General features: G+C 68.2%; 52 protein-coding genes. 23 read left to right on the top strand and 29 right to left on the bottom strand.

The window, feature by feature from the left end; all coding sequences use genetic code 11:
- The 4 genes from N8I71_RS19340 to N8I71_RS19325 form a co-directional block, all read right to left on the bottom strand.
- The coding region (locus N8I71_RS19340; protein WP_262879677.1) for a 3-hydroxyacyl-CoA dehydrogenase NAD-binding domain-containing protein at positions 1-719 on the bottom strand (719 nt) is incomplete at its 3' end.
- An 80-nt stretch (positions 720-799) separates the two neighbouring features.
- Positions 800-2,899 carry an acetate--CoA ligase family protein gene (locus N8I71_RS19335; protein ID WP_262879676.1) on the bottom strand — a complete coding sequence of 700 codons (2,100 nt, stop codon included), beginning with the start codon at positions 2,897-2,899 and terminating at the stop codon, positions 800-802.
- Positions 2,896-4,014, bottom strand: coding sequence for an acyl-CoA dehydrogenase family protein (locus N8I71_RS19330; RefSeq protein ID WP_262879675.1), 1,119 nt, complete (start codon positions 4,012-4,014; stop codon positions 2,896-2,898). The genes N8I71_RS19335 and N8I71_RS19330 overlap by 4 nt, the downstream gene beginning before the upstream one ends.
- A complete protein-coding gene (locus tag N8I71_RS19325) occupies positions 4,011-5,216 on the bottom strand; it encodes an acyl-CoA dehydrogenase family protein (protein ID WP_262879674.1) in 1,206 nt (401 codons plus the stop codon). Before N8I71_RS19325 ends, N8I71_RS19330 begins: the two co-directional genes overlap by 4 nt.
- A gap of 99 nt (positions 5,217-5,315) precedes the next feature.
- Here N8I71_RS19325 and N8I71_RS19320 point away from each other — a divergent pair, with 99 nt between their 5' ends.
- Positions 5,316-6,218, top strand: coding sequence for a LysR substrate-binding domain-containing protein (locus N8I71_RS19320; RefSeq protein WP_262879673.1), 903 nt, complete (start codon positions 5,316-5,318; stop codon positions 6,216-6,218).
- On the opposite strand, the gene N8I71_RS19315 is transcribed toward N8I71_RS19320, so the two are convergent.
- The 5 genes from N8I71_RS19315 to N8I71_RS19295 all read right to left on the bottom strand — a co-directional run bounded on the left by N8I71_RS19315 (position 6,215) and on the right by N8I71_RS19295 (position 10,174).
- The gene (locus N8I71_RS19315; RefSeq protein WP_262879672.1) at positions 6,215-6,913 is read right to left on the bottom strand and encodes an amino acid ABC transporter permease; all 699 of its coding nucleotides are present in this window, start codon (positions 6,911-6,913) and stop codon (positions 6,215-6,217) included. The genes N8I71_RS19320 and N8I71_RS19315 overlap by 4 nt on opposite strands.
- Positions 6,910-7,599 (bottom strand): ABC transporter permease subunit, encoded by a 690-nt coding sequence (locus tag N8I71_RS19310; RefSeq protein WP_262879671.1) that lies wholly within the window; start codon positions 7,597-7,599, stop codon positions 6,910-6,912. The genes N8I71_RS19315 and N8I71_RS19310 overlap by 4 nt, the downstream gene beginning before the upstream one ends.
- Before the next feature lie 7 nt (positions 7,600-7,606).
- Complete coding sequence (locus N8I71_RS19305) at positions 7,607-8,377, bottom strand: transporter substrate-binding domain-containing protein (RefSeq protein WP_262879670.1); 771 nt, start codon at positions 8,375-8,377, stop codon at positions 7,607-7,609.
- Between the two features lie 21 nt (positions 8,378-8,398).
- The gene (locus N8I71_RS19300) at positions 8,399-9,103 is read right to left on the bottom strand and encodes an amino acid ABC transporter ATP-binding protein (RefSeq protein ID WP_316249268.1); all 705 of its coding nucleotides are present in this window, start codon (positions 9,101-9,103) and stop codon (positions 8,399-8,401) included.
- Between the two features lie 183 nt (positions 9,104-9,286).
- A complete protein-coding gene (locus N8I71_RS19295) occupies positions 9,287-10,174 on the bottom strand; it encodes a BKACE family enzyme (protein ID WP_262879669.1) in 888 nt (295 codons plus the stop codon).
- A gap of 663 nt (positions 10,175-10,837) precedes the next feature.
- Here N8I71_RS19295 and N8I71_RS19290 point away from each other — a divergent pair.
- Entirely contained in the window at positions 10,838-11,674 is an 837-nt protein-coding gene (locus N8I71_RS19290) for a pyridoxal kinase (protein ID WP_262879668.1), read from the top strand.
- Between the two features lie 8 nt (positions 11,675-11,682).
- Positions 11,683-12,762 carry a methylglyoxal synthase gene (locus tag N8I71_RS19285; RefSeq protein ID WP_262879667.1) on the top strand — a complete coding sequence of 360 codons (1,080 nt, stop codon included), beginning with the start codon at positions 11,683-11,685 and terminating at the stop codon, positions 12,760-12,762.
- A 206-nt stretch (positions 12,763-12,968) separates the two neighbouring features.
- Here the strand turns inward: N8I71_RS19285 and N8I71_RS19280 are convergent, their stop codons facing one another.
- The 4 genes from N8I71_RS19280 to N8I71_RS19265 form a co-directional block, all read right to left on the bottom strand.
- Positions 12,969-13,691: a hypothetical protein gene (locus tag N8I71_RS19280; RefSeq protein ID WP_262879666.1), complete on the bottom strand. Its 723-nt coding sequence runs from the start codon at positions 13,689-13,691 to the stop codon at positions 12,969-12,971.
- 104 nt (positions 13,692-13,795) lie between these two features.
- Positions 13,796-14,461 carry an SOS response-associated peptidase gene (locus tag N8I71_RS19275; RefSeq protein ID WP_262879665.1) on the bottom strand — a complete coding sequence of 222 codons (666 nt, stop codon included), beginning with the start codon at positions 14,459-14,461 and terminating at the stop codon, positions 13,796-13,798.
- A gap of 100 nt (positions 14,462-14,561) precedes the next feature.
- Positions 14,562-14,729, bottom strand: coding sequence for a hypothetical protein (locus N8I71_RS19270; RefSeq protein WP_262879664.1), 168 nt, complete (start codon positions 14,727-14,729; stop codon positions 14,562-14,564).
- 176 nt (positions 14,730-14,905) lie between these two features.
- The gene (locus tag N8I71_RS19265) at positions 14,906-16,516 is read right to left on the bottom strand and encodes a bifunctional metallophosphatase/5'-nucleotidase (protein WP_262879663.1); all 1,611 of its coding nucleotides are present in this window, start codon (positions 16,514-16,516) and stop codon (positions 14,906-14,908) included.
- A 136-nt stretch (positions 16,517-16,652) separates the two neighbouring features.
- Between N8I71_RS19265 and N8I71_RS19260 the strand changes: the two genes are divergently transcribed.
- The 3 genes from N8I71_RS19260 to arsC are packed head-to-tail and all read left to right on the top strand — an operon-like array spanning position 16,653 to position 18,373.
- On the top strand, positions 16,653-16,988 hold the full coding sequence (locus tag N8I71_RS19260; RefSeq protein ID WP_262879662.1) for a DUF952 domain-containing protein: 336 nt from the start codon (positions 16,653-16,655) through the stop codon (positions 16,986-16,988).
- A 3-nt stretch (positions 16,989-16,991) separates the two neighbouring features.
- Positions 16,992-18,041, top strand: a complete 1,050-nt coding sequence (locus tag N8I71_RS19255) for a quinone-dependent dihydroorotate dehydrogenase (RefSeq protein WP_262879661.1) — start codon at positions 16,992-16,994, stop codon at positions 18,039-18,041.
- A complete protein-coding gene (gene arsC, locus N8I71_RS19250; RefSeq protein ID WP_262879660.1) occupies positions 18,032-18,373 on the top strand; it encodes an arsenate reductase (glutaredoxin) in 342 nt (113 codons plus the stop codon). Before N8I71_RS19255 ends, arsC begins: the two co-directional genes overlap by 10 nt.
- 28 nt (positions 18,374-18,401) lie before the next feature.
- Here the strand turns inward: arsC and N8I71_RS19245 are convergent, their stop codons facing one another.
- The 3 genes from N8I71_RS19245 to N8I71_RS19235 are packed head-to-tail and all read right to left on the bottom strand — an operon-like array spanning position 18,402 to position 20,727.
- Complete coding sequence (locus N8I71_RS19245; protein WP_262879659.1) at positions 18,402-19,736, bottom strand: MATE family efflux transporter; 1,335 nt, start codon at positions 19,734-19,736, stop codon at positions 18,402-18,404.
- The gene (locus N8I71_RS19240; RefSeq protein ID WP_262879658.1) at positions 19,733-20,254 is read right to left on the bottom strand and encodes a PaaI family thioesterase; all 522 of its coding nucleotides are present in this window, start codon (positions 20,252-20,254) and stop codon (positions 19,733-19,735) included. Before N8I71_RS19240 ends, N8I71_RS19245 begins: the two co-directional genes overlap by 4 nt.
- Complete coding sequence (locus N8I71_RS19235; RefSeq protein ID WP_262879657.1) at positions 20,251-20,727, bottom strand: PaaI family thioesterase; 477 nt, start codon at positions 20,725-20,727, stop codon at positions 20,251-20,253. The genes N8I71_RS19240 and N8I71_RS19235 overlap by 4 nt, the downstream gene beginning before the upstream one ends.
- 148 nt (positions 20,728-20,875) lie before the next feature.
- On the opposite strand from N8I71_RS19235, the gene N8I71_RS19230 reads away from it, so the two are divergent.
- The 9 genes from N8I71_RS19230 to N8I71_RS19190 all read left to right on the top strand — a co-directional run bounded on the left by N8I71_RS19230 (position 20,876) and on the right by N8I71_RS19190 (position 29,184).
- Positions 20,876-21,247 carry a MerR family transcriptional regulator gene (locus N8I71_RS19230; RefSeq protein WP_262879678.1) on the top strand — a complete coding sequence of 124 codons (372 nt, stop codon included), beginning with the start codon at positions 20,876-20,878 and terminating at the stop codon, positions 21,245-21,247.
- 147 nt (positions 21,248-21,394) lie between these two features.
- Complete coding sequence (locus N8I71_RS19225; RefSeq protein ID WP_262879656.1) at positions 21,395-21,796, top strand: MerR family transcriptional regulator; 402 nt, start codon at positions 21,395-21,397, stop codon at positions 21,794-21,796.
- Between the two features lie 39 nt (positions 21,797-21,835).
- Positions 21,836-23,611, top strand: coding sequence for an acyl-CoA dehydrogenase C-terminal domain-containing protein (locus N8I71_RS19220; RefSeq protein ID WP_262879655.1), 1,776 nt, complete (start codon positions 21,836-21,838; stop codon positions 23,609-23,611).
- Positions 23,611-23,823: a hypothetical protein gene (locus N8I71_RS19215; RefSeq protein ID WP_262879654.1), complete on the top strand. Its 213-nt coding sequence runs from the start codon at positions 23,611-23,613 to the stop codon at positions 23,821-23,823. Before N8I71_RS19220 ends, N8I71_RS19215 begins: the two co-directional genes overlap by 1 nt.
- A 315-nt stretch (positions 23,824-24,138) precedes the next feature.
- Entirely contained in the window at positions 24,139-24,774 is a 636-nt protein-coding gene (locus N8I71_RS19210; protein ID WP_262879653.1) for a glutathione S-transferase family protein, read from the top strand.
- A gap of 27 nt (positions 24,775-24,801) precedes the next feature.
- Positions 24,802-26,013: an acetyl-CoA C-acetyltransferase gene (locus N8I71_RS19205; RefSeq protein WP_262879652.1), complete on the top strand. Its 1,212-nt coding sequence runs from the start codon at positions 24,802-24,804 to the stop codon at positions 26,011-26,013.
- A gap of 5 nt (positions 26,014-26,018) precedes the next feature.
- Complete coding sequence (locus N8I71_RS19200; RefSeq protein WP_262879651.1) at positions 26,019-26,450, top strand: hypothetical protein; 432 nt, start codon at positions 26,019-26,021, stop codon at positions 26,448-26,450.
- Positions 26,447-26,899, top strand: coding sequence for a hypothetical protein (locus N8I71_RS19195; RefSeq protein ID WP_262879650.1), 453 nt, complete (start codon positions 26,447-26,449; stop codon positions 26,897-26,899). The genes N8I71_RS19200 and N8I71_RS19195 overlap by 4 nt, the downstream gene beginning before the upstream one ends.
- A gap of 80 nt (positions 26,900-26,979) precedes the next feature.
- Positions 26,980-29,184 (top strand): 3-hydroxyacyl-CoA dehydrogenase NAD-binding domain-containing protein, encoded by a 2,205-nt coding sequence (locus tag N8I71_RS19190; RefSeq protein ID WP_262879649.1) that lies wholly within the window; start codon positions 26,980-26,982, stop codon positions 29,182-29,184.
- 92 nt (positions 29,185-29,276) lie between these two features.
- Here N8I71_RS19190 and N8I71_RS19185 read toward each other — a convergent pair whose 3' ends face one another.
- Positions 29,277-29,633: a hypothetical protein gene (locus N8I71_RS19185; RefSeq protein WP_262879648.1), complete on the bottom strand. Its 357-nt coding sequence runs from the start codon at positions 29,631-29,633 to the stop codon at positions 29,277-29,279.
- Between the two features lie 208 nt (positions 29,634-29,841).
- Here N8I71_RS19185 and N8I71_RS19180 point away from each other — a divergent pair, with 208 nt between their 5' ends.
- The 4 genes from N8I71_RS19180 to N8I71_RS19165 all read left to right on the top strand — a co-directional run bounded on the left by N8I71_RS19180 (position 29,842) and on the right by N8I71_RS19165 (position 34,880).
- Positions 29,842-31,224 (top strand): winged helix-turn-helix domain-containing protein, encoded by a 1,383-nt coding sequence (locus N8I71_RS19180; RefSeq protein WP_262879647.1) that lies wholly within the window; start codon positions 29,842-29,844, stop codon positions 31,222-31,224.
- Between the two features lie 91 nt (positions 31,225-31,315).
- Entirely contained in the window at positions 31,316-31,984 is a 669-nt protein-coding gene (locus tag N8I71_RS19175) for a hypothetical protein (RefSeq protein WP_262879646.1), read from the top strand.
- Between the two features lie 146 nt (positions 31,985-32,130).
- Complete coding sequence (locus tag N8I71_RS19170; protein ID WP_262879645.1) at positions 32,131-33,765, top strand: AMP-binding protein; 1,635 nt, start codon at positions 32,131-32,133, stop codon at positions 33,763-33,765.
- Between the two features lie 95 nt (positions 33,766-33,860).
- On the top strand, positions 33,861-34,880 hold the full coding sequence (locus tag N8I71_RS19165) for a hypothetical protein (RefSeq protein WP_262879644.1): 1,020 nt from the start codon (positions 33,861-33,863) through the stop codon (positions 34,878-34,880).
- A 15-nt stretch (positions 34,881-34,895) separates the two neighbouring features.
- Here the strand turns inward: N8I71_RS19165 and N8I71_RS19160 are convergent, their stop codons facing one another.
- The 9 genes from N8I71_RS19160 to N8I71_RS19120 all read right to left on the bottom strand — a co-directional run bounded on the left by N8I71_RS19160 (position 34,896) and on the right by N8I71_RS19120 (position 44,010).
- Positions 34,896-35,600 (bottom strand): hypothetical protein, encoded by a 705-nt coding sequence (locus N8I71_RS19160; protein WP_262879643.1) that lies wholly within the window; start codon positions 35,598-35,600, stop codon positions 34,896-34,898.
- 64 nt (positions 35,601-35,664) lie between these two features.
- Complete coding sequence (gene upp, locus N8I71_RS19155) at positions 35,665-36,297, bottom strand: uracil phosphoribosyltransferase (protein WP_262879642.1); 633 nt, start codon at positions 36,295-36,297, stop codon at positions 35,665-35,667.
- Positions 36,294-37,280 (bottom strand): adenosine deaminase, encoded by a 987-nt coding sequence (locus tag N8I71_RS19150; protein ID WP_262879641.1) that lies wholly within the window; start codon positions 37,278-37,280, stop codon positions 36,294-36,296. Before N8I71_RS19150 ends, upp begins: the two co-directional genes overlap by 4 nt.
- Positions 37,281-37,293: 13 nt before the next feature.
- Complete coding sequence (locus tag N8I71_RS19145) at positions 37,294-37,452, bottom strand: hypothetical protein (protein ID WP_262879640.1); 159 nt, start codon at positions 37,450-37,452, stop codon at positions 37,294-37,296.
- A gap of 16 nt (positions 37,453-37,468) precedes the next feature.
- Positions 37,469-38,677 carry a phosphopentomutase gene (locus N8I71_RS19140; RefSeq protein WP_262879639.1) on the bottom strand — a complete coding sequence of 403 codons (1,209 nt, stop codon included), beginning with the start codon at positions 38,675-38,677 and terminating at the stop codon, positions 37,469-37,471.
- Positions 38,677-39,987, bottom strand: coding sequence for a thymidine phosphorylase (locus N8I71_RS19135; RefSeq protein WP_262879638.1), 1,311 nt, complete (start codon positions 39,985-39,987; stop codon positions 38,677-38,679). The genes N8I71_RS19140 and N8I71_RS19135 overlap by 1 nt, the downstream gene beginning before the upstream one ends.
- Positions 39,984-40,397, bottom strand: a complete 414-nt coding sequence (locus N8I71_RS19130) for a cytidine deaminase (RefSeq protein ID WP_262879637.1) — start codon at positions 40,395-40,397, stop codon at positions 39,984-39,986. The genes N8I71_RS19135 and N8I71_RS19130 overlap by 4 nt, the downstream gene beginning before the upstream one ends.
- 113 nt (positions 40,398-40,510) lie before the next feature.
- Positions 40,511-42,043 (bottom strand): response regulator, encoded by a 1,533-nt coding sequence (locus tag N8I71_RS19125; RefSeq protein WP_262879636.1) that lies wholly within the window; start codon positions 42,041-42,043, stop codon positions 40,511-40,513.
- Between the two features lie 77 nt (positions 42,044-42,120).
- Positions 42,121-44,010, bottom strand: coding sequence for a propionyl-CoA synthetase (locus tag N8I71_RS19120; RefSeq protein ID WP_262879635.1), 1,890 nt, complete (start codon positions 44,008-44,010; stop codon positions 42,121-42,123).
- 160 nt (positions 44,011-44,170) lie between these two features.
- On the opposite strand from N8I71_RS19120, the gene N8I71_RS19115 reads away from it, so the two are divergent.
- On the top strand, positions 44,171-44,425 hold the full coding sequence (locus N8I71_RS19115; protein WP_262879634.1) for a hypothetical protein: 255 nt from the start codon (positions 44,171-44,173) through the stop codon (positions 44,423-44,425).
- A 232-nt stretch (positions 44,426-44,657) separates the two neighbouring features.
- On the opposite strand, the gene N8I71_RS19110 is transcribed toward N8I71_RS19115, so the two are convergent.
- Both N8I71_RS19110 and N8I71_RS19105 read right to left on the bottom strand, forming a co-directional pair.
- Positions 44,658-46,937, bottom strand: a complete 2,280-nt coding sequence (locus tag N8I71_RS19110; protein ID WP_262879633.1) for an NADP-dependent malic enzyme — start codon at positions 46,935-46,937, stop codon at positions 44,658-44,660.
- 81 nt (positions 46,938-47,018) lie between these two features.
- A complete protein-coding gene (locus N8I71_RS19105) occupies positions 47,019-47,786 on the bottom strand; it encodes an NAD kinase (RefSeq protein WP_262879632.1) in 768 nt (255 codons plus the stop codon).
- A 204-nt stretch (positions 47,787-47,990) separates the two neighbouring features.
- On the opposite strand from N8I71_RS19105, the gene glyA reads away from it, so the two are divergent.
- Complete coding sequence (glyA, locus tag N8I71_RS19100; RefSeq protein WP_262879631.1) at positions 47,991-49,286, top strand: serine hydroxymethyltransferase; 1,296 nt, start codon at positions 47,991-47,993, stop codon at positions 49,284-49,286.
- Between the two features lie 187 nt (positions 49,287-49,473).
- On the top strand, positions 49,474-50,520 hold the full coding sequence (locus tag N8I71_RS19095; protein WP_262879630.1) for a fatty acid desaturase: 1,047 nt from the start codon (positions 49,474-49,476) through the stop codon (positions 50,518-50,520).
- 182 nt (positions 50,521-50,702) lie between these two features.
- Here N8I71_RS19095 and N8I71_RS19090 read toward each other — a convergent pair whose 3' ends face one another.
- Positions 50,703-51,284, bottom strand: coding sequence for a TetR/AcrR family transcriptional regulator (locus N8I71_RS19090; protein WP_262879629.1), 582 nt, complete (start codon positions 51,282-51,284; stop codon positions 50,703-50,705).
- An 89-nt stretch (positions 51,285-51,373) separates the two neighbouring features.
- Between N8I71_RS19090 and N8I71_RS19085 the strand changes: the two genes are divergently transcribed.
- Positions 51,374-51,568: hypothetical protein (locus N8I71_RS19085; RefSeq protein WP_262879628.1), on the top strand; the 195-nt coding region annotated here is incomplete at its 3' end.

Below are 51,568 nucleotides of genomic sequence, written 5' to 3'. Positions count from 1 at the left end.
GGGGGGGGGGCGGTGTAGCCTGCCTGAAGCTCCTCGTGGAGAAGTGTGACGAACTCCCCGAAGAGCGCAGGGTCGCGCGCGCCCATGTAGAACACCGCCGATGGCCCCATCACGGCCCATCGCAGCGCAGGTCCCGCGGACATGGCACGGTCGATGGCCTCGAGATCGGCGACACCCTGCGACCACAGGTAAAGGATCTCTCGAAAGACCGCGAACTGAAGGCGGTTACCGATGTAGCCGTCTATCTCGCGCGACAGCTCGATCACCTCGCAGCCCGACGCGCGGTAAGCGGCGGCAGCCCGCGCGGCCGCCTCCGGTGCGGTATCCCCGCCTGCAACCTCGACCAGCGGCACGAGCCAGGGCGGATTGAACGGATGTCCTATGACGATGCGTTCAGGGTTCCTCGCGTCCTTTCGAAGATCCGTTGCGAGAAATCCGGACGAACTCGACGCGATCACGACACCGGGCGGCACAAGCCTGTCGATCCGGCCCATGAGGGCGCTCTTTTCCTGCCGGTCTTCGGTCGCGCTTTCCTGAATGAAATCTGCTCCCTCCAGCGCGGTCTCGATCCTTGCGTCAAACGATATCCGGTCCGGATCGGCACCGTCGGCCATGCCCATCGCGTGAAGGGTCGGCAGGGCCATCCGCAGAACCTGAGACAGGTATTCGGCGCGCGCGGGCTCGGGATCGTGGACGACGACATCGCATCCGGCGCGCATGAAATGCAGCGCCCAGCCGGCGCCTATCAGACCGCCACCTATGCAGGCGACGCGGCCGGGAAGTTGGGCAGGTAAAGACGTCACTGGGAAGGATCCTCGTCGTTCTCTTGGGTCTTGATGATGACGGCATCGAGCGCGACGACGCCGCCGAGTCCGACGCGAAGCGGATTGATGTCGATCTCCGAGATCCGGGCCGAACAGGCCGCTATCAGCCGCGACAGGGCGACGACCGCCCGGGCGGCCGACGCCACATCTGCTGCGGGCCCGCCCCGAAACGCGGACAGGCGTGGCGCGATGGCCAGTCCGGCGATCATGGACAGTGCCTCCGTCTCGCTTACGGGCGCCAGAGCGAACCGCCTGTCGGCCAGCAGCTCCGCCTCGATACCGCCTGCGCCCACCATCACGAGCGGGCCGAACTGCGGATCGACAATGGCCCCGAGCGCGAGGTCATGCCCGGTCCGCTCCATCCGCGCCACGAGGACCCGTGGCCCGAGGCGGTTGGCCAGATCATCCCACGCGGCCGCGATGTCTCCGGGGGAGCCAAGGTCAAGATGGACGCCCCCCACCTCGGTCTTGTGCAGAAGCGGTGCCGCCGTCTTGAGCACCACCCTTCCACCGAGTTCCCGCGCCGCGGACTGGGCCGCATCGGCGCTCTCGACCACGCGGTGCGGAACGACCGGGATGCCGACGGCCGAAAGAAGAGCGAGGGCTCCGGCCTCGTCGGCGGGGGAAAGGTCTGCGACACGCTCCGCGAGCGCCACGCCGAGGGGGCTGCCAAGCGGCTCCGAAGCCGGAAAGTGCGTCCTGTCGCGACGGGCGAAGAGGTCCCGTATTGCCAGCAACGAGGTTTCGAGCCCGTCGAGCACGGGCAGCCCCCGCGCCTCCATTTCGCGCATGCGGCCGGAGGCGAAGTGGCGCGTCGAGAAACTGGCGGCGACGACGGGTTTGCCCGCCGTGCCCGCAACCCGAGACGCGCCCTCGGCCATCCGTGTCGGGAAGGTATCGCTGTCGGGCACGCCGAATTCCGTGACGATAACCGCCATGGCGGTTCCAGGGTCTGAAACGGCCGTTTCGAGGCATGTCGCGGTATGTGCCGCTAGATCCTTTTCGCCGCCCCAGATATCGAGAGGGTTGTCCACAGACAGTTCACTGTCGAGAACCCCGCGCAGGCGAGCTCTGGTCGGCTCCGCGAAGCGCGCGAGAGGGACGCCCAGCTGGGCACAGATATCGATGGTCATCGCGCGCTGCGCGCCTGAATCGGTCAGGATCGCAAGGCCCCCGGGGCCTGGGACCGGTATCGCCGAGAAGAGGTGCAGCGTGGTCCAGAACGCATCGAGCGTGGAAACCTGCGTCACGCCAAAGCGGCGGAACGCGGCTTCCAGACCTGCGCCGGTGCCCGCGAGACGGCGTGCATGTGTGGCGATGGCCTCCGCCGCCGCAGGACTTCGACCGGGTGCCAGAACGACGACGGGCACGCCTGCCGCGTCCGCTCGCGCAAGCATCGCGACGAACCGCTCCGGCGCGGAGACCGTCTCGAGATACAGGCCCAGCACAGCCGTCTGTGGCATGTCGAGCGCATGATCCATGGCGTCCGCAAGCGTGAGGCCCGCCTCGCGGCCCGGCTGCAGGGTGAGGCTGAACCGTAGGCGCGGATCGACAGAGTTCGCGTAGCTGAACAGGGCTCCCGATTGCACGATCAGCGCGATCGATCCGGCTTCACGGTGGCCGTCCGGGGGCGCGATCCAGGTCGAGAGCTGTCGCCCCGCATAATTCACGTACCCGACGGAATTCGGGCCGAGTAGCGGGATGCCAGCGGCTCGCGCCATGGCTCCAAGACGGTCGCAATCATCCGGACCAAGGTCGCCGAGAACGTGCAGGGCGCCCACACCGGCAGCGATCGCCGCTTCGGCATCGGAAATGATGCGGGCACTGCCCGATGCGATGACCGCAAGGTCGATACCCGAAGGAAGGTCCTTCGGCGCGCTGAGACAGGCGCGCCCGAGGATCGTCTCGTAACGCGGCGTCACCGGGTACACGTCGGGCGATGCGCCGAAGGTGTCCAAGGCCGCGATCACGTCGTGCCCGGGCCGGCCGCTTCTGCCGCTTGCGCCGAACACCGCAATCGATCGAGGCTCGAGCAGGGCGCGAATGTTCGGAACGACCGAATTGCACCCGCTCATGTCAGATCCTCGCCAAGCCTCAAGAGGCGATCGAGGTGCCAGTCGGAGTCGCCGTAGCCGAGGTCGATCAAGGTCAGGCGGGCCACTCGGCGCCCGAGCGGGTAGTCCAGGGTCATTCCCGTGGCGCCGTGGAGCTGCAGGGCCTCCTGCGCGACATGTCTCGCACGCGGCCCCACGTGGGCCTTTGCCGCCGATACGCGCATGGCGCGGGTGATCTCGTCGACGTCGGCGCGCAGCGCATCCAGTGCATCGAGTGTCATCGACCACGCCGTTTCACAGTCGGCATAGGCCTCCACGAGCCGATGCTGCAAAGCCTGGAACGAGGACAGTTGCGCTCCGAACTGCGTCCGGTTGCGGAGGTGTTCGAGCGTCAGCTCCAGGCACGACGTCATCGCACCCACCGCTTCCGCCAGGGACAGAGCCGCAAGTGCGTCGAGTGCGAATTCGAGGGCGGATTGGCCAGCGCCCTCGTCCAGCCTGGCGGATGACGCGAGGACGACGCCGTCGAAATCCAGATCTGCGGCGGACTGGCCGTCAGCGGTCGCGCAGGGTGCGCGCCTCACCCCCGGCGCATCGGTTGGAACAAGGAAAAGGCCCGTTGCTCCCATGCAGGCCGCGGAAACGACGATTGCGTCCGAACGGTCCGCCCAGCGGACGGCGACCTTGCGGCCGCTCAGACGATACTCGCCACCCGGCATCGGTTCGGCAATCGTCGTTTCCGGAACCCGTTCCCAACCCCTGCACGGCTCGGTCCACGCCAGAGGGACAGGCGCGCCGCCGCCGGCCGCATCCGACAGCGCCGAAAGCAGGGCGTCGTGCGCTGGAAATGCCTCGGCGAGCGCCGCCGCGCCACAGAGACCGTCGAGACAGGGCACCGCGATGCCGAGCCGGCCGACCGGCTCCAGCACCAGCGCCGCCGCCGCCACCCCGGTCCCGAGCCCGCCCGCCTCCTCGCGAAGACAGATGGACAACGCACCCAGTTCGGCAAGGGCGGCCCAGGCGGGCATCGGATCGACAGGTGCGCTGCTCGGGGGCGCAAACTCCGGCGCAAGGCGCCTGTGCACGGCGTCACGAAGACTTTCAGCGGTTTCGTCCAGTGCGACGGAACGGATCATAGCCCCAACACCGCCTTCGCCAGAATGTTGCGCTGGATCTCGTTCGAGCCGCCGTAGATCATCGTCTTGCGATAGTTGAAGTGCATTCGCAGCGCGTGGCGCAGTTCCTCCGGCCCCTCGACCGGCATGTCCGGTGCATCAAGTGAGCCGCAATCGAAAATGATCTGCGGGCCGAGGACGTCGGCGGCCATCGCCAGGATGCGGTTCTGTATCTCGGTGCCGCGCAGCTTGAGCAACGCGGCTTCCGCGCCGAGTTCGGTCCCGCCGTGCAAGAGAAAGCGCAACTCCGTGCGCTCCACCGCACGCAGGGCCACCTCGAGCGACGCCAGTCGACGCGCCACGACGGGATCCTCGATGAGGCGTCGGCCGCCCCGACGCTCCCGCTTGCAGAAGGCCTTCAGCCGCTTCAGCGAAGCGATCGAGCGCGACACCTCGGCGTTGCCGAAGCGTTCGGCCGCGAGAAGTTCCTTGGCGATGGTCCAGCCATCGCCCTCCGCGCCGATCCGCTGCCCCGCCGGCACGCGGACAGCGTCGAAGAAGACCTGGTTCATTTCAACGCCGGTTCCATCGAAGCCCTCGATCGGCCGAACCGTGATGCCGGGGCTCTTCATGTCGATGAGGAGGAAGGTGATGCCCTGCTGCTTCCGGCCGGTGGAGTCCGTGCGGAACAGGCCGAACATCCAGTCCGCGATATGCGCTTCGGACGTCCAGATCTTGTGACCGTCGATCACGTATTCGTCGCCGATGAGGCGCGCGGCGCATCGCAGGCTGGCAAGGTCCGACCCTGCCTCGGTCTCGGAAAAGCCCTGGCACCAGAAGGCGTCGCCTTCGAGGATCGGAGGCAGGAACCGCTCCTGCTGTTCGCGTTTCCCGTGAGCGATCAGGGCCGGACCCAGCATTGTAACGCCGTAAATCATCGGCCGTGGCGCGCCGGCCAGCGCAAGCTCGCGCTCGAGAACGAAACGCTCGGCGTGACCGAGGCCCGGGCCGCCGTGTTCTGGCGGCCAGCTTGCACAGGCAAGACCCGCGCCGCGCAGCGCCTTGTGCCAGGCGCGCTGGTCTTCCTTGCCGAGATCCATCCGCTCGGCCGCGCCCTGGGCGCGGACATGATCTGGCAGGGCTCCGTCGATGAAGGCTCGGACGCGGGCCCGGAAAGCCACAAGGTCATCTGTTTTCAGAGGGGCGTCGAGATCGACCACCATGCAACTCCGCAAGATCGTTCCTGCGAAACCTTAGTCGCGATCCCGCCGTGAGGGTTTGCATATTTACGCCCGACTGTTGAATCGCATACACATGAGCGAATGAAGCTGCCGCCCCTGCACTCCATGCGCGCCTTCGAGGCCGTAGCCCGTCTCGGCAGCGTGACAGCCGCCGCAGACGAACTTTGCGTCACCAATTCCGCCGTCAGCCACCAGGTGGCGAAACTCGAGGACTGGATGGGTTTCCCGCTCGTCGAGCGCCATGGAAGGGGAATTATCCTCACGGCGGAGGGCGAACGCTACAAGCGAAGCGTATGCGAGGCTTTCCGCTTGCTGCACAACGAAACCGACATGTTGCGCCGCCAGAGCCAGGACTCGGCCGTACGGGTTTCTTCGCTTCCCATGTTCGCCGTTTCCTGGCTCATGACGCAGATGCACGACTTCTGGGCCCGACACCCGGACGTGCGCGTGGCGCTTCACTATTCCCGAAGCACGACGGAGTGCGACGAGAACAGCACCGACGTGGCGATCCGTTTCGGAAGACCTGGCGATTACCCCGAATTCGTCGCCATGCCATTGCTAGAGGGAACGGCGATCCCGGTTGCGGCACCCGGCTACCTGACCGAAATCGGCTACACGGGGCTCGCGGACTTCGACCGGGTTCATCTGCTGCACGACGACGATCGGGAATACTGGGGGGAATGGCTGGCGTGCGCCGGTCTTGATCGGAAGCTTGCCGAGGGAGGGCCTCTCTTGCCCGACGGAAACCTGACGCTGGCGGCCACGATCGCGGGCGAAGGGGTCGGCCTTCTACGCAGGGCCATCATCAAGCCGCAGCTGCGCAGCGGGACGCTTGTGCCGATCTCCGATATCTCGATTCAGACGGACCTTCACTATCTCGTGCTGACCCCGAGAAACCGCGCCGTGCCTCGCGGCGCCATGCTTTTCGTGCAGTGGCTGCAGTCTCTTCCGGGCACCATGAGGTTGGGCGTCTCTTCCAGCTAGCGTTGCGCCATGCCGCCGCCCATCAGCGGCAAGGCACGCAATCGCGCGACCGCGTAGTCGATGCCCATGACCATGAGCAGGTAGACGAACCCGACGACCAAGAGAGGCGTCAGCGGTTCGAGCCAAATGTCCCCCACGCGCCGCGCGCCCCCCATCAGGTCGTTCACTGTGATGACACTGGTGATCGCCGACGCCTTCATCACCGCCACCGTCTCGTTGCCGAGGCTGCCGAGGGAACCTCTCAGGGCGAGCGGCATCTCGATCCGTGCGAAAACCTGCCTTGGCGTCATTCCGACCGCGCGTCCCGCCTCGATCATCCCGCGTGGAATTGCGACGAACCCACCGCGGAAGATTTCGGCGATATAGGCGGCATTGTTGATCGTCAGGACGAATAGTGCCGTCCTGTAAGGGGACACGAGCACGAGGTCCCAGAACCACGTGCCCCTAAGGGCGGGCACCCTGGGCAGGCCGTAGTAGAACAGGAACAGCAGGATCAAGACAGGCACGCCGCGGAAGACGAAGACGTACGACCAGGCCAATGTGCGTCCCAGCGGGCCGCCTTTCAGCCGCATCGCCGCCAAAGCCGCCCCAAGGACCACCCCCGCCGCCATGCTGAGCAGCGTCAGGGAAACCGTGACCAGCGCGCCTTGCCAGATGGCCGACCAGAAGGCCGGGGATGCCAGCACTCCGCTCATGCGCCCGCCCCCCCGCGCCGATGCGAGCGCCGTTCGAGCAGGTTCTGCCCGATCTCGGCCAAGGCAGATATCATCAGGTACAGCACTGCCGCGATCGAATAGGCCAGAAGCGGATCGCGGATGGCCCCGGAGACGATGGCCGTGCGGCGGCTCAATTCCTCGACACCGATGAGCGACGCAAGAGCCGATACCTTCAGAAGCACGAGGAAAAGGTTCCCCAGGGAAGCGGTCGCGCCGCGCAGGACGAGCGGGATCACGATACGCCGCCGGATTTGGCTTCTGGTCATGCCGACCGCTGCGCCAGCCTCGGAAAGCCCGGCCGGCTGGATCCGCAGCCAGTCAGACATGATGACCCCGGCATAGGCCCCGAATTGCACCGCGAGGGCGAGCCAGGCAGCGAGAAATGGGTCGATCGTCGGCAGGGCGACCCCTGCGCCCGTGCCAACGGTCCGCAGAAGGATATTGACACCATGAAACGCCGCCAGAATGACCAGTATCTCCGGCAGCCCGCGGAAAATGGCGAAATAGATGCTTGCAGCACCGGCTGCGGCTCGGCCCGAGTGGAAGGCCAGAGCCGAAGCCAGTCCCAGAAGGACGGCCGCGGGGAATACCGCGACCGACAGCCCTAGCGTGAACGCCGCGCCGAGCGACCAGAATGCGAAGTAGGGCGCGGCGACCTCAAGCATTACAGGGTCATTCGGAGCTAAGCGCCATGCCGAAGTATCTCATCGCGATCTCGTCCATCGTGCCGTCGCCGATGACCTGCTCCAGGCCCGCATCCATGCGCGCAACGAGTTCTGCCGAGCCCTGGCGGAAGATCCAGCCGCGGCCGTCGCCCGTCCACTGCGGATCGAAAACGGGCTCGGCGACGAAGACGTAGTCGCCCGTGCTCACGAACTGGTCCTGGAGCTGGAAGTTGTCGCTCATGACGGCTCCGATGCGACCCGCATCGAGATCGAGAACGGCCGCATCGATCGTGTCATAGCCCCGGATGTCCGCCTCTTCGCCAAGCATGCCGCGAATGAAGGCGTAGTAGGCTTCGGTCCCGACGATCGTGCCGATGGCCTGACCCTCTATCGCCTCCATGCCGCCCGAGACGTCGGTTCCTTCCGGTACGATGAACCCGTAGCCGACGTTGTAGATCGTGACGCTCGTATCGTAGGCTTCCATGCGGGCGGCGGTCTTTGTGACCGTGGTTCCCACCATGTCGATGGCGCCGGAATCGAGCGCCGTGAAGATGCCGTCCCACGGAACGTTGCTGATCTCGCACCGGGCTTCGATCGCCGCGCAAACGGCTTCGGCGAGTTCCACCTCGAAGCCGGTCAACGCACCGCTCGGCTCGACATAGGCGAAGGGACGGTAGGCGGCGTCGATCCCGATGAGGATCGATTCCTGGGCTGCCACAGGCGCGGCCAGCGTTCCCAAGGCGACAGTCAGGGTCAGGAAGGATCGATTGAGGGACATGGCATTGCTCCTAGGTTGAGGTTAGCGGGAAAAGCGGGAGAGAAAGTTCTGCAGCTCCGGTGTCGTGGGCGAGTCCATGATCGCGGGCGGACCGCGTTCGATGATCGTTCCCCGCGCCAGAAAGAGCGTCTGGGTCGAGACGTCCCGGGCAAACGACATCTCGTGGGTGACGATGACCATCGTCCGCCCCTCCGAGGCGAGATCGGCGATGACGCTCAGAACCTCGCCCACGAGTTCGGGATCCAGGGCCGACGTCGGCTCGTCGAAAAGGATCGCTTCGGGGTCCATTGCGAGCGCCCTGGCAATCGCCACGCGCTGCTGCTGGCCGCCCGATAGCTGCGAGGGGTAGTGATCCGTCCGATCCGCCAGTCCGACCTTCCCGAGGTAGTGTCGAGCGCGGTCGGTCGCCTCGGTCCTGGACAACCCCAGGACCAGCATCGGCCCCTCCGCGACATTGGCCAGCGCGGTCCGGTGCGGCCAGAGGTTGAAACTCTGGAAGACCATGCCAACCCGGGTCCGCAGACGGTCGATCCGCATTCGGTCCGCACGACGCCGCGATCGGCCAGCGGTCGCCGGAAACACTTCGCCGCCCGCGATCACTTCCCCCGCGTCGGGCTGCTCCAGGAAATTCAGGCAGCGGATGAACGTGCTCTTGCCCGAGCCCGACGCGCCGATCAGCGTCACGACATCGCCGCGACCCGCCCACAGGTCGATGCCATGCAGCACCTCGATGCGGTCGTATGACTTGGTTATCCCGCGGGCTGCCAGTACCGGAGCGTCAAGCGGAGACGTGGCAAGCGGGGACGTAGCACGCGGAGAGGTCACGGCACGCACCGCGGCCGTGGGCAGTTCAACGGTCCCTCGGCGACTGATCCCGGTCGGATAGTGGTGACGCTGATCGTCATGCCGTCACCTGCCGAAGTCCGGAAGTCGGAGGATCTCGCGAGCGCGCTCCGGCGAAGCGACGCGGGCGCCGAGGCCCTCGATCAAGGTGCGCGCCTTGGCGACCAGTTGTTCGTTCGTGGCGAGAACGCCCCGCTCTAGGTACAGGTTGTCCTCGAGGCCGACCCGCACGTGCCCGCCGAGAAGAACTGCCTGAGCCGCCATCGGCATCTGCTGGACGCCGAGCCCGAAAGCCGCCCAGTTCGCACCGGCAGGCAGCGCGTTTCGCATGGCGATCATCGCTTCGGGTGTTGCAGGTGCGCCGAAGCGGATGCCCAGACACAACTGGAAGAGGGCCGGCTGGGCAATGTGCCCCTCGGCGATCAGCTGCTTGGCAAGCTCTATGTGACCAAGCTCAAAAACCTCGAGTTCCGGCATCACGCGGGCATCACGGTAGGCGGAGGCCATGGCGCGAAGCCACGAAGGCGTCGTGGCATAGAGCGCTTCGTCGAAGTTCAGCGATCCTGTGTCCAGGCTTGCCAGTTCGGGCCGAAGCTCGAGGATATGCGCCATCCGCTCGGCCGGCCCGACGAAGTCCGTGCCTTCTCCGGGCGGCAGAGGCGCATCCTGAGGACCGAACAGGATCTCGCCACCCATGCCCCCCGTGAGATTGAGGATCACGTCTCCGTTCCGAGCCCGGATGTGCGAAACCAGCTCGCGATACAGGTCGATGTCGCGACTGCCGAGACCGGTCTTCGGGTCGCGCACATGCAGATGGACGATGGCGGCCCCGGCCTCGAAGGCAGCCAGGGCACTGCGCGCGATCTCTTCGGGCGTCACCGGCACATGCACGCTTCTGGATGCGGTGTCGCCTCCGCCGGTGACGGCGCATGTGATGATGACATCTCGGCTCATCTTGAACTCGCGTTGAACTGGCTGACGGAATGCAGCGCCCCATCGCCCCGTTCCACAAGTGATTCAGACGGCAAGCTCGTGAATCAGATTCAATTGTTTGGCGGCAGGGCCCTAAACGGACTCCAACTCGTCTGGATGAGGACGTCCCTTACCCCGCACGGAGACCGCGCCACTCATTGAGGTGTCGGCGCAAGTGGCTGGACCGCTCGCCCCCATCCCGCGTTTCCGGATCCCAACGGTGAACCTTGGGCCAAACCCGTGCCAACAAGACCGAACCATTTCCTGGCTGACGTCGGCGGCACCCTCATGCGGCGGGGCGTCGGCGAGGCCGTAGCGAGAGCGAAAACCGGAAGTCCAGCATGGTCGCCAGGCGGATGATCTCGGGACTGGGAATGAAGTGCTTGATCGGGCCGCGCGTGGTCATGCGCGAAGGCTAGGTGACCGCCCTGCCCCGCCCACGGCCCGGGGTTGTCCGACAGTGCCGACGCCACGGCCATGCGGATGAACGTGGGGCCCCAATCACCGGAAAATCTTCTACGTCACGCACCGGCGCGAGCCAGCGACCTGCCGAGCCCCTTAACGGGTCAAGGGGAACGCGAGCCTTGGAGCGGCGCGCGACCCCGCATAGTCTGCACCGCGACGCCACCCCCCGGAGACCGCGCCATGGCCCCCGTCCTGATCCTGTCGAGCTGGGTCGCCCATGGTCACGTGGGCCTCTCGGCAGCCGTTCCGGTGCTGCAGGCGCTGGGGCGGGAGGTGACGCAGCTTCCCACGGTGATCTTGTCGAACCATCCGGGCTGGCCGCATGTCGCGGGGCGGCGCGTCGCGGTCGAGGAACTCGCCGCCATGGCAGATGCGCTGGAGGCGAACGGCTGGCTCGGGGCGGCCGGCACGCTCCTGACGGGCTACCTGCCCTCCCCCGCCCACGCGGAATTCGCGGCCGACCTCGCCCGGCGTATGCGGGCAATATCTCCGGGCCTGCGGGTCGTGGTGGATCCCGTGCTCGGCGACACGCCCAAGGGCCTCTACATCGACGCGGAGGCCGCGGCGGTCCTGCGCGACCGGCTGGTGCCATTGGCCGATGTGCTGACCCCGAACGCCTATGAACTCGGCTGGCTGACCGGGCAGCGGGTCGCGACGCTGGACGAGGCCGTGATCGCCGCGGATCGGCTGCGGGACAGGACGGGCGGGGCCGAGGTTCTGGTGACCTCGCCGCCCCTTCCGGACGCGACGGGGCTTCTCTGGGTCGCAGCCGAGGGGGCCGCGGTATACAGGACCGCCCGCGCCGACCCGGCCCTCGTTCCGAACGGGTCCGGAGACGTGTTCGCCGCACTGATCGCGGCCGGCCTGCCACCCGGCACGGCGCTGGGACAGCTTGCGGCGCTGGTGACGGAAAGCCTCGGCGCCCCGCATCTGCGCATCGCCGAGGGCGCGGAGCGCTGGAAGACGGGCGCCCCCGTCCCATCCGAACCATTGACCCCGGCCCCGCAATGGCGGTGAGGTGAGCCATGGGTTTCGATTTCATCCTGATGCTGACGGAGAACGACCGGACGATCCCGGATGCCCGCGCCCGGCTGGAGGAGGCGCTGGAGGGCGGCGTCCGGCATATCGGGTTCAAGGACGTGGGCCTGCCGCTCGCCGAACTTCGCGGTCTGGCCGATGCGATCCGGGCCGCCGGCGGGCGCTCCTATCTGGAGGTGGTCAGTCTCGACGAGGAGAGCGAGATGGCCTCGGCGCGCGCCGCGGTCGATCTCGATGTGGACGTGCTTCTGGGGGGCACGCGTGCCGGAGCGGTGACCGCGATCACCCGCCACCACCCGCTGCGCTACTACCCATTCCCGGGGCGGATCACGGGACATCCCAGCGTGCTGGAGGGGCCGGCGGAGGAAATCGCGGCCTCTGCGAAGTCGTTGGCCGCACTCGAACATGTCCACGGGCTCGACCTTCTTGCCTACCGTTTTGACGGCGACGTGCCGGCCCTGATGGCCTCGGTCTGCGCCGCGGTGGCCAAGCCCGTGATCGTGGCGGGCAGCATCGACAGCGCCGAGCGTGTCGAGGCGGTCGCGCGGGCGGGCGCGCAGGGCTTCACGGTGGGCACGGCGGCTCTGGCCGGGGTCTTCCCGTCCGAGACCGAAGGCTTCGCGGGCCAGGTGCGCGCCATCCTCGCCATCACGGCGAAGGCGCGCGCGCAATCGACGGCACCCCGGCGCATCGCGCTCGTGGCCCACGACACCCGCAAGGCGCATCTGCGCGCCTGGGTCCTGCGCCATGAGGCGCAACTGAAGGGTCACCGTCTGATCTGCACGGGCGGGACGGGACGGGTCATCGCCGAGACCGCGCCCGGCCTTCTGGTGCACCGGCTTCAGCGCGGCGGGCGCGGCGGCGACCAGCAGCTGGCCGCCTTGATCGCGACCGGGGAACTCGATGCGGTGGTGTTCTTCGCCGATCCGACCGTGCCGCATTCGGGCGACGTCGACCTCCAGGCGCTGACGCGGCTGACGGTGCTTCACGACACGCCTCTGGCGCTGGGGCCGTCTGGGGCGGACCTGCTGGTGGCCGGGCTGCTCGACGCATCGGGCGGCGCCTGAGACCGGAAAACCCGACGCCCGCCACCCGTCACGCGTGAAAAAACCCAGAAATCGTTTCCGCACCGCCCAATTTCAGCCCCGAACGAGGGGCATTGTCATGGTCATGGAAACGGCGGGCGCCCCCTCCCTCGTCTGCCGAGCCAACCCTCCCTGACCCGACTAGGGCCGCATCCTCCCCCGGATGCGGCCCTTTTTTCGGGTACGGGTCAGTTCACGAGGCGGCGGCGCAACTCGGCCAGCGCCTCGTCGGAGAGATCCCGGCCGCGTGTGACGACGGCAAGCGCGTCCCCCTCGAGCCCTTCTGCCTCCTCGTAGATCCCGGCCGCGTCGTTCGAAAGACCCGCGAGGCGGCCGAGTTCCTCCTCGTAGCCGGCAAGCGCGGCAAGCTCGCCCTCAAGACGCTCGAGGTCGGCTTCGTAGGTCTCGGGTTCCTCGTCCAGCTCGGCGATCTCGGCTTCGATCTCCCCGGCGGTGCGCCCGTCGAATGCGTCGCGGAATTCGACGTAGTCGCGGTAGGCGTCCTGCCAGGCCTCGTAGGCCTCGGCCGTCTCGGACATCCGTTCACGCAGGGTGTTGAGCTGGCCGACATTGCTGTCGGGTGCGGCGTTCAGCATCGCGTTGATGTTGGCATTCGCGGCATTTGCGTTGCGCAGCTCGCTGGCTATCGCGCCATGGCCGTTGCCCCCGGCATGCCCGTTGCCGTTGCCGTTTCCATTGCCGTTGCCGCCGTTCCCGTTTGCGCTGCCGCCGTTGCCGTTTCCGTTCCCGTTGCCCCCGTTGCCATTCCCGTTGCCCCCGTTGCCATTCCCGTTGCCGCCACGCTCGGCGTGAGCCGCGTCAGTGTCGAAGCCGGGAACGGGCGTGAAGCCGGACGCGAGCGGAAGGGCAAGTGCGATCACAGCCACCGTCCGGAAAAGTGTGTCCCTCATCGTCATGTCAGTCTCCTCCTGCGTTTTCGGACCGGCAGGTGGAATAGGACGGGAACAAGTTGGGAATCCGGCCCGTTTGCGGCAGGAATATGAACTGGGGTCGCTCAGGCGGCGATCGGCTCGATCAGCTCGGGGCCCTGCGCGCGGTTCGAGTTGACCCTCGGATCCACGCGCCAGCGCGCGTAACGGCCCTCGGGCGCGGCCTGCATCAGCGTTGCGGCGCCGTGCCCCTCCTCACCCAGCCACTTGGCCCAGTCCTCCGGCGCCAGGCTCACCGGTTCGCGGTGATGGGTCTCGGCCATCCAGGGTGAGGCCGCCGTGGTGACGATGGCGAGCGTGGTGAAGGCGTCCTCGCCACGGGACCAGTCCTGCCAGACCCCGGCCAGGACCAGCGGCGATCCGTCGGCGGGCGTGAAGTACCATGGCAGGCGCGCGCCGTCCTCGCCCTTGGTCCATTCGTAGAAGCCCGTCACCGGCACGAGGCAGCGGCGCTCGCGGCAGGCGGCGCGGAAGGCCGGCTTTTCCGCGATTGTCTCGGCGCGCGCGTTGATGAGGAGCGGTCCGTCGGTGGGGGTCTTGTACCAGTGCGGAAGGAACCCCCAGCGCATCGGCCGCAGCCTGCGGCTGCCGCCATCCGCGGTCACGACGGCCACGGCCTGGGTGGGGCAGATGTTGTAGCGGGGAACCTCCGGCAAGTCGTTCGAGGGCGCGGCATCGAATAGCCGCGCCATCGCGTCCGAAGGGTGGGTCATGGTCATCCGCCCGCACATGGGCGCAAGCCTAGTTGCCGTCGTGGGGACGGGCAAGCGGGGCGGACGTGCCGGCAAGTCCGCGTGGAAATGCCGGCGTTTCCGGATCCCCGCGCGGGTCTCAGGCGCCGTAGACCGCCTTGCGGGCGATGAGTTCGGCGTCGCCGGGGTAGATGCCGAGGTCCTCGATGGCGAGGTCCCGGTTCAGGCGCGCGATCTCGGCCACGGTGCGGTTGTAGGCGGCGCGTTTCTCGGCCGCGGAGCGGAGGTAGGTGATGATCGAGGTCATGGGTGAGCTCCTTTCATCTGCTGCTCGTGTCCCTTGTTCGTGACCCTGATATGATAGCGCTAACCCCCGCGACAATTGACGCTTCTCGAAACCCGAGTTGCATTTTCTGCAACGCAGCAAAAAGGCCGGCGCGGGGGTCCGCGCCGGCCTGTCTCGATGGCTCGGGTCCGCCCCGGTTATTCGACCTGGGCGATACGGCCGTCGGTGTAGGGCGTGTAGGGGCTGTTCGCGCCGATATAGGTCGCAGCAACCTCCTCGAGGCCCGGCCCGAAGTCGTAGGGGTTCATCGCCTCGTTGGCGAAGACCGAATAGCCGTCGCCGCCACCGCGCATGAAGTTGTTGGACACAACGCCATAGGTCGCTTCGGGATCGAGCGCCGTCCAGGTGCCGTCCATGTCGACCTCCACCGACACGATGCGCGAGCCCGGTTCGGCCGACGCGTTCCAGGTGAAGCGGAGGCCCGAGACCTGCGGGAAGCGGCCCGCGCCCTCTTCGACCTGGCTCACGCCGTTCTCGAGCGCGGCCAGCACGCCCGCGCCGGTCAGCTGGAAGGTGGCCAGCGTGTTCTGGAACGGAAGCACCGTGAAGACCTCGCCCATGGTCACCTCGCCCGCGTCGATGGACGCGCGCAGGCCGCCGCCGTTGGCGATGGCGATCTGGATGCCCTGGTCGCGGACACGGTCGAGCATGGCGTCGGCCACGAGGTTGCCCATCGAGCATTCCATCGCGCGGCAGACGGAGCGGTCGCCCTCGATGAACTCGGTCGTGTCGCCCACGATCTCGCCCATCGCCTCCTCGATCGGGCCGGCAAGTTCGGCCACGCGGGCGGCGATGTCCTCGTCGGGCGTCACGCTGGCGTCGAGGAGCATCGTGTTGCCATCGGCGTAGATGACCTCGCCCGCATCGTCGAAGGTGACCTCGAGGTGGCCGAGATACTTCGAGTAGGCATAGGCCTGAACGACGGGCACCATCACGCCATCGGGGTTCGAGATCCACAGCGGATAAGGTCCGTCGCGATCGGGGTCGTCGGCCGAGAGGTAGGTGTGCGAATGGCCGCCCACGATCACGTCGATGCCCGTCGTGGCCTCGGCGATGCGGATGTCGGCGGGCAGGCCCACATGGGTCAGCGCGATGATGATGTCGACGCCGGCCTCGGTCAGCGCATCGACGTCGCCCTGAAGCGAGTCGATCTCCTCGCGGAAGATCACGCTGTCGCCGGGCGAGGAAATCTCCATCGTGTCTCGGGTCAGCGCCGAGACGATGCCGACCTGGATGCCGTTCACGTCGAGGATCACGCTGTCATCCACACGGCCGTTCAGCGCGGGATCCTGGCTGACGTCGAGGTTGCCGGAGACGACCGGGAAGGTCACCGCGTCAAGGAGCGGCAGTAGCCCTTCGGGTCCGTTGTTGAACTCGTGGTTGCCGAGCGCCATGACATCGAAGCCGATGGCCTCCATGAACTCGCCCGCGGCCGCGCCGCGATAGGTCGTGAAGAACAGGCTGCCCTGGTACTGGTCGCCGGCGTCGAGGACGAGCACGTTCTCGCCCGCGGCCTCCAGCTCGCCCCGGATCTGGTCGACGGCGGTGGCGATGCGCGCCACGCCGCCGAAGCATTCGCCCGCCGCGTCGTCTTCGGCCGGGCAGGTCGAGTCGAAACGGTTGATCGGCTGAATCCGGCTGTGCAGGTCGTTGATGTGTAGGATGTGCAGCGTGGTCTCCGCCGCGGCAGGCGCGGCCATGGCGAGACCCGCCAGAATCGCGGTGGACCCGAGAATCCGTGCAGGCATCATTGCTCTCCCGTATGTGTTGGACGGCCGCCAGATTGGCGGGCCGCGGTCTCCAAGTAAAGCGCGGATGTGACGGCGATGTAACGGGTACGCGCGGCCCTTGACGCCACGGCATGGGCGCGTCAAGTGAGCGCTCATGCACATCTACAAGATCCTCCGCGCCTCCGAATGGGAAGAGCTGGACCGCCTCGGCGAGACGGCGGGCGCGCCCGTCGATGTCGCGGACGGGTTCATCCACTTCTCGACCGCCGAACAGGTGGCTGAAACGGCCGCCCGCCATTTCGCGGGCGCGGACGATCTGATCCTCGCCGCCTTCGAGGCCGAGGCGCTCGGGCCCTCCCTGAAATGGGAACCCTCGCGCGGCGGCGCACTCTTCCCGCATCTCTACGGTCCGCTTCGGCGCACCGACGTGACCTGGCACGCGCCCCTGCCGCTGCGGGACGGCGCGCACGTCTTCCCCGAGGGGCTCTGAGCCATGTGGGAGCGCTTTGGCCTTTCGGTGATGCGCCGGATGGATCCCGAGCGGGCCCACGCGCTGGCGCTGGCCGCGCTGAAAACCGGGATGCTGCCGCTGAAGGGGCCCGTCACCTCGCCGAGGCTCGCCGTGCGGCTGGCGGGCATGGACCTGCCCAACCCCGTGGGCCTCGCTGCCGGGTTCGACAAGAATGCCGAGGCGATCCTGCCGCTCAGCCGTGCGGGCTTCGGCTTCATCGAGGTGGGCGGCGTGACCCCGCGCGCCCAGGAGGGCAATGCGCGGCCACGGCTCTTCCGGCTGACGCCCGACGCCGCCGCGATCAACCGGTTCGGCTTCAACAACGAGGGGATGGAGGTGATCGCCGGCCGCCTCGCCGAAGCCCCGCGCACCGTGCCCCTGGGCCTGAACCTCGGCGCCAACAAGGACAGCCCGGACCGCGCCGACGACTTTGTGCGGGTGCTCGCGCGCTGCGGGCCGCATCTCGACTTCGCGACGGTCAATGTCTCTTCCCCCAATACCGAGCGGCTGCGCGAATTGCAGGGGCGCGCGGCGCTGGAACGGCTGCTGGCCGGCGTGATGGAGGCAAACGCCGCCCTGCCCCGGCCGATCGCCATCTTCCTGAAGATCGCGCCGGACCTCGAGCATGAGGCGCTGGCCGAGATCGCCGAAGTCGCGGCGTCGAGCGGGATCGCCGGGATCATTGCCACGAACACCACGCTTTCGCGCGAAGGCCTGACCTCGCACCACCGGGACGAGGCGGGCGGACTTTCGGGCCAGCCGCTTTTCGAGAAGAGCACGCGGGTTCTGGCGCAGCTTTACAGGCTTACCGAGGGCCGGATGCCCCTGATCGGGGTCGGAGGCGTGGCGAGCGTGGACCAGGCGATGGCCAAGCTTCGGGCGGGCGCGACGGCGATCCAGCTCTATACCGGGCTGGTCTATGGCGGGATCACGCTGGGCGCCCGGATCGCGGAGGGGCTGGACGCGCGGCTCGCCGGGGATGGGCAGAGCGTGGCGGAGGTCACGGGAACCGGGGTGGACGAATGGCTCTGACGCTGTGGCACAATCCGCGTTGCTCGAAATCGCGGGAGGCGCTGGCGCTCCTGCAGGCGCGCGGCGTGGCGCCGGAGCTGCGGCTATACCTCAAGACGCCGCCGACGGAGGCGGAACTCCGCGGGATTCTGGCCCGCGTCGGGGTCCCGGCCGGCGGGCTCGTGCGTCGGAAGGAGGCCACCTTTCGCGACCTCGGGCTCGCGGACGCGGACGAGGCGGCGCTGGTGGCCGCGATGGCCGCGCACCCGGTACTGATCGAGAGGCCGATCCTCGACGACGGCGTGCGCGCGGTGATCGGGCGGCCGCCCGAGGCGATCCTCGACCTTCTCTAGAAACCCGGTAAAGCCGGCACCTCCGACCTCACGCGGCCGCGCGTTCGAGCGCGGGGTATCGGAAGGCGAGCGTCACGCCGCGCAGCACGAAGAATCCGACAAGCGCCGCCCAGAGCCCGTGATTGCCCCAAACGGGCACCAGCAGGGCCACCATCACCACATACCCCGCGAAGCTGACGGCCATCATGTTGCGCATGTCCCGCGTCCGCGTGGCGCCGATGAAGATGCCGTCGAGCATCCACGACGCCCAGCCGGCAAGCGGCCCGGCCACCATCCATGGCAGGTAGTCGCGCGCCGCCGCCCGCACCCCCTCGGCCGTTGTCATGAGGTCGATGAAGACGCCGCCCGCGGTCAGGAACATCAGCGCCATGAGCGTGCAGACACCGAGGCCCCAGATGCTCGTCAGGATGGCCGCGCGCCGGAGCCTTGCCGCCGCCCGCGCGCCCATGGCCTGTCCGACCAGCGCCTCGGCGGCGAAGGCGAAGCCGTCCAGCGCGTGGGCCGTGACGTAGACGAACTGGATCAGGACCTGGTTGGCGGCGAGCGTCACGTCGCCGAAATCCGAGGCGAGGAAGAGGAACGAGGTGAAACCCGCGAGCAGAAGGAGCGAGCGGATCAGGATATCCACGTTCACCGCCGCCATGCGCCAGAGCTTCACCTTGTCGAAGACCCGCTCCCAGTCGCGCCACGCGGGCACCGCGAAGGCGCGGCGGCAGAGCCAGAGGCCCAGCGCGAGGCCGCTCCATTCCGCGACGAAGGTGCCCCAGGCGACACCCGCGACCCCCAGGTCGAGACCGAGGACAAGAAAGGCCGAGAGGGCGATGTTGAGGCCGTTCTGCAGCACCTGCAGCGCGAGGACTGCGCCCGTCCGCTCCTGTGCGATCAGCCAGCCGGTGATGCCGTAGATCGCGATGGCCGCGGGCGCGGAGAAGACGCGGATCGAGAGATATGTCGAGACCAGCGCCTCAACCTCCTCGCTTGCCGGCGACAGCCACAGCGCGGCGGCGAAGAGCGGGACCTGCAGCAAGATGAGCGCAAGACCGGCCCCCGCCCCGATCATCAGGACGCGCGTCAGCAGCGCCGCCACCTCGGCGCCGTCCCGTGCGCCCAACGCCTGAGCGGCGAGGCCCACGGTGCCCATGCGCAGAAAGCCGAAGGCCCAGTAGACCGAGGTCAGGATGACCGCGCCGAGGCCCACGGCGCCGATCGGGACCGGATCGCCGATCTGGCCGACGACGGCGGTGTCGACGATGCCCAGAAGGGGCGCTGTCGCGTTCGAGATCACGACCGGCACCGCGATTTTCAGCACGCGGGCATGGCTGAGCGGTGCGGGCTCGACGATGGTCTGGCCGGCCGCGCTCACCCCTCGCCGCCGTCCCGAACCGGCATCAGGAAATGCCCCGTCGCCTGGGCAAAGAGCCGCTGTCGGTTATCCTGCCAGGCCTCGACGTGGACGCTGGCATAGCGCCGTCCCGAGCGATTGACCCGCGCCCGAGCATAGGCGTCCCGCGGCAGCCCCGAGCGCAGGTAATCGACCGTGAAGTCGATGGTCTTTGGCAGACGCGGCAGCGCATCCGGGCCCAGCGCCTCGACGTCGAGATCGCCGCTTTCGATCTCGTCCCAGAGCATCTGGAACGACAATTCGACGATCGCGGCCACTTCGAGGAAGGAGGCGATGGCCCCGCCATGAAGCGCCGGCAGGGTTGGGTTGCCGATCAGCTTCTCGTCATAGGGCATGACCGCCGTCAGCTCGTCGCCGCGCCGGTCGAAGCGGATTCCCATGAACCCGACATAGGGAACACCCTCCGTCAGCGCGGCAAGCGCCCGGTCGCGGCGCTGCTTGACGAGGTGCACGGGTTCGGGCGGGCGGCGCAGGCTCATTTTCCGCCCTCCCCGCCGCTCTGGCGCTGCACGGTGAAGGCCCCCGTCGCTGCGGCCACCGGCAGCCCTTCATCCGCGTCCCAGGCTTCCGCCCGGACGAAGGCGACCGACCGCGTGACGTGGTAGCATACCGCCCGCGCCGTGATCCGCTCGCCCGCCGTGGCGGGGCGCATGTAGTCGATCCTGAGGTCGATCGTGGCGGTGGCCGAAACGGCATCGGGGTGGCACATCACCGCCGCGCCCCCGCAGGTGTCCATGAGCGCCGAGACCGCCCCGCCATGGATGACGCCGGTCCTCGGCTCGCCCACCAGCGCGGTCTCGTAAGGCATGGAGATCACGGCCACGCCGTCTCCCATCTCTTCCAGGCGCATTCCCAGAGCCTTCGAGAAGGGAATCGCCTCGATGAATTGCCGCGCGATCCGCGCTTTCTCGTCGCCGCCCGTCTCCGGGGTGTCGGAACCCTCGCCCGCCATGCCGTCCGTCCCTGGTTCGCGTCTTTCCCAAGACATCGCGCCGCGCGCCGGGAGGCGCAAGCGGAACGTGACGGCGCGCCGGCTTCTTGGCAGGGGCCCGGACGGGGTGCTAGCCTTGGGTCGCCAGGGATGGAAACGAGTGCAGGCAATGTCCGAGGAGCGGCTGGATTTCAAGGCGATGTGCGCGCGCTTCGACGTGACGCCCCGCACGCTGCGCCACTACGAATACATCGAGCTGCTCGCCCCCGAGCGCGAGGGCCGCGCGCGTTACTACGGCGCCCGCGAGATCGCGCGCATGACCCTGATCCTGCGCGGCCGCCGCTTCGGCTTCAGCCTCGAGGAGATCCGCCAATGGCTGGAGCTCTACGACCGCGATCCCGAAGGCAGCATCCAGCGCGAGGTCTGGCTGAAGATGGCGGACCGGCAGCTCGAGGAGCTTCGCGACCGGCGGCGCGAACTGGACGAGATCATCTCCGAACTGGAAGCCCTGCGCACGGCCACGGCCGACAGCAGGGCCTGAGACGGCCCTCCCCGAAGGCCAGGCGCGGCGCGCCCTCAAAGTGACGCAACGTTCTCTTTACGTAAACGTCATCTTGTCTTGAATCATGGCGTTCGCGTCGGCAAATACCCTGCCACCCGGACCGAGGATTCCGATTTGGACACCGACATGACCGAAGAGACGATGACCATCCGCGAGATGTGCGACGCGTTCGACGTCACGCCCCGCACGCTGAGATTCTACGAGGCCAAGGAGCTTCTTTTCCCGATCCGCGACGGACAGAAGCGCCTGTTCACGCGCCGCGATCGTGGCCGCCTGAAACTGATCCTGCGCGGCAAGCGCTTCGGTTTCTCGCTCGAGGAGATCCGCCAGCTTCTCGATCTCTATTCGCCCGGCGACCGGCAGGCGATGCAGCTGGCCGCCACCCTCGACGTCGCGCGCGAGCGGCTGGTCGACATGGAGCGCCGCCGCACCGAGCTGACGCAGGCGATCGACGACCTGAAGAACCAGATGGACATCGTCGAGGACATGCTCTCCTCGGCCGGCCGCGTCCGCGACGCGGCGGAGTAAGCGCGCCCAAGGGCGTGGACAGACGGGAGAATCGAGAACATGCCGAGTTACACCGCTCCGACGAAGGACATGCAGTTCATCCTGCACGACGTGCTCAAGATCACCGACGCCGGCATCGCCGGGTACGACGAGCTGGACCGCGACTTCACCGCCGCGATCCTCGAGGAAGCCGGCAAGATCAGCGCCGAGGTGCTGGCCCCGCTCAACGCCGTGGGCGACGCCCAGGGCTGCCGGATGGAGAACGGCGTGGTCTACACCCCCGATGGCTTCAAGGACGCCTTCGCGCAGATGAAGGACGGCGGCTGGCCCGGGATCGACATGCCGACCGAGTTCGGCGGCATGGGCCTGCCCTACATCATGAACACTGCCGTCGGCGAGATGTTCTCGTCCGCCAACCAGGCCTTCACGATGTACCAGGGCCTGACCCATGGCGCGGCCTCGGCCATCCTGACCCACGGCTCGGAGGACCAGAAAGCGACGTTCCTGCCGAAGATGGTGTCCTGCGAATGGACCGGCACGATGAACCTGACCGAGCCCCATTGCGGCACGGATCTGGGACTGATGCGCACCAAGGCCGAGCCCCAGGGCGACGGCACCTACCGCATCACCGGCCAGAAGATCTTCATCTCGGCGGGCGAGCACGACATGGCCGAGAACATCATCCACCTCGTGCTGGCCAAGATCCCGGGCGGACCCGAGGGCATCAAGGGCGTGTCGCTCTTCATCGTGCCGAAGTTCCTGGTGAACGCGGACGGCAGCCTGGGCGCGCGCAACGGCGTCGCCTGCGGCAAGATCGAGGAGAAGATGGGCATCCACGGCAACTCGACCTGCGTGATGAACTACGACGGCGCCACGGGCTGGCTGCTGGGCGAGGCGCACAAGGGCATGCGCGCGATGTTCACCATGATGAACGAGGCCCGTCTCGGCGTCGGCATGCAGGGCCTGGCACAGGCCGCCGTCGCCTTCCAGAACGCGCTCGACTACGCCCGCGACCGGCTGCAGGGCCGCGACATCACCGGGCCGAAGAACCCCGACGGGCCGGCCGATCCGCTGATCGTGCACCCCGACATCCGGCGCAACCTGATGGAGCAGAAAAGCTTCGTCGAGGCGGCACGCGCCTTCCTCCTGTGGGGCTCGACCCTGATCGACCGCGCCCACCGCGAGAAGGACGCCGATGCCGACGGGCTCGTGTCGCTCCTGACCCCCGTCATCAAGGGCTTCCTGACCGACAAGGGCTACGACATGACCGTGCAGGCCCAGCAGGTCTACGGCGGGCATGGCTATATCGAGGAATGGGGCATGTCGCAGTTCACCCGCGACGCCCGGATCGCGATGATCTACGAGGGCGCCAACGGCGTGCAGGCGCTGGATCTCGTGGGACGCAAGCTGACCCAGGACGGCGGCAAGTACGTCATGGCCTTCTTCGACCTCGTGAAGGGCTTCGCGAAGGAGAACGCCGAGGTCGACGGCATGGCCGAGTTCCTCGAGCCGCTGAAACGCGCCTCGAAGGACCTGCAGGCGGCGGGCATGTACTTCATGCAGGAAGGCATGAAGAATCCCAACAACGCGCTCGCCGGGTCGACCGATTTCATGCACCTCTTCGGGCATGTCTGCCTCGGGCTGATGTGGGCGCGGATGGCGCGCGCCTCGCTGCAGGCGCTGGCCGATGGCACCGACGACCCGGTCTTCCACGAGACCAAGCTCGCCACAGCGCGCTTCTACATGGCACGGCAGCTGCCGATGACGGCGACCCATCTCGCGCGCATCCAGTCGGGCGCGGGCCCGGTCATGGCGCTCGACGCGGCGAACTTCTGATGCCCAAGCGCCTGCGCCTGACCCGTCGCCCCAACATCGCGATGAGCGAGGACGGCTACCGCCGTCTTCGCCGCCTCGCCGAGGAGGCCGGTCTCGACGAGGGCGAATTCCTGTCCTTCGTGTTCGAGCACTGGGGCAGCGTCATCAACGAAGAGAAGTTCATCGCCCGCATCCGCCTGTTCAATTCCGAGCTGGAAGAGCGCAAACGGTAGAGGGCGACACGGGATGAAGAAGGAAGAGATGCGTATTTGAGGAAAGATGAAGGAGATCGGCGCCCCTGCCGGACCGAGTGTTCCCCTTGACCTCCGGAGGTCGCGGAGCGCTGCACTGAACGGCAGGGGCGCCTTCACCTTTCGCGGTCATCGGCTCGCCAGCCTGTACCGCGTCCTGACGATGGCACGTTAACCTTAACGAGAGGTTATGAGCCTTCATCTTTCTTCAAATACGCAATTGCGGCACCCCCCACGGGCGTGCCGCACATTCGTCGGGGCAGCAACCCCGGACGGGACGACGGGAGGCGGACCAACATGACCAACACGCTTTATTGCTTCGGCGAAAGCGGCAATGCCTACAAGGCGGCGCTGGCGCTGGAACTGGCCGGGATCGACTGGACGCCGCGCTTCGTCGACTTCTTCAACGGCGAGGCGCGCAGCCCGGAATTTCGGGCGCTGAACCCGATGGGTGAGGTGCCCGTCCTCGACGCCGACGGCACGATCATGACCCAGTCGGGCGTGATCCAGGACTGGGTGATGGACGAGACGGGCAAGCTCTGCGGTGACGACTCCGCAGCGACCCGCCGCGAGATCCTGCGCTGGACGATCTTCGACAACCAGAAGGTCTCGGGCGTGGCCGGTCCGTTGCGGTTCCTGATGAACTTCCTGCCCGAGGACAAGCGGCCGGCGGAAGTGATCGGGTTCATGGCCGGACGCCTGAAGGCCGCGCTGCAGGTGCTCGAGGGCGAGGTCGCCTCCCGCGACTGGCTGGTGGGCGACGGCCTGACCTGCGCCGATATCTCCTGCGCGGGATACCTCTACTACGAGGAGCCCTTCAGCTTCGATCGCGCGGACTACCCGGCGATCGACGCCTGGCTCTCCCGCATCGCGGCCACGCCCGGCTGGAAGCACCCCTACGACTTGATGAGCCGGGCCTTCCCGCCCGCGTGACAAGACACCGACCAGAGGACATCCCCGATGACCGACGCCTATATCTACGACGCGATCCGCACGCCCCGCGGCAAGGGCCGCAAGGACGGCGCCCTGCAAGAGGTGACCGCCGCGCGGCTTTCGGCCTTCACGCTCAACGCGCTGAAGGACCGGAACGATCTCGACGGCCATGCGGTCGAGGACGTGATCTGGGGCAACGTCACGCAGGTCGGCGAACAGGGCGGCTGCCTCGCGCGGACCGCCGTTCTCGCCTCCAACCTCGACGAGCGCATCCCGGGCCTCGCCATCAACCGCTTCTGCGCCTCCGGGCTCGAGGCCGTAAACCTCGCCGCGAACCAGGTGAGGGGCGGCGCCGGCGCGGCCTATATCGCGGGCGGGGTCGAGATGATGGGCCGCGTCCCCATGGGCTCGGACGGGGCGGCCATCGCCGTCGATCCCTCGATCGCCATGGAAACCTATTTCGTCCCGCAAGGCATCTCGGCCGATATCATCGCGACCGAGTACGGCTTCTCCCGCGACGACGCGGACGCGCTCGCCGTCGAGAGCCAGAAGCGCGCGGCGAAGGCCTGGGAAGAGGGCCGTTTCGCGAAGTCCGTCGTGCCGGTGAAGGACATCAACGGCCTGACCATTCTCGACCGAGACGAATACATGCGGCCCGGCACCGACATGCAGTCGCTCGGCGCGCTGAAGCCGTCCTTCAAGGACATGGGCGAGCAGATGCCCGGGTTCGACGCCGTGGCGTTGATGAAATACCCGCACCTGGAGCGGATCGAGCACATCCACCACGCCGGCAATTCCAGCGGAATCGTGGACGGGTCGGCGGCACTCCTGATCGGGAACCGGGAATTCGGCGAGAAACACGGCCTTACGCCCCGCGCCCGCATCCGGGCCACCGCCAAGATCGGCACCGACCCGACGATCATGCTGACCGGACCCGTTCCGGCGACGCAGAAGATCCTCGCCGACAGCGGGATGGGGATCGGCGACATCGATCTCTTCGAGGTGAACGAGGCGTTCTCCTCGGTGGTGCTGCGCTTCATGCAGGCTTTCGACGTCGACCACGACCGCGTCAACGTGAACGGCGGGGCCATCGCCATGGGCCATCCGCTGGGGGCCACCGGCGCGATGATCCTCGGCACGCTGCTGGACGAGCTGGAGCGCACCGGCAAGGGCACGGGCCTCGCCACGCTCTGCGTCGCGTCAGGCATGGGGGCCGCCACGATCATCGAGCGTGTGTGACCTCGATGGGCACGGAGGCCATGCGCATCTACCAGGAATTCCTCGACGTCACGGCCGCGGCGCTGCTCGCGCGGGACGCCGAGGCCTTCCTCGCGCGTGTCTTCCTGCCGCATGTCATCGTCACGGATGCCGGCACCTTCGAAGTCGCGGACGCCGCGACCGCGCGGCGCCATTTCTTCGGCTTCGCCGACGCGCTTCTGTCGCAGGGCACGGATTGCTACGCGCGCATCGCGAAGCAGGCCGAATTCGACGGGCCGGACCGCATCCATGGCCGGCACGAGGCGGCGATCACCGCGGGCGGCAAGCTCGTGGCGCCGCGCTTCGAGAACGAGACCGAACTCAGGCTCCGGGACGGCGTCTGGGGTTCGTCGCGGACGCGGCATCATACGCGGTTCGTCGCCTGGCCCGACATCCTGCCGAGGACGGACAATTCATGACCCAGACCGCCGGCGAGATCTACCAAGGGTTCCTCGACGCCGTGTCGCACAAGATGATGGCGCGGGACTACGCGGCGGTTGCGGCCGGCATGTGCTATCCCCAGACCATCGAGACCGAGGACGGGCTCGTGAGTTTCGACGGCCCCGGGATGATGGAAGAGGCCGCGGCGTCCTTCGGGGCGTTCCTCGGCCGGATGGGCGCGACGGAATATCATCGCATCTGCGACCGCGCCGACTTCGCCGGCGGCGGCACCGAGATCGAGGGCGAGCACGTGACCTACATCCTGCGCGGCGGCACGTTTGTCGTGCCCCCCTACCGCAACCGGATGTTCCTTCGCTTCGAGGACGGAGCATGGCGGGGCGCGGGGATCGCCTCGGCCGTGCGGAATCGCAACTGCTCGATCCTGTCGCAGGAACAGCTGCGCGCGGCGCGACCGAGACCGGAATGATCGCGCGGAACGGAACATAGACGGGGCCGCGCGACCGACGCGCACCCCATTTCACGGACAAGCCACGAAAGGATCGCCAGATGACCGATTTCACCATGAAGACCGATGCGGACGGTGTCGCCGTCATCACCTGGGACGTCGCGTCGAAATCCATGAACGTCCTGACCCGCGAGGCCTTCGCCGAGGTCGACGGCCTGATCGACGCGGCATTGGCCGACGAGGCCGTGAAGGGCATCGTCATCACCTCCGGCAAGGAGACCTTCGCGGGTGGCATGGATCTCAACACGCTCGCCGTGATCCGCGAGGAGGCGGGAGAGGACCCGGCGCAGGGCCTCTTCGACTTCACGATGAACGGCCACCGGATCCTGCGGAAGCTGGAGCGCGCGGGGATGGACCCCAAGACCAACAAGGGCGGCAAGCCCGTGGTCTGCGCGATCACCGGCACCTGCGCGGGCATCGGAACCGAGATCGCGCTGGCGTGCCATCGGCGCATCGCGGCGGACAATCCCAAGGCCAGGATCGGCCTGCCCGAGATCCTTGTCGGCATTTTCCCCGGTGGCGGCGGCACGACGCGCTACGCGCGCATGGTGGGCGCCATGGCGGCAGCCCCGGTCCTGCTCGAAGGCAAGATGCTCGACCCAAGGAAGGCGAAGGGCGCGGGGCTCGTGGACGAGGTCGTGCCAGCGGGAGAGCTTCTGGCACGGGCCAAGGAATGGGTGCTGAACGCCACAGACGCCGACATCGTGAAGCCCTGGGACCAGAAGGGCTGGAAGATGCCGGGCGGCGCCCCCTACCACCCTGCGGGCTTCATGACCTTCGTCGGAGCCAACGCCATGATCAACGGCAAGACCAAGGGCGTTTACCCGGCCGCCAAGGCGCTTCTTTCGGCGGTCTACGAGGGGGCGCTGGTTGATTTCGACACCGCGCTGAAAATCGAGGCGCGCTGGTTCACGCATGTGCTGATGAACCCTTCGTCCTCGGCCATGATCCGGTCGCTCTTCGTCAACAAGGAGGCGCTGGAGAAGGGCGCGAACCGGCCCGCCGTCCCCGACCAGCGCGTGAAGAAGGTGGGCATCATGGGCGCGGGCATGATGGGCGCCGGCATCGCCTATGTCTCGGCCAATGCAGGGATCGAGGTCGTCCTGATCGACCAGGAGCAGGCGGCGGCGGACAAGGGGAAATCCCTGTCCGAAAGCCTGCTCGACAAGGGCATGAAGCGCGGCAAGGTCACGGCGGAGAAGAAGGACGAGGTCCTGGGCCGCATCACCGCGACCACGGATTACGCCGCACTCGCGGGCTGCGACCTGATCGTGGAGGCCGTCTTCGAGGATCCGCGCATCAAGGCGGAAGTCACGAAGAACGTGCTGAAGGCGGTGCCCGGGGACTGCATCTTCGCCACCAACACCTCCACCCTCCCGATCACCGAGCTGGCGAAGGCCAGCGACAAGCCCGAGCAGTTCATCGGCATCCACTTCTTCAGCCCCGTCGACAAGATGGCGCTGGTGGAGATCATCCGCGGCGCCGCGACAGGCGACCGGGCCGTGGCCAAGGCGCTCGACTACGTGCGCCAGATCCGCAAGACGCCGATCGTGGTGAACGACGCACGCTTCTTCTACGCCAACCGCTGCATCCTTCCCTACGTCAACGAGGGCGTGCGCATGGTGCAGGAGGGCGTCGCGCCCGCGCTCATCGAGAACGCGGCGAAGCTCGTGGGGATGCCGCTCGGCCCCCTGCAGCTGACCGACGAGACCTCGATCGACCTCGGCGCCAAGATCGCGCGGGCGACGAAGGCGGCGATGGGCGAGGCCTACGACGACAGCGCGGACGAGCTCATCTTCTGGATGGAAGGCGAGGGCCGGCTCGGCCGCAAGGCCAAGGCGGGCTTCTACAGCTACGACGAGGCGGGCAAGCGGCAGGGCCTCTGGGAAGGTCTTGGCGAGCGCTATCCACTGGCCGCCGAACAGCCCGACCTGACCGAGGTGCAGCACCGCCTCCTCTTCGCACAGGTGCTGGAAGCCGTGCGCGCGCTGGAGGAAGGGGTGCTGACCGACATCCGCGAAGGCGACGTGGGCGCGATCCTCGGCTGGGGCTTCGCGCCGTGGTCGGGCGGCCCGTTCTCCTGGCTCGACATGCTGGGCGCAGCCTATGCCGCCGAACGCTGCGACGCTCTGACGGCGGCCTACGGCCCCCGCTTCGCCTGCCCCGCGCTCCTGCGCGAAATGGCCGAGAAGAACCAGAGCTTCTACGGCCGGTTCGGCAAGGGCGTGGACAGCAAGGCTGCGTGAATCGAGACCGCCCGGATCGCTCTCACACAATCCGGGCGGTTCCGCCATGCCGCAGGAAGAGGTGATCCCGGCAACCGGCGGATATCGCGGCTTCAGATGCAGAAGCCGCAGGCCATCGGCGCGCTGAAGCGCATCCGGTCATCGAGCGCGAGTTCAGACATCGCCTCGCCGGTCCAGTCGAAGGGCAGGTGCGCGATCGACACCGCATTCGCGCGGGCCGCGTAGAACAGGCTTTCCAGATAGGCCTCGCCGGGGGCTTCGAGGACGACGTAGTGGGTGTCGCCATGCGCGAACGCGTCCACCTGCTCTGTCTTGAGGCTCGCCAGAAGCGCGTCGCTGACGGTGGGCAGCGGGGCGGTCAGCTGCACGAGGAACTGGTCGGCCTGAGCCGTGCCTGCAAGAGCGGAGACGGCGGCGAGGGCTGCGAGGGCGGTCTTGATGGGGGTCATCGGTCTGGTCCTTTTGTTCGGCTTCGGGGCCAAGGTGGGTCCGGGCGTTGTGGACTTGCCGCCCGGGATGGGGAAACAATGCCCCCGCGCGGTGCCGCCGTCCTGAAATCGGTCTGAAATGATCCTGAAATCTTCCGAAACCATGCGTCTAGGCGCGGCCCGGTTCGACACCGGGACCGGTCGTCTACGGAATGGGGACGGACAGGAGGTGACGCTCAGGAACCAGTCGCAGAAGGTCCTTGTCTACCTGCTGGCCCATGTCGGGCAGGTGGTGGAGCGCGACGATATCATCGGCCATGTCTGGCCGCAGAAATTCGTCAGCGACGACAGTCTTGCACAGTGCATTCGGGACATCCGCCTTGCGATCGGGGACGCCACCCGCGAGGTTCTGGAAACCGTGCCCGGCCGCGGCTTCCGCCTCCATGCCGAGACCGAGGCCCCGGCCCGACCGCCGAGCCCCGTTCCAACGCTTCTGATCGACGAGATCACCGGCGGGGAGCAGAACGAGGAGGTACGGGCGCTGGCCGGAATGATCCGGGAGGACATGCTGGAGTTCACGGCACGGCGGAAGGGCGTGCGCGTCACCTCCAATCCGCGCCATGCCGAGACCGCTGACTACACGATGTCGGGAAGCGCGCGGCAGGTCGGCAACGCAATCCGCGTTTTCCTGTCGCTCGAGGCCGCCGACGCCGACGAGGGGCAGATCTGGTCGGAGAGCTTCGAGGTCGCCGGGGAAACGCTGGCGGTCTGGTCGCGGCGCATCGCGCGAAAGGCGACGAACGTGCAACGTGTCAGCGCGATCGCGGGTTTCGGACGGCGGTTCGCGGGTCACGCCGACGCGGAACTGGACCTGCAGCAGCTTCTGGCCAAGGCCGCCTATCGCTACGCCAGGATCACCGTGGCCGACACGGCGGCGGCGCGCAGGACACTTGAACATGCTGTCGAACGCTATCCCGAAAGCCCCATGGCGTTGGCCATGCTGGCAGCGACGAGCGTCCACATGCTGCCCCATACCCCGGTATCGGAGGCGCGGACCGAGGCCGAGAGCGCCATGGCGCTGGCCGAGCGCGCCGTCTTCCATGGACCCGAGATCGACTACGCCTTGCGCACGCGGGCCAATATCAGGTTCTGGATGCAAGGCGATCTCGCCGGAGCCCGCGCCGATTGCGAGACGGCGTTCCGGATCACGCCGAACTACCAGATGGCCCATGTCCTGATGACCGAGATCGAGCTTTTCGAGGGCGACCATGCCGCCGCCCGCGCGCGGATGGACCGGTTCCTGGTCGTGGATCCCGCCCTCCCGCAGTTCTTCTTCTTCCGTTCCCTGCAGGCGTTGTTCGCACTTCTCGAGGGCGACACGGCCAGCGCCCGTGCGTATGCATCGGAAGGATACCGCATCGCGCCATGGTCGGACTGGTGCCTCCTCGTGCACGCGATGGCCCATGCGGGCGACGCGTCGCTGGAAACGCCGGAGATGCGGTCACGCATCGCCGCATCGCGGATCGGGGCGGACGCGTTGCGCGACCTGCCCATCACCGATGCAGCCCTCCAAGAGCGACTGGTTGGCCTCGCGCGGGACGCCGGGGCCTAGCCGCCAGGCGGACCGGAACCAAATTCCTGCCACTTTGCCCTGCTAGCAGCCGGCGGACGCACCGCAGGAACCACCGAGGACCGCGCCCGGCATGTTCGACGAGGGGACAAAGACCACGCTCTTTTTCGTCGCCGCAGCCGCCTTCATCTTCACGATGGCCGGCGAGCGGAACGCGCCGCGCGCCGAGCTGGCGACCGCGGTCGAGACCGCGCGCCTTCCCTCCCTTCCCCTGACCGCCGCGCCGGGCGGCGCCCCCGCCCAGACCAGCGTGGCCGCGATGCGGGTCGAGCTGGGCGACGGCTTCGAGGCGCGGCTGTTGCATGGCTACGTTCTCGAAGGCCGCGTCGTGACCCGGCGGGAGTATCGCCGCGACGCGACCAGCGCGGTCTCGCCGCTCGATCTCGGCATCGTCTGGGGCGACCTGGCCGAGCCGGGGCGCGCGGATGCCATCGCGTTCCGCGCCGTGCCGCGCGGCGTGAACTATCGTCCCGGCCCCGAGGCGGTCCTGCCCGCGGACTGGGAAGAGCAGATCACCAACAACCACCTGATCCCCGCCGACGCGGCGGTGAACGCGGCGCTGATGGCCGTGGAAATCGGCCAGCGCATCCGCATCCGCGGCTACCTCGTGGCGGTGACGGGCGACGGGATCGCGCCCTGGCGCTCCTCGACGCGGCGGGACGACAATACGATCATCGGCGGATGCGAGATCATCCTCGTGACCGGGGTCGAGGTTCTCCCGCCCGAAGACGGGTCGGCCTGACGCCCGCCCGCGCCCTTTCCTTGCCCGAGCCGCAAGCCGCACCGCGCGGGACAGCTGCGCGGCATTCGCGCCCTCTGCCCTTTCCTTTTCTTGCGCGTCGCGCCATGTCTTGACGAAGATTCTTGCGCTGTGAAGGAGGGGGCCAAATGGGCTGGATGAAGGATGAAACCGGACTGGAGAAGCGGCCGGCGAATTTCGTGCCGCTGACCCCCCTGTCCCACCTGATCCGCGCCGCGCGCGTCTTTCCGCAGCGCGATGCCGTCGTGGATCGCGGCTTCCGCACCACCTACGCCGAGCATCATGCGCGCGTCACCCGCCTCGCCTCGGCGCTGGCCAGGCGCGGGGTGGCGCCGGGCGACGTGGTCGCGGCCGTCCTGCCCAACACCTACCCTCATGTCGAGGCGCATTGGGGCGTGCCCGCGTGCGGCGCGGTCCTCAACTCCATCAACGTCCGGCTGGATGTCGGCACGATCTCCTACATCCTCGACCATGGCGAGGCGAAGATCGTCCTGTGCGACACCCAGTTCCTCGGCGTCGTCGAGGCCGCGCTGAAGGAGATGGAGGCCGAGGAGTTGCCCCTGATCGTGGAGGTGCCCGACGAGGCGGCGGGCTACCACGCCTCGGGCCGTCACATCACCTATGAGCAGCTCCTGGCCGAGGGCGACGCGGATTTCGCCTGGATCATGCCGGAAGACGAGTGGGAGAGCATCGCGCTCAACTACACGTCCGGCACGACGGGGCGGCCGAAGGGCGTCGTCTACCACCACCGGGGAGCGTATCTCATCACGCTCGGGACGCCGATCTCGTGGCGGATGACGCTTTATCCCACCTACCTGACGATCGTGCCGCTCTTTCACTGCAACAACTGGTGCCATGTCTGGACCATGCCCGCGGTGGGCGGCACCACCGTCTGCTGCCGCGACATCACCGCAAGCGCGATCTACGACGCCATCGCGGACGAGGGCGTGACCCATTTCGGCGGCGCGCCCATCGTGCTGAACATGATCGTCAACGCGAAGGAGAACGAGCGGCGGAGTTTCAATCATACCGTCGAGGTCTTCACCGCCGGCGCGCCGCCCGCCGCCGCCACGCTGGCCGCCATCGAGACGATGGGCTTCAACGTCACCCAGGTCTATGGTCTGACCGAGGTCTACGGACCCGCGACGGAATGCACCTGGCAGGAGGACCGCTGGGGCGAATTGACCGGGGCCGACCGCGCGGCGGTCAAGGCGCGGCAGGGCGTGGCCTTCCCGAACATGGACCACATCACCGTCATGGACCCCGTCACGATGGAGCAGATCCCAATGGACGGTGCCGCACTGGGCGAGATCATGATGCGCGGCAATTCGACGATGAAGGGCTACTACAAGAACCCGCGCGCCACGAACGAGGCCTTCAAGGGCGGCTATTTCCACACCGGCGACATCGCGCTGCAGCACCCCGACAGCTACATCCAGATCGCCGACCGCGCGAAGGACATCATCATCTCGGGCGGCGAGAACGTCTCCTCGGTCGAGGTGGAGGGCGCGCTGATGCATCATCCTGCGGTCCTGCTCTGCGCCGTGGTGGCCAAGGCCGACGAGAAATGGGGCGAGGTGCCCTGCGCCTTCGTCGAGCTGAAAGAGGGCGCCGAGGCGACCGAGGAGGAGATCATCGCCTTCGCCCGGCAGCGGCTGGCCGGGTTCAAGACGCCCAAGCGCGTGGTGTTCCGGGAGTTGCCCAAGACATCCACCGGCAAGATCCAGAAATTCGAGCTGAGGAAGGCAGCGGCCGAGATCTGAAGGCGCGTCATCTTCGTTGAGGTGACGGCCGCCCTGCGCTAACCTCCCGGCCAAACAATAACGCAACCATCAACGGGCAGGGTCACCGCGGGCAGATGACGGTGCTGGAGCAATACCGCAGGCTCGAGTCGCTCGGGCTCTGGCGGGAGGGCCCCGAGGCGCAGCGGCGCGAGGTCGTCGTTTCGCTGGGCGACGCAACGCTTGTCGTGTCGACCCCCACCGAGACCGCCCTCACCCACTGGTCGCTGCCTGCCGTCGAGCGGTTGAACCCCGGACGCAGTCCCGCGCTCTACGCCCCCGGCGCCGATGCCGATGAGCGGCTGGAGATCGACGACCCAGACATGATCGAGGCGATCGAGAAGGTCCGGACGGCCATCGAGAAGACGCGCCCGCATCCCGGACGCCTGCGCTGGTTCCTGGGCGCGGGCGCTGGCCTCGCGCTCCTGGCGGGGGCCGTGTTCTGGCTGCCGGGCGCGCTTACCCGTCAGACGGTGTCGCTCCTGCCCGAGGCAAAGCGGGTCGAGATCGGCGACGCGCTCCTGTCCGAGATCGGGCGACTGGCGGGACAGCCCTGCGACGGACCGCGGTCGCGCGTGGCGCTGGCGCGGCTCTCGACCCGCACCCTGGGGCCGCCCGCGCCGCGCGTGGTCCTGATCCCCGCCGCGATCCCTGACACGATCAGCCTGCCCGGCGGTCTCATCGTCGCCTCGGCCGCGCTGGCCGAGGATCACGAGACGCCCGAGGTGCTGGCCGGCTACCTTCTGGCCGAGGATGCGCGGAGCGACCTGACGGACCCGATGCTGACATTGCTGGAGGATGCGGGCCTCTTCGCGACGTTCAAGCTTCTGACCACGGGCGACTTGCCGCCGGCGGTGCTGCATGACCATGCCGTCCGGCTTCTGAGTCGCGAGGCGGGGCCGGTGCCCGACGACGTGCTGGTCGCGCGCTTTGCCGAGGCGGAGCTTTCGACCCAGCCCTACGCCTATGCGCGCGACGTCTCGGGCGAAAGCGTGCTGGCCCTGATCGAGGCCGACCCGATGCGCGGACGCCTGCGCAGCGCCCTGATGAGCGACGAGGACTGGCTGAGCCTGCAGAATGTCTGCGTGACCGGCTGACGGCCAGGAAGGCGCCTAATCCGACGCGACCAGCCGCCGCGGGACGGTATTGGTCCAGACAAGCCGCATCTGCCCTTCGCCCTCGACGGTCCTGATGCCGCGATAGGGGTTGAGACGTCCGTCGTCGAAGGCCGCGCGGTATCCCGGCGGCGGCGCGTATCGCGGCACCACGATGCGCTCGACGACGCCCGGCCCCGGCTCGGGTGTCGGGCCGACACCGGCGGGGCCAACTGGCGCGATCGGGCGCGGCACGCAACGGGCGTCCGGGTCGGCGAGATAACGCGCGCCCATGCCAGTCGATCCGGGGCAGAGCACACGCGATGTGCCGTCAGACAGCATGAGCGTCGGCGGAATGATGACCTGCACCACCGGCCGGACGGGGGCCGGCGCGGGTGCGGCATGGACAACGGCGGCGCGGACCGGGCGGCGCGGCGCGGGGGCCGCGACAGGCACCGGGGCGGGCACGGGCGCCGCGGCGGTGGTCGGGCTGGCGCCGCAGACCTGCTGGCGGTCGGCGCCGACGCGGGGGACCCATTCCACGCGATCGCCAACCCCGACGCGCACGAAGACGCAGCCGGCGCTGTCGACGTATTCCGTGGCGGTATAGCTCGCCGGTGGCGTTTCGGCGGGGACGGCAAGCTGCGCCTGACCCGGCCCCGCCCATGCCAAGGCGAGACAGAGAACGGCGACCGTCGAACGGACGTATCCGGTAGTGAGCATGCGAACCCCCCAAAGGTTGCCTGAGCCGAGACTGGCCCATGGCAGCAACCAAGTAAAGGTGCCGCTATTTCGTCCCGTACATCCGGTCGCCCGCATCGCCGAGCCCCGGCACGATGTAGCCGTGATCGTTGAGGTGGCTGTCGAGCGCCGCGGTCACGATGGGCACGTCGGGATGCGCCTCCTTCATCCGGGCAACGCCTTCGGGGGCGGCGAGCAGGCACAGGAACCGGATGTTGGTGGCGCCCGCGTTCTTCAGGAGATCGATGGCCGCGACCGAGGAATTGCCGGTGGCGAGCATCGGGTCGACGACGATGGTCAGCCGGTCCTCCAGTTCGGAGGGCACCTTGAAGTAGTACTGCACCGGCCGCAGCGTCTCGGGATCGCGGTAAAGGCCGACAAAGCCGACCCGCGCGTTCGGGATGAGGTCGAGGATCCCGTCGAGCAGGCCGTTGCCCGCGCGCAGGATCGACACCAGCGCCAGTTTCTTGCCCGCGATGATCGGCGCCTGCATCTTCTCCAGCGGCGTCTCGACCTCGACCGTGGTCATCGGCAGGTTGCGCGTGACCTCGTAGGCCAGGAGATGGCTGATCTCGTTCAGGAGCTGCCGGAAGGATTTCGTCGAGGTGGTCTTGTCCCGCATCAGCGTCAGCTTGTGCTGCACCAGCGGGTGGTCGACGATGGTCAGGTGCTCGGTCATGTGGCGCTGTCCCCCAGTTTCTTGGCGATCTTCTCTTTCGTGGCCGCATCGCAGAACGCGGCGTCGAGAGCGGTGCGGTTGACCTCGGCGAAGACCTCCTCGTCCCAGCCGAAGGTGCGCGCGAGATTCTCGTAATCCGAGGTCATGCTGATCCCGAAGAACGGCGGGTCGTCGGTGGAGACGGTGACCTTCACGCCCCTCTCGCGCAGCGTCTCGATCGGGTGCGCGCGCCAGCTCTCGAAGACGCCGAGCGTCACGTTGGAGCCCGGGCAGCACTCCAGCACGATCCCGTCCTCGGCCAGACGGTCGACAAGCGCGAGGTCCTCGATGGCCTGCACGCCATGGCCGATCCGCTCGGGGTGGAGCGCGTCGAGCGCGTCGCGGACCGAGGCTGCCCCGCCCCACTCGCCCGCATGGACGGTGATGCGCAGCCCCGCCTCCCGCGCGCATTGGAAGGCCCATAGGAAGTCGGACGGCTTCCCCTTCAGCTCGTCGCCCGCCATGCCGAAACCCACGAGCCAGTCTCCCGCGGTGTCGGCCGCGCACTCGGCGATGGGCCGCGCGCGCTCGGGGCCGAAATGGCGGATGCAGGTGACGATGCCGCGAAGCGTGATGCCGAGGTCGCGCTCGGCCTCGTCGGCGGCTTCGCGGATGGCAGCGAGGTATTCGCGCCAGGCCGCAATGTCACCGCCGCCACAGAAATCGGGGGAGAGGAAGGTCTCGGAATAGACCACGCCGTTCGCCGCGCTCTCCTCCAGAACGGCGCGGGTCAGGCGGGCATAATCCTCGGGGCTTTGCAGGACACTGGTCGCCGCCTCGTAGACGCTGAGGAAATGCCAGAAGTCCCGGTAGGCGTATCCGCCATCCTCCGTGAAGATGCCCGACAGGTCGACGCCCTTCTCCTTCGCCAGCCCCCGGATGAAGGACGGCGGCGCGGCACCCTCGTGATGCAGGTGAAGCTCGATCTTGGGCAGGTCTCTCATCCGTTTCTCCGTCTCACGCTCCGATGACCCAGCCGACGAAGGCGACCAGGAAGGCAAAGGCCAGCGCGCCCCTCCACGGCGTGCGCGGTCGCCCGATGAAGGGCCCGACGTAGCGCACGGCGAGCGCCACGACGACGAAGGTCATGGCGAAATAGATCGACTCGGATGTCATGGCTCCCCCGTTGGCTTCACAGGAACGACTGTCCCGGCCCCGCGTTGGGGATATCCAGATGCGCTGCGACCGAAGCCGCGACATCCGCGAAGCCGCAAATGCCGATCTGCCCGGAATAGGGCCCCTTTGCAATGACCGGCACCCGTTCGCGGGTGTGGTCGGTGCTGGGCCAGGTTGGATCGTTGCCATGGTCGGCGGTGAAGATCATCAGGTCGTCGGGGCGGAGCGCGGCGAGGATCGGGCCGATTTCCGTGTCGAACCATTCGAGGTGCCGCGCATAGCCCGAGACGTTGCGGCGGTGCCCGTAAAGGCTGTCGAACTCGACGAAGTTGGCGAAGGTCAGGCTCCCGTCCTCGGCGTTCTCCACGTGGGCGGCGAGGTGGTCCATGAGATCGGCGTCGGCGCCCTTGACGTAGGCCCCCACCCCCTGCCCCGCGAAGATGTCGCGGATCTTGCCGATCCCGTAGGTCCGGCGGCCCGCCGCCTGCACCCAGTCGAGGAGCGTGGGCTCAGGCGGGGTGATCGCGTAGTCGCGGCGGTTCACCGTGCGGGTGTAGTGGCCGGGCGTGCCGACGAAGGGCCGCGCGATGACCCGGCCCACGCGGCGGGCGTGCAGCATGGGGGCGAGCCCCTCGCAAAGCGCGAGCAGACGGTCGAGGCCGAAGCTCTCTTCATGGGCGGCGATCTGGAAGACGCTGTCGATGGACGTGTAGCAGATGGGCCAGCCGGTGCGCTGATGCTCCTCGCCCAGCCGCGCGATGATCTCGGTGCCGCTGGCGTGGCAATTGCCGAGGATGCCGTCGGTTCCGGCAAGCCGCATCACCTCCGCCACGATATCGTCGGGAAAGGCGGGGTCGGTCTTGGGGAAGTAGCTCCACTCCCACGGGACCGGAAGGCCGGCGAGTTCCCAGTGGCCCGAAGGCGTGTCCTTGCCGACGGAGACCTCCTGCGCCGCGCCCCAGAGGCCCACGGGGTCGGCATCGAGCCCCTCGCCCCGCGCGCCCGACGCCAGCCGCACGGCGGCGCCGAGGCCAAGCGCGTCGAGATGCGGCATCCTGAGCGGCCCGCTGCGCCCCTCCTCCGCCTCTCCGGCCGCACAGGCGGCGGCGATGTGGCCGAGCGTGTTCGCGCCGGTGTCCGGCAAGTCGCCGTTGAAGAAGCGGTCGGCATCGGGCGCGCCACCACAGCCGACGCTGTCCATGACCACGAGGAAGGCGCGCGGCATCAGCCGATCCTCTCGTGGATGAGAGGCGGTGCCTCGACCTCGCCCGAACCGAGGGTGAAGGCGTTTCGCACGGCCGCGGCCACCGCGCGCGCGGCTTCTTCCGAAGCGGCGTGGATGCGCAGGAGCGGTGTCTTCGGGTCCACCTTCTGACCGATCCGGGCGATGTCGGAGAGGCCCACCGCGGGATCGACGCGATCTTCCTGCCGCAACCGCCCGCCACCGAGTTGCACGACCGCCTCGCCCAGGGCGCGGGCGTCGATGGCGGCGACGGTGCCCGCGTCGCCGGGATGGATGTCGACCATCACCTTCGCCGCCGGCAGCCGGTCGCGCCAGCGTTCCACGAAGTCGACCGGGCCGCCGAGCTCGGCCACCATCTCGCCGAAAACCTCCGCCGCCTGCCCGCTGTCGAGCGCGCGGCGGATGCGCCCCTCGCCATCGGCGGCGTCGGCCGCCAGTCCGCCCAGCGCCAGCACCTCGCCGCCCAGCGCCACCGTGACGCGCATCAGGTCCGAGGCCGGGTCGCCACCGGTCAGCGCCTCCATCACCTCCATCACCTCGACCGCATTTCCGGCAGTGCGCCCAAGAGGCTGGTTCATGTCGGTCACAAGCGCCGAGGTCATGCATCCTGCCCCCTGCGCCGTCTTCACCAGCGCCTCGGCCAGCGCCAGCGCGTCGGCGGGCGCGGCCATGAAGGCCCCGGTGCCGACCTTGACGTCGAGGACCAGCGCCTCGAGCCCGGCGGCGAGCTTCTTCGACAGGATCGAGGCGGTGATGAGGTCGATCGACTCCACCGTCCCCGTCACGTCGCGCACAGCGTAGAGCCGCCGGTCGGCGGGCGCGATGTCCGCACTCGCCCCCACGATGGCGCAGCCGATGTCGGCGACGATCTCCTGCAGGTCCTCGACCGAGACCTGCGTGCGGTAGCCCGGGATCGCCTCGAGCTTGTCGAGTGTACCGCCGGTATGACCAAGGCCCCGGCCCGAGATCATCGGCACGTAGGCCCCGCAGGCGGCGAGCGCGGGCGCAAGCAGGAGCGAGACACTGTCCCCCACCCCGCCCGTGGAATGCTTGTCGAGCACCGGCCCGTCGAGGTCCCATTTCAGGACGTCGCCGGACTCGCGCATCGCGGTCGTCAGCATCACCCGCCCTTCGGGCCCGAGCCCCCGGGTGCAGACCGCCATGGCGAAGGCCCCGGCCTGACTGTCGGTGACTTCGCCGCTGGCCAGTCCCTCGGCGAACCAGAAAAGCTCCGCCTCGGTGAGGCGGTCGCCGTCGCGGAGCCGCGCGAGGATGCCGCGGGCGGTGGTCATGACGCTCCGGGCGTGGCGCGGTCCATGAAGCCCGCGTCGAACCGCCCCGGCAGCAACTCGGCGACCGTCGAGGCGAGGCGCTTGCCGTCCGCCGTCGCCATCGTCACCACGACCTCGGGCCCGGCGAATTCCGCGAGCTTCTGGCGGCAGCCGCCGCACGGCGGCACGGGGGCGGGCGCGTCGGCGATCACGGCGACCTCGGCGATCTCGGTGTCACCCGCCGCGATCATCGCCGCGATGGCGCCCGCCTCGGCGCAGGTCCCCTCGGGATAGGCAACGTTCTCGACGTTGCAGCCGACGTGGACACGCCCGCCCGCGGCCCGGATCGCGGCGCCCACGGCAAAGCCGGAATAGGGCGCGTAGGCCATGCGCCGGACGCTCTCGGCGGAGGCGATCAGGTCGTCGGACATGGGCGGGACGTCTCCGGCTGCTTCGATCGGTCGGGGCCAGTCTGTGCCGCCCCGGGGACAAGCGCAAGGCCCGGGGCGCGCGCGCGCGCGCCGCGCATGCGCGCCCCCCTGGCTCAGCCCCGCGCGGCGACCCGCAGGGCGATCAGCGCGATAAGCTCGTCGAGGTCGCGGCGGCAGGGGGCGTGAAGGGCGGCCAGATCGTCGATCCGCCGCCGCTTGGCCGCGATGTTCAGAACCTCGGCCAGGCGGCAGAGCCGGTCCGCCCCCACGGCCCCCGAGACCGCGATGAGGATATGGGTCTGCTCTCGGATGAGCGGCACCGAACTGTCGCGCACGCCTTCCTCGAGCTTGTCGCGCACCGAGCGCAGGTCCTCGTCGAGACGTTCGAGAAGCTCGCGCGCGCCATCGGGACCTGCGGCGGCGAGCAGACCGTCGAGGCGTTCCTCGTCCATCTTCACGCCAAAAGCCGCGTCCTGTCCGCCGTGGGCCAGCACGTCCTCGGGCTCGGGCAGGCCGGCTGGACGCCCCGCGTGACGCAGGATGGCGCGGCCGAACTCCTCGGCCGAGGCCACGGGCTTGCCGATGATGCCGTCCGCGCCCGCCGCGTAGATCGCCTCGCGGTTGTCGCGCAGGACATAGGCCGTCAGCGCGACGATCGGCATCGCGGCCGCGGCGTCGTCCCGGGCCCGGGTCACGCGCATCACCTCGAGACCCGAGACACGCGGCATCTCGATATCGACGAGCGCGATATCGAAGTCCTCGGCCGCGAGCGCCTCGAGCGCCTCGGCCCCGTCGGAGGCGAAAACCGTCCGTGCGCCCATCTGTCCGAGCATGCGCGACAGGATCGCCTGGTTCGTCAGGTTGTCCTCGGCCACGAGAATGCGCAGGTCCGAAAGGTCGGGCATGCCGGGCGCCTCCGCGTCCTCGGCCCTCCCCTGCTCAAGACGTTCGGCCGGCAGCGCCAGGCAGGCGACGGCGCCCCCGAGCGGGCCGCCATTGCCGGTCTCCAGCGACGCGCCGATCTGGCGCGACAGTTCGGCCGCGATCCGAAGCCCTAGACCATGACCCGCGACGCGCGGGCGCGTGGCGATGTCCTCGGGATAGCCTCGGCCGCCATCGGCCACCTCGACCTCGAGGCCCGTCCCGGCATCGGCCGCGACCCGCAGCCGGATCGCAGCGCCGCCGCCGTGGGAGACCGCGTTGGCGATCAGGTTGCAGACGATGCGCTCCAGCGGCAGGCGCGGGGCGCGGACCCTCAGCGACAGGTCCCCCTCGGTCTGGATCGACAGGCCGACGCCGCCCTCGGCGGCGCGGCCGGCCCAGCGCCTGCGCCAGGTTTCCACCAGCGACGATACCGCCTCGGCCTCCTCGGTCGCGATGACGCGGATTTCGCCCGACGCGGCCATGAGGGCAGATTCCACCATACCGGCAAGCGTGTCGCCCGCCGCCCTGACCCGGTCGAGTTGAGCGCGCGTGTCCGCGTCGAGCCGGGCCTCGTCGATCAGGCGAAGGCCGCCGACCACGTCGGACACGGCGGCGCGGATGTCATGGCTGAAGAACTGGAGCGTATCGGAAAGCGTGGCCGCACCGTCCGCGGCATCCCGCCCGACGGTCTTCGACTCCTCCGGCTCCGCCCCGTCGCGCATGAAACCCCGGCCGCTCGCAATCCACCACGGGCGAGCCTAGCACCGACGCCCTGTCCCTGCCAAGCGCCGGACGCGGTTCAGCGTCCGTAGCCCAGCGTGCGCACCGCGGTGGCGATCTCGTCGAGAATGGCGGGGTCGTCGATGGTGGCGGGCATCTTGAAGTCCTCGCCATCGGCGATCTTGACCATGGTGCCACGCAGGATCTTGCCCGAGCGCGTCTTGGGCAGGCGGTCCACCACGACGGCGAGCTTGAAGGCCGCAACCGGGCCGATCCTGTCGCGGACGAGCTTCACGCATTCCGCGACCACCTGCTCCGGGGGCGTCTCGGCGCCCTTGTTGAGACAGAGGAACCCCATGGGCAACTGACCCTTCAGGGGGTCGGAGACACCGATCACGGCGCATTCCGCGACGTCCCTGTGGGAGGCCAGCACCTCCTCCATGCCACCGGTGGACAGACGATGGCCGGCGACGTTGATGACGTCGTCGGTGCGCGCCATGATGTAGAGGTATCCATCCTCGTCGATCATGCCCGCATCGCCCGTCTCGTAGTAGCCGGGAAAATGGCTGAGGTAGGACTTCCGGAACCGGTCCTCGGCTTCCCAGAGCGTCGGCAGCGTTCCGGGCGGCAGGGGCAGTTTCACCGCGATGGCGCCAAGCTCGCCCGGCTTCATCGGGTGCCCGCCCTCGTCGAGGATCTGCACGTCGTAGCCGGGCATCGCAACGGAGGGCGAGCCGATCTTGACCGGCAGCTTCTCGATCCCGAGCGGGTTGCCCGCGATCGCCCAACCGGTCTCGGTCTGCCACCAGTGGTCGATCACCGGCACTCCGAGCTGGTTCTGCGCCCATTCGATCGTATCGGGGTCGGCACGCTCGCCCGCGAGAAACAGCGTCTCGAGACAGGAGAGGTCATAATCCCCCACCAGCGCCCCGCCCGGGTCGTCCCGCTTGATCGCACGGAAGGCGGTCGGCGCGGTGAACAGGCACTTGACCCCGTGGTCGCTGATCACGCGCCAGAAGGTGCCGGCGTCGGGCGTTCCCACCGGCTTGCCCTCGAACACGATGGTCGTGCAGCCGAAGGTCAGCGGCGCGTAGCAGATGTAGGAATGCCCCACGACCCAGCCGACGTCCGAGGCGGCCCAGAACACCTCGCCGGGGTTCATGTCGTAGAGGTTCCGCATCGACCAGTTGAGCGCGACGAGGTGGCCGCCGGTGTGGCGCACGACGCCCTTGGGCTGACCCGTCGTGCCCGAGGTATAGAGGATGTAAGCGGGGTGGTTTCCCTCCACCGGAACGCAGTCGGCCGGTTTCACGCCGTACTGGAAGGCGTGCCAGTCGACGTCGCGCCCGTCCTCCAGTTGCGCCACTTCCTGCTCCCGCTGGAAGATCACGCAGAATTCCGGCGAGTGCTCGGCGATCTCGAGCGCCCCGTCGAGAAGCGGCTTGTAATGGACCACGCGGCCCGGCTCGATCCCGCAAGAGGCGGCGATGATGCATTTGGGCCGGCAATCGTCGATGCGCACGGCAAGCTCGTTCGCGGCGAACCCGCCGAAGACGACCGAGTGGATCGCGCCCAGGCGCGCGCAGGCCAGCATCGCCTCCAGCGCCTCGGGGACCATCGGCATGTAGATGATGACGCGGTCGCCCTTCTCCACGCCCTTGGCCTTGAGCGCGCCGGCAAGGCTCGCCACGCGGTCGCGCAGCTCGGCATAGGTGATCTTGTGGGTCGTGCCCGTCAGCGGACTGTCGTGGATGATCGCAACGCGTCCGCCATGGCCCGCTTCCACATGCCGGTCGACCGCGTTCCAGCACCCGTTGAGCATGCCGTCGGCGAACCACTCGTAGAGCGGCGCGTTCTCCGCGAAGAGCGCGCGGGAAGGTGGCTTCACCCAGTCGATGCCTTCCGCGGCGCCCATCCAGAACGCATCGGGATCGGCCTTCGCGGCCTCGTAGATCGCGGCGTATCCCATCTCGGCACTCCCTTCCTTCGACTGCGCAATTTTCTATCGCTCCGCACAAGCGCTGCGCAATTAGGTGACATTGCCGCAGGCCGGGGCATCCTGCGACATTCCGGCCCATTCTGCGGTGCGGCATCCGGCCTAGCTATCCCCGTGCGAACAGGAGATTGCCATGACCACGATGCCCGATGCACCGGCGCGCGAGCGCTGGATCACCCGCCATGTGACCTATCGTCTTCCGATCATCGGCCGCATGGCCCGCGAAGTGGTCGAGGGGCCCGTCGACAACGCCTTCGCCGCCATCTTCGGCGTCGTCGCGGGCGTCGCCTCGGCCGTGCTGATCTGGGGCTATCCCGCGCTGATCATCGCGGCGCTGACGGCCGCCTTCCTCATGATCGTGACGCTCATCCGGATCACGCTGGGCTGAGCGGCCATCACATCCGCTGAAACAGACGCGACGCCGCTTGCACGACTCGGGGCGCGCGCGCTCACTCTTGCATCACGCCGGGCGGGCATGGGGCCCGTCCGCACCTGAGGAAGAGAGACATGGGCGACAAGAAACCCGCGCCGAAGAAGGCAGCCGGCGGCGGCAAACCCGGCAAGTGAGGTCCTGACCTCCCCCGCGCCGGGCGAAACCCTGGCCCGGTGCGGGTCGCCCCCTAGCCGTAGGTGCTGACCGGCGTTCCGGCGAGCGCCGAGATGTTCAGAAGCCCGCGCGCCGTGATCGCGGGGGTCACGATATGGGCCTTGTTGCCCATCCCCATCAGGATCGGCCCCACCTCGAGCCCGTTCGCCCGCATCTTCAGGATGTTCCGCGCCGCGCCCGCCCCGTCGGTCGAGGCGAAGATAAGCGCGTTGGCCGCGCCCGGAAGGCGGGAATTGGGGAAGATGCGCGCACGCAGTTCGGGGTCGAGCGCGCTGTCGACATGCATCTCGCCCTCGTAGAAGAAGCCGCGCGGCTCGCTGTCGAGAATGTCGAGCGCCGCCCGCATCCGCCGACCGCTGTCACTGTCGAGGTTGCCGAACTGGCTGCCGGAGCAGAGCGCGATCTTCGCCTCGACGCCGAATCGCTTCACGTGGCGGGCCGTCGCGATCACCGACTCGGCGATCTGCTCGGGGCTCGGCACGGCATGGACATGCGTATCCGCGATGAAGAGCGGCCCATCCTCCAGGATCATGAGGCTGAGCGCGCCAACCGGGTGAAGCTCCTTGTTTCCAAGGAGTTGCGTGATGTAGTTCAAGTGCCAGAGATACTGGCCGAACGTGCCGCAGATAAGGCTGTCGGCCTCGTCGCGGTAGACCATTACTGCGCCGATCGCCGTGGTGTTCGTCCGCATGATCGCGCGGGCGAGGTCGGGGGTCACGCCCCGGCGCTGCATCACCGAATGGTAGGTGCCCCAGTAGTCGCGGTAGCGCGGATCGTTCTCGGGGTTCACCAGTTCGAAATCGACCGCGGGCCGGATCGTCAGGCCCGCCCGCTCGGCGCGCCGTTCGATCACGTCGGGCCGGCCGATCAGGATCGGGGTGTCGGTGGTTTCCTCAAGCATGGCTTGGGCCGCGCGCAGGACGCGCTCGTCCTCGCCCTCGGCGAAGACGATGCGCCGCGAGGTCGTCGCCGCGGCCTCGAAGACCGGCCGCATGATGAGGGCCGAGCGGAAAACCGATTGCTGCAGCTTCGCGCGGTAGGCCGTGAAATCCTCGATCGGGCGCGTCGCCACGCCCGAGGCCATCGCAGCCTCCGCCACCGCACTCGCCACCACCGCGATCAGGCGGGGATCGAAGGGCTTGGGGATCAGGTAATCCGCCCCGAAGGTCAGCTGCTCGCCCTGGTAGGCGGCGGCGGCCTCGGCACTGGTGGTCGCGCGGGCAAGCGCGGCGATCCCCTCGATGCAGGCGATCTGCATCTCGTCGTTGATCTCGGTCGCGCCGACGTCGAGCGCGCCGCGGAAGATGAAGGGGAAACACAGAACGTTGTTGACCTGGTTCGGGAAATCGCTCCGGCCCGTGGCGATGATCGCGTCGGGCGCGACCGAGCGCACCTCGTCGGGCAGGATCTCAGGCGTGGGATTGGCGAGCGCGAAGACGATGGGCCGATCCGCCATCTTCGCGACCATCTCGGCCGTGAGCACGCCGGGCCCGGACAGGCCGAGGAACAGGTCCGCCCCCTCGATCACGTCGGACAGCGTGCGCAGGTCGGAGGCCTGAGCATAGGCCGCCTTCTGCGGGTTCATGTCCACCTCGCGCCCCTCGTGAACGAGGCCGTGGATATCGCAAAGCCAGACGTTCTCGCGTTTCACGCCCAGTTTCTGCAGCATGTTGAGACACGCGATGCCCGCCGCGCCGCCGCCCGTCGACACCACCTTGATGTCCTCGAACCGCTTGCCCGAGATCCGCAGCGCGTTTGTGGCCGCCGCGCCCACGACGATGGCGGTCCCGTGCTGGTCGTCATGGAAGACGGGAATGTTCATCCGCTCGCGGCAGATCCGTTCAACGACAAAGCAATCCGGCGCCTTGATGTCCTCGAGATTGATCGCGCCGAAGGTCGGCTCCAGCGAACAGACGATCTCGGCCAGCTTTTCCGGGTCCTGCTCGGCGATCTCGAGGTCGAAGCAGTCGATGTTGGCGAATTTCTTGAAGAGGACGGCCTTGCCCTCCATCACGGGCTTGGACGCCAGCGCGCCGATGTTGCCGAGCCCAAGGACGGCAGTCCCGTTCGAGACCACCGCAACGAGGTTTCCGCGCGCCGTGTAGCGCGCGGCATTCGCGGGATCGGCCTTGATTTCAAGGCTCGCCTCGGCCACGCCCGGCGAATAGGCACGGCTGAGGTCGCGCCCATTGGCCAGCGGCTTCGTCGCCCGGATCTCGAGTTTCCCGGGCTTCGGGTACTCGTGGTAGAAAAGCGCCGCCGAACGCAGGCTCTCGGTCTTCTCGTCGCTCATGCCACCCTCCCGTCGAAATTAGTTTAGCCTTAAACTACCCTGCCGCCGACCTCCAGCGTGGCGGCGCGCCGCAGCACGGTGTCAGACGAACTGCTCCCTGATAAGGCGCTCCTCGAGACCGTGGCCGGGATCGAACAGGATACGGTGACGCACGGCAGGCTCGGTCCGGATCTCCACCGAGGCCACGTCGCGCACCGAACGGCTGTCGGCATCGGCCATCACCGGGCGCTTGTCGGGGTCGATCACCTCGAAGCGGACAATGGCCGTCTTGGGCAGGAGCGCCCCGCGCCAGCGCCGGGGCCGGAACGCGGCCACCGCCGTCACCGCGAGCACATCCGCCCCGATCGGCAGGATGGGCCCGTGGGCGGAGTAGTTGTAGGCCGTCGACCCCGCCGGCGTGCACACGAGCGCCCCGTCGCAGACCAGCTCCTCCATCCGGAGCCGCCCGTCGACGTAGATCCTGAGCTTCGCGGCCTGGGGCCCTGCGCGCAGGAGGCTGACCTCGTTGATGGCGAGCGCCTCGTGGGTCGAACCGTCCACGCGAACCGCCCGCATGTGCAGCGGATTGATGACCTCCTCCTCGGCGGCCTCGAGCCGCGCCACGAGGTCGTCCTCGCGGTAGGCGTTCATCAGAAAGCCGACCGTGCCGCGGTTCATCCCGTAGACCGGCGCCTGCAAGGCCTGCGTCGCATGCAGCGTCGACAGCATGAAGCCATCGCCGCCCAGCGCCACGATCACGTCCGCCTCCTCGGGCGCAAAGCGGCCGTAGAGCCCCTCGAGCCTGTCCTTCGCCTCCAGCGCAAGCTCGGTGTCGGAGGCGAGAAAGGCGATGTTGCGGGCCGCGGGCATATCCGCGCCTCCTGTGGTCAATGTCCCGCCCTGACCTTCGCGCGCGCCTTTCGGAAACTCAATCCCGCATCGGCGCCATCGGGTTCCCTCCGGGCCCACGATGCCGCCCGCGACGCCGCATTCGCCGCTTTCCACCCTTCCCGCGCGGGCATGAATGCAATACATGCCTCACCCAATCGCCGCCCTGCCCCGAGGAGGAGCCCCATGAACGCCCCGCACCGCGATCCCGGATTCTTCACCGAAAGCCTCGAGACCCGCGACCCCGAGATCTTCGGCGCCATCCGCAAGGAGCTTGGCCGCCAGCGCGAGGAGATCGAACTCATCGCGTCGGAGAACATCGTCTCCGCCGCCGTGATGGAGGCCCAGGGCTCGGTCATGACCAACAAGTACGCCGAGGGTTATCCCGGCCGGCGTTACTACGGCGGCTGCGACTACGTGGACATCGCCGAGAACCTCGCCATCGAAAGGGCGAAGCAGCTGTTCGACTGCGGCTTCGCCAACGTGCAGCCCAACTCGGGCAGCCAGGCCAACCAGGGCGTCTTCACCGCGCTGCTGAAACCCGGCGACACGATCCTCGGCATGAGCCTCGATGCGGGCGGGCACCTGACCCACGGCGCCAAGCCAAACCAGTCGGGCAAGTGGTTCAACGCCATCCAGTACGGTGTGCGCCAGCAGGACCTTCAGGTCGATTACGACCAGGTCGCGGAGCTGACCGCCGAGCACAAGCCGAAGATGATCATCGCCGGCGGCTCGGCCATTCCGCGGATCATCGATTTCGCCAGGATGCGCGAGATCGCCGACAGCGTCGGCGCGTATCTTCTCGTCGACATGGCGCACTTCGCGGGACTGGTGGCCTCGGGCCATTACCCCTCGCCCTTCCCGCATGCCCATGTCGCCACCACGACCACGCACAAGACGCTGCGCGGCCCCCGCGGCGGCATGATCCTGACCGAAGACGAGGACATCGCGAAGAAGATCAACTCGGCGATCTTCCCGGGCATCCAGGGCGGCCCCCTGATGCACGTGATCGCCGCCAAGGCCGTGGCCTTCGGCGAGGCGCTTCGCCCCGGTTTCAAGGACTACCAGGGCCAGGTCATCGCCAATGCCCAGGCGCTCGCCGACCAGCTGATGAAGGGTGGCCTCGACATCGTCACGGGTGGCACCGACACGCACCTGATGCTCGTCGACCTGCGTCCCAAGGGCGTGAAGGGCAACGCCACCGAGAAGGCGCTCGGGCGTGCGCACATCACCTGCAACAAGAACGGCATCCCCTTCGACACCGAGAAGCCGACGATCACCAGCGGCATCCGCCTCGGCTCCCCCGCCGGCACAACGCGCGGCTTCGGCGAGACGGAGTTCCGCCAGATCGGCGACTGGATCGTCGAGGTGGTCGAGGGGCTCGCCGCCAACGGCGAGGATGGCAACGGCGCGACCGAGGCGAAGGTCGCGGCCGAAGTCGTGGAACTCTGCCAGAGGTTCCCGGTCTACCCCGCGCTCTGACGGTCACCGGCCGGCCGTTCCGCGCCCCGGCGGGAGAAGTTTCGCCGACCCCGCGCGTGGTCGCAGCACGATAGTTGCAGATGGAACGGTCCCGTGCCACTTTACAGGGGGTGCGGGGCCTCCCAGATGACGGTGGAGCGGGTGCCTCGACACCCCATTGCGACAGGTTTTCTGCGAGCTTGGAGCCATGACTGCTGACTTGCACATCCGCCCGGAAATCACCCCGGGCTACCGGCGCGAGGCCGACCGCGAGATCCGCGCCTTCACCCGCGACTGGATCGCGCGCGACGACCGCATCGCGAGCGCCAGCTATTTCGGCACCTTCGCCGTCTATTTCCTCACGTTGTGGCTGACGGTTCAGGCGTGGCCGGTCTGGTGGCTCGTCGTGCCGCTGATCGTGCTGAACGCCTTTTCGGGCGTGCGCCTCTACGTGCTGCAGCACGATTGCGGGCACGGCTCGCTCTTCTCCACCAAGCGCGCGAACGACCTGGCCGGCCACGGGCTCAGCATCTTCACGCTGACGCCCTACCGGGTCATGCAGTTCAACCACAACGAACACCATTCGCACCTGGGCAATCTCGACGAACGCCACACGACCGAGATCTTCACCATGACGCTCCGCGAATGGGAGCAGGCGGGCTTCTGGACGCGCCTGCGTTACCGGCTCTACCGCAACCCCTTGCTCATGATCCCGGTGGGGGGCCTCGTCACCTACGTGCTCGCCTATCGCTGGCCGAAGAACGCGGGAAGGATCGATGCGCGCGGAGTGATCTTGCACAATCTCGGGCTGGCGGCATGGATCTTCCTGCTCTGGACGCTCGCGGGCGCCCCCGGCCTCGTCATCTACGCGGGCACCGTCTTCGTCGCGGGCTGCATCGGCGTCTTCCTCGTCTACCTGCAGCACAATTTCGAGGACACCTGGTGGGACCGGAAGCCGGACCTGAACCCTGCCCGCGCCGCGCTGCAGGGCTCCTCCGCGCTGGACCTCGGCTGGTGGTGGGATCTCGGGACGGGCAACATCGCCTATCACGACATCCACCACTTCAACGCCAACATCCCCTCCTACCGGCTGCGGCAATGCCACCGGGCGCTGCGCGAGAAGTACGAGGTCCAGACCATCGGCTGGCCCGAGGCGCTACGCTCCTTCACGCTGAAGCTATGGGACGAGGAAGCCGAACGCCTCGTGCCCTTCCCGCGTGAGGCCAGGCGGGCCGCGGTCCCGAGCAACGCCTGAACCGAAGCGAGACCGCAGGCCTTCATCCTGGCAAGAAACTCCCGCCGGAGGCTCCCGTCATCCACGCCCGCGGGTCCCTTCCGACGCGGGGGCACGGACCCGCGCCGCGTTCCGCGGCAGCGCGGCACGGGCGAGCGGCTCCCGGGCCCGGCCCCGGGGGCCCGAGCCGGGGCGCACCGCCTTCAGGCCGCGACCGCCTTGCGCACCATGTCCCAGTAGAATTCCTCGACCGCGGCCCGGTCGAGCCGTCCGCCTTCGCGGTACCAAGTCGTGACGCCGGTCAGCATCGCGATCAGCGCCATGGTGGCGAGCTTGGTGTCCGGCACCGCGAAGACGCCGGCCGCCTGCCCTGCCTTCAACACGGTCTCCAGCCGATTCTCGTAGTCGCGCCGCAGCCCCTCGATCACCGCGAAGTTCTCCGGCGTCAGGTTCCTCAACTCCATGTAGGCGATGAAGACCAGGTCCGGGCGGTCGAGGTGGAAGCGGATGTGATGACGCACGAAGTCTTCCAGCTGCGCCACCGGCCCCGCCTGCGGCGCGTCCCAGTCGTCCAGGAGCTCGGTCAGGTGATCGCGCATCAACTCGAACAGCAGCGTCTGCTTGTCGGCGGTGTAGAGGTAGAGCGCGCCCGCCTGCACCCCGACCTCCGACGCGATCTGGCGCATCGAGACAGCTGCGAACCCGTGCCGCGCGAAGAGCCGCAGCGCCGCCGCCCGCACCTTCGGCCCCGTGATGTCCCCGTGACTGCCCTGTTTGCGCGCCATGGCCCGTAGATTATCTGAACGCGCGTTCAATTCAACCGCGCAGGGCTGCCGGCTGGACAGCGGCGCGCCGCTCGGGTTAGCTCGGAGCCATGGGACGCCTGTTCGCCATCCTCGTCATCGCCCTTCCGCTCCTGGCCGCCTGTGGCCCGGACGTGCCCGCGCTCGACGCGCGGCTGCAGGGCTCGGCGGACGCCCCCTTCCCCGAGCTCGTGCCCCTCGGCCCGCTGCTGGCCGGGATCGACGCCGCGCCGCCGCGCGCCGCAGCCCCCGAGGGCGCCAGCCTG

The organism is Roseicyclus sediminis, from assembly GCF_025515305.1.
Classification (GTDB): Bacteria; Pseudomonadota; Alphaproteobacteria; order Rhodobacterales; family Rhodobacteraceae; genus Roseibacterium; species Roseibacterium sediminis.
Note: the sequence above shows the minus strand (reverse complement) of the source record. Positions and strands in the feature narration are given on the sequence as shown.

Coding starts and splice junctions, on each gene's coding strand:
- N8I71_RS19335 (WP_262879676.1), bottom strand. CDS start 2,899: ATGAGCGGGTGCAATTCGGTCGTTCCGAACATTCGCGCCCTGCTCGAG.
- N8I71_RS19330 (WP_262879675.1), bottom strand. CDS start 4,014: ATGATCCGTTCCGTCGCACTGGACGAAACCGCTGAAAGTCTTCGTGAC.
- N8I71_RS19325 (WP_262879674.1), bottom strand. CDS start 5,216: ATGGTGGTCGATCTCGACGCCCCTCTGAAAACAGATGACCTTGTGGCT.
- N8I71_RS19320 (WP_262879673.1), top strand. CDS start 5,316: ATGAAGCTGCCGCCCCTGCACTCCATGCGCGCCTTCGAGGCCGTAGCC.
- N8I71_RS19315 (WP_262879672.1), bottom strand. CDS start 6,913: ATGAGCGGAGTGCTGGCATCCCCGGCCTTCTGGTCGGCCATCTGGCAA.
- N8I71_RS19310 (WP_262879671.1), bottom strand. CDS start 7,599: ATGCTTGAGGTCGCCGCGCCCTACTTCGCATTCTGGTCGCTCGGCGCG.
- N8I71_RS19305 (WP_262879670.1), bottom strand. CDS start 8,377: ATGTCCCTCAATCGATCCTTCCTGACCCTGACTGTCGCCTTGGGAACG.
- N8I71_RS19295 (WP_262879669.1), bottom strand. CDS start 10,174: ATGAGCCGAGATGTCATCATCACATGCGCCGTCACCGGCGGAGGCGAC.
- N8I71_RS19290 (WP_262879668.1), top strand. CDS start 10,838: ATGGCCCCCGTCCTGATCCTGTCGAGCTGGGTCGCCCATGGTCACGTG.
- N8I71_RS19285 (WP_262879667.1), top strand. CDS start 11,683: ATGGGTTTCGATTTCATCCTGATGCTGACGGAGAACGACCGGACGATC.
- N8I71_RS19280 (WP_262879666.1), bottom strand. CDS start 13,691: ATGAGGGACACACTTTTCCGGACGGTGGCTGTGATCGCACTTGCCCTT.
- N8I71_RS19275 (WP_262879665.1), bottom strand. CDS start 14,461: ATGTGCGGGCGGATGACCATGACCCACCCTTCGGACGCGATGGCGCGG.
- N8I71_RS19270 (WP_262879664.1), bottom strand. CDS start 14,729: ATGACCTCGATCATCACCTACCTCCGCTCCGCGGCCGAGAAACGCGCC.
- N8I71_RS19265 (WP_262879663.1), bottom strand. CDS start 16,516: ATGCCTGCACGGATTCTCGGGTCCACCGCGATTCTGGCGGGTCTCGCC.
- N8I71_RS19260 (WP_262879662.1), top strand. CDS start 16,653: ATGCACATCTACAAGATCCTCCGCGCCTCCGAATGGGAAGAGCTGGAC.
- N8I71_RS19255 (WP_262879661.1), top strand. CDS start 16,992: ATGTGGGAGCGCTTTGGCCTTTCGGTGATGCGCCGGATGGATCCCGAG.
- arsC (WP_262879660.1), top strand. CDS start 18,032: ATGGCTCTGACGCTGTGGCACAATCCGCGTTGCTCGAAATCGCGGGAG.
- N8I71_RS19240 (WP_262879658.1), bottom strand. CDS start 20,254: ATGAGCCTGCGCCGCCCGCCCGAACCCGTGCACCTCGTCAAGCAGCGC.
- N8I71_RS19235 (WP_262879657.1), bottom strand. CDS start 20,727: ATGGCGGGCGAGGGTTCCGACACCCCGGAGACGGGCGGCGACGAGAAA.
- N8I71_RS19230 (WP_262879678.1), top strand. CDS start 20,876: ATGTCCGAGGAGCGGCTGGATTTCAAGGCGATGTGCGCGCGCTTCGAC.
- N8I71_RS19225 (WP_262879656.1), top strand. CDS start 21,395: ATGACCGAAGAGACGATGACCATCCGCGAGATGTGCGACGCGTTCGAC.
- N8I71_RS19220 (WP_262879655.1), top strand. CDS start 21,836: ATGCCGAGTTACACCGCTCCGACGAAGGACATGCAGTTCATCCTGCAC.
- N8I71_RS19215 (WP_262879654.1), top strand. CDS start 23,611: ATGCCCAAGCGCCTGCGCCTGACCCGTCGCCCCAACATCGCGATGAGC.
- N8I71_RS19210 (WP_262879653.1), top strand. CDS start 24,139: ATGACCAACACGCTTTATTGCTTCGGCGAAAGCGGCAATGCCTACAAG.
- N8I71_RS19205 (WP_262879652.1), top strand. CDS start 24,802: ATGACCGACGCCTATATCTACGACGCGATCCGCACGCCCCGCGGCAAG.
- N8I71_RS19200 (WP_262879651.1), top strand. CDS start 26,019: ATGGGCACGGAGGCCATGCGCATCTACCAGGAATTCCTCGACGTCACG.
- N8I71_RS19195 (WP_262879650.1), top strand. CDS start 26,447: ATGACCCAGACCGCCGGCGAGATCTACCAAGGGTTCCTCGACGCCGTG.
- N8I71_RS19190 (WP_262879649.1), top strand. CDS start 26,980: ATGACCGATTTCACCATGAAGACCGATGCGGACGGTGTCGCCGTCATC.
- N8I71_RS19185 (WP_262879648.1), bottom strand. CDS start 29,633: ATGACCCCCATCAAGACCGCCCTCGCAGCCCTCGCCGCCGTCTCCGCT.
- N8I71_RS19175 (WP_262879646.1), top strand. CDS start 31,316: ATGTTCGACGAGGGGACAAAGACCACGCTCTTTTTCGTCGCCGCAGCC.
- N8I71_RS19170 (WP_262879645.1), top strand. CDS start 32,131: ATGGGCTGGATGAAGGATGAAACCGGACTGGAGAAGCGGCCGGCGAAT.
- N8I71_RS19165 (WP_262879644.1), top strand. CDS start 33,861: ATGACGGTGCTGGAGCAATACCGCAGGCTCGAGTCGCTCGGGCTCTGG.
- N8I71_RS19160 (WP_262879643.1), bottom strand. CDS start 35,600: ATGCTCACTACCGGATACGTCCGTTCGACGGTCGCCGTTCTCTGTCTC.
- upp (WP_262879642.1), bottom strand. CDS start 36,297: ATGACCGAGCACCTGACCATCGTCGACCACCCGCTGGTGCAGCACAAG.
- N8I71_RS19150 (WP_262879641.1), bottom strand. CDS start 37,280: ATGAGAGACCTGCCCAAGATCGAGCTTCACCTGCATCACGAGGGTGCC.
- N8I71_RS19145 (WP_262879640.1), bottom strand. CDS start 37,452: ATGACATCCGAGTCGATCTATTTCGCCATGACCTTCGTCGTCGTGGCG.
- N8I71_RS19140 (WP_262879639.1), bottom strand. CDS start 38,677: ATGCCGCGCGCCTTCCTCGTGGTCATGGACAGCGTCGGCTGTGGTGGC.
- N8I71_RS19135 (WP_262879638.1), bottom strand. CDS start 39,987: ATGACCACCGCCCGCGGCATCCTCGCGCGGCTCCGCGACGGCGACCGC.
- N8I71_RS19130 (WP_262879637.1), bottom strand. CDS start 40,397: ATGTCCGACGACCTGATCGCCTCCGCCGAGAGCGTCCGGCGCATGGCC.
- N8I71_RS19125 (WP_262879636.1), bottom strand. CDS start 42,043: ATGCGCGACGGGGCGGAGCCGGAGGAGTCGAAGACCGTCGGGCGGGAT.
- N8I71_RS19120 (WP_262879635.1), bottom strand. CDS start 44,010: ATGGGATACGCCGCGATCTACGAGGCCGCGAAGGCCGATCCCGATGCG.
- N8I71_RS19115 (WP_262879634.1), top strand. CDS start 44,171: ATGACCACGATGCCCGATGCACCGGCGCGCGAGCGCTGGATCACCCGC.
- N8I71_RS19110 (WP_262879633.1), bottom strand. CDS start 46,937: ATGAGCGACGAGAAGACCGAGAGCCTGCGTTCGGCGGCGCTTTTCTAC.
- N8I71_RS19105 (WP_262879632.1), bottom strand. CDS start 47,786: ATGCCCGCGGCCCGCAACATCGCCTTTCTCGCCTCCGACACCGAGCTT.
- glyA (WP_262879631.1), top strand. CDS start 47,991: ATGAACGCCCCGCACCGCGATCCCGGATTCTTCACCGAAAGCCTCGAG.
- N8I71_RS19095 (WP_262879630.1), top strand. CDS start 49,474: ATGACTGCTGACTTGCACATCCGCCCGGAAATCACCCCGGGCTACCGG.
- N8I71_RS19090 (WP_262879629.1), bottom strand. CDS start 51,284: ATGGCGCGCAAACAGGGCAGTCACGGGGACATCACGGGGCCGAAGGTG.